Below are 57,671 nucleotides of genomic sequence, written 5' to 3'. Positions count from 1 at the left end.
CTTCTTCTTCCATTGCTCCAATGATAGCTGCTTTCATTTATTGTTCCATTCCTTTCAAAAGGGGTTTTTGGCCGGCATCAGCCTGAAACGCGGCCGGTATTATTTTTTTACGGCTTCTATCAGCCACACAAATTCGTTGAGCTGCGTAAAGTCGGCAGTGAATGAATGTTTTTCAAGGATGCCGCGCATGACTGAATGTGTCGTGTAATATTCTGTTTCAAGGTCGGCTGCCAAGTTTAAGTAGTGCTGTTTTTTTGCTTTTTCGATCATGGCCTCATAAGCCTCCTGATCTTCAAACATTGTGTCAGCAAACACTATTTTACCACCTTTGCCGAGAAGACGGGCATAAATTGCGACAGCTTTCTCTTTTTCTTCATCTGTTAAATGATGAAAAGCATATGTGCTTACAACCGTGTCAATTTTCCCTTCTGGAACAGGGAAGGTGAGAAAATCACCGTCGCTGATCTGAGCCTTGTTTCCAAGCTTCTCAGCTGCTTTTTCTCTCATCGTCTTTGAAGGTTCGATTCCGTAGACCTGCTTTCCTTTTTGCAGCAGTTCTGCTGTCAGGTTGCCGGTTCCGACTCCGAATTCGAGGACGGATTTTCCTGATCTGGATGCTACGGCTTCAAGAATGCCGCTGTAGCCGCTGAACACTTCTTTATATTCTTCATCATGTCCGACTACTGTCGAATCATACGAGTGAGCCCAATCTTCAAATAGTTCTACAAATTCTCTTCCCATCATGCACCAATCCTTCGATGATAATTTAAATAATTCCTATGTGTATACTATGATTTAAAAATAGAACTGTTCTTAATTTACCACATGGTTTGTTTAACAGGCAATGAAAAGACTTTCCAGAAGGGTATTTTATGAGATATTCTATAGAAAAGCGGAAGCGCCCGTTTTGCTCCGGCAGTCAGATAAGAAATCACCTGAAAAGTCCGGGTCCCGCCTTTTTGGGGGATTTTGTTCTGACAGAGGAGCCTGAGCGCTGCAGCCGGACAAGGAGTCAAGTGCTTTCCGGTGCAATCCACTAAGGTTAAAACTTATATAACGTTATTACATAGCGGCAGAAGAATATATTGGAGGCATATAGTATGTTTAAACTGGAGTTCATCAAAGATAAAGTGGAATTTTTCGAGGCAGAGAAGCTTGCAGATCTTGAGAAGAAGATCAGCGAGCAGATTGAGATCAATAAAGCAATTCTGCTTGAGGTGCATTCGGTTTCCCACCAGATGCATGTAAGTGAAGAAGGAAGACGGTTTTACAGCGCTGCGGTCCATTTTAAGGCAAAGTAAAAAGGTGAGACGAGTGTCTCACCTTTTGTTAATTTTCAGGCTGTTTCAGTTTTTCGACTCTGACCGGCTTCCAGCCTTCATTTTCAACCCAGGTAATCTCTACTTTGTAATTTTGTGTTTTGTCTTTTGAAGAAATGGTTCCTTTTGCATCATTCGGACTGCCGTTGTTTCCGATAAACCAGATGGTCATATCTGATTCGCTCAGTCCAGTAGCATAGCTCATGGCCTGAATCATTTCTGCCCAGTCCTGTGAGCTTTTGTCATATTGGGCAACGTGAGGCTCAGATTGAGAAGTGCCGACCGGTTTCCAGCCTGGATTTTCAATAATCTGATCTGTGTTTGAATTCGGATCGCCTTCTGTTACGACAGGTTCTCCGGCTTCTTCATTTTCTTCGCCGTTTTCTTCGGCAGGTTCTTCTTTTTCAGCTTCATCTGCATCTTCTGTGCCGTTTTCTTCGCTGTTCTCTTCAGACGCTTCAGCTTGTTCTTTTTCTTTATCTTGTTGTCCTTTATTCTCATCATTCTTGACGGTACCTGATGCCGTCTCTTCGTTTGCTTTTTCTGACGCCTTTTCGCTGTCATTCCCGCCAAGCAGAAGCTGAGACCCAATGACAAGAATTAAAATGGCTACAATTCCAATTAAAATGTTCAGGACAACATTTGCTTTCCGGCGTTTATCACGGTTTTCAAAGCGTGATCCTTTACTTAGATTGCTCAAGTGCATTACACTCCTTTATCCCTCTAACATTCTGTCTTATTCTATCATTAGATTGCAATTCTATCTAGTAGAAGCATTTTCTAATCGGGATAATTCAGCTGCGACATCATAAAAGATGCTGTTGGCCGAGGATGTTTCACTTTGCGTATCCAGTTCAACAACCGCAAGGGCATATTTGGGATTGTTTGAAGGAAAATAGCCTGCAAACCATTTGTGGACAGTTTTATGTCCTGTTTCAGCCGTGCCTGACTTCCCCGAAACTTCAAATGGCAGCGACTGAAATCTTCTGCCGGTCCCGTCCTTATCTGTTACAACCAGCCTGAGCAAATGCTGCAGTTTGGATGCTGTATAAGGAGAGATGCCGTCACCTTCCATATCCTGATCCGGAAATTCAAACATGGTTGTCCCGTTTTTATAAAGAATGCTGTCAGCAATCTTCACCTGCTTTTTTTCTCCTCCGCGCGCAATCGTCGCCATCATGTTCGCTGCTGCAAGCGGGGTTACGCGGACGTTTTTCTGTCCGATTGCCGTCTGCGCCACAGCACGAAACGCTCCTTTATCACGCGGGTCATCCCAAATAGAAGGAGACTTCTCTTCAGGAAACTGCCTGAACTGGTTATAATGATACACATTTCCGCTCCAGCCATTTTTTTCAGTCAGACCTAATTTCCCTGCAAATTCTTCAATGGACTGTTTGTCTTTTTTGATCAGTTCGTCAGCTGTCGTTGTAAACGTGTAGTTGCAGCTTCTTGCAAAACTGCGTTCGAAGTTGAGGATTCCCATGTCAGAATTATCGTTATGTTTACCATACATATCCAGCTGGCAATTATACGAATTTTTCAGCTTCAGCCCGCTTTCAATCGCGGCAGCTGCAATGACCGTTTTAAAAACGGAGCCCGGAATTTGCGGGGTCAGCATATGGTTTATGTGTGAACCGGAGTCTGACCTTTCAAGCGCCGGCTTGCTTACCATCGCCAGCACTTCACTCGTTTCAGCGTCCAGGAGCACAAGTCCCCCTTTTTTGATGCCGTATTTCGTGACAATCTCATCCGCCATATTCTGTATCCTGCTGTCAATGGTTGTTTTGACGCTTACAGGATAAAAGGGATTTGCGTTTGCGATATACTTGACGTTTATGCCAAAAAGCGGATTTCCATCGCCGTCCACATGGTATAAAAGCTTTGTTTCTGCATCCGGAAGCAAAAATTCATCAAATGCCTTTTCAAGCCCGGTAAAGCCGACCTGCGTTTTGGAGGAAAGCTCCTTTTTATCCGGGTAGCGTTCTCTAAGTACATCCGGGCTTTCTCCTGTGATGCCGATGATATGATTTGCTGCTTCATCCTTCTTTTTTGCCTGCTGGTAAATGGCGAAAACCCCCGGAATCTCAAGGTCATTGATCTTATCCATTTGGGACTCAGTCAAGGTTATTCCTTCTGCAGAACCCATAATCAGCGGTTTGTCAGCATCCTCAAGCATGTTTTCAAGCTCATTAGCATAGTATCCGGTTATTCGCGCCAGTTTTTCTTTTGGCCACTCAATGTTTTTCAAAAACGGAAACAATACGAGTTTGGATTCCTGAAAATTTCCGACAGGAATCAGATTTCTGTCCACAAACCGGCCGCGGCCGTCGTCGATCATAACTTCCTGCGTTCTTTGGCCTACACTCTCTTCAATGAGATTGACGTTTTCTTCCCCAAAAGATTCTGTGTTTATAAGCTGGATGTCTGCAAGTCTTGCAATCAGCACAAGCATGCATATAAAAATAAAAGCGCCCGTCCATTTCATTCTCTTCTTCATTATCATCAAAAAAACACCTCGCCTTTGACTAGTGTCGACGAGGTGTTTTCTTATTAAACCTGCTTACTTAACGTTTGTGATTCTTACTTGCATTTCTCCGCCCGGAGTCTGCACGTTTACTTCATCTCCAACCTGGCGGCCCATGAGGCTCTTTGCGATTGGGGAATCATTTGAGATTTTGCCTTCAAATGGATCAGCCTCAGCGCTTCCGACGATTGTATATGTTTCTTCATCGCCGTTTGGAAGTTCAATAAATGAAATGGTTTTGCCGAGAGTGACAACATTTGAATCTGCATCGTCCACAATAATTTTAGCATTGCGGATCATATTCTCAAGTGTTGTTACGCGTCCTTCAACGAAAGCCTGTTCTTCTTTGGCTGAATCATATTCCGAGTTCTCAGACAGGTCTCCGAAGCTGCGCGCGATCTTGATTCTTTCTACAACTTCTTTGCGTTTGACCGATTTTAAGTATTCAAGTTCCTGCTCAAGCTTTTCTTTACCTTCAAGTGTCATAGGAAATACTTTTTCTTGTGCCATGATCTCACTCCTTCTAGTATAACTGCCCCCAAAATCAATTGGTATGTAAGACTGCACTGTGTTAACAGAGGAGCCGACTTGATCTGCTCCCGCCCGGTTTATGCATATGCTGAAGTGTCAGGTCATCTCAAAAACGACTGGCCGGGTATTTGCTATATGTAGCTTAAAAGCAAGCCCTGGGCTTGCTTTTAAGACATCGTTCTTTTCCCGATGAAGCTTTCCTGAACATGAGAATTTTCATCCGGTTCATAAAAGCTGTGAGAAACTTTAACAGCCTATACATAATATGGTCACAGTACTCTTTATCTATGCTATGTTATTACAAAATTGCGTTTAGTTCAAGAATTGTTTGAATCTTTGTAACCATAAGGTCGATTGCCACATGGTTCTGGCCGCCTTCAGGTATGATAATATCCGCATAGCGCTTTGTCGGCTCAATGAACTGGTTATGCATTGGACGGACAACGGAAACATACTGCTCGATGACAGAGTCAATCGTTCTTCCGCGCTCTTTTATATCGCGAAGCATGCGTCTGATGATCCTGATATCTGCATCTGTATCAACGTACAGCTTAATATCCATCAAATTGCGCAGTCTCTCGTCTTCAAGAACAAGAATGCCTTCAAGAATAATGACGTCTTTCGGCTCAACGAGCAGGACATCTTCAGAACGGGTGTGAAGCTTGTAGTCATAGACAGGCTTGTTGATGGCTTCGTAATTTAAAAGCTGTTTAATATGCTCAATCAAAAGCGTGTTGTCAAAAGCAAGCGGGTGATCATAGTTAGTATTCAGCCTCTCTTCAAACGGAAGATGGCTTTGATCTTTATAATAAAAGTCCTGCTCCAGCATTAAGATGGAATGGCCTTTAAAATAATCATAAATGGACTTTGTCACACTGGTTTTGCCGGAGCCTGAGCCCCCGGCTACCCCAATGACAATGGGCTTTTTCCCCATCGGTTCACTTCCCCTTCCGCATCATGTTATTTGGGAAGACTTTGCGGTCTGCTTTAAACGTCACGATTTGCAGAGGATGGCGGGCTGCATCAAGAACGTTTCCGTCTTCATCCCACAGCTGCTCAATTGTCTGCGTGAAGTTTTCCATTTCAGGGCCAAAGAATTCAACTTCGTCACCCGGCTTGAAATAGTTGCGCTGCTGCAGTGTAACCATGCCAGTCTCTTCATTGTAATCAAGAACAAGCCCAACGAAATCAAACGTTGTTTTCTTGCCGTGAATGCCGAACATTTGCTCCTCTGTTCCTGGAACGCCTTCAAAGAAAGCAGGAGCTGTGTCGCGGTTTGCACACTTATCAAGCTCATCAAGCCATTCTTTTTGGATGACAAAGTTTTCCGGATCAGCGCAATAAGCATCGATGACCTTGCGGTAAACACTGACTACCGTTGCAACATAGTGAATGGACTTCATGCGGCCTTCAATTTTCAGGCTGTCAATTCCAAGCTCGATCATTTTCGGAATGGACTGGATGAGATTTAAGTCTTTCGGACTCATGGCAAACGCAGCGTCATCTCCGCTGAACAAAGCTTCTTCCCCATTATCTGAGAGCTTGTAAAGATCGTAGTCCCAGCGGCATGACTGACAGCATCCCCCGCGGTTTGAATCACGCGCAGTCATATGATTGCTCAGTACGCAGCGTCCTGAATACGCAATGCACATTGCTCCATGGATAAAGGTCTCAATCTCAATATCAACTTTTTCTTTCATTTCTTTTATTTCTTCAGCGCTTGTTTCACGTGCAAGAACCACCCGCTCAAGTCCCTCTTCTTTCCAGAACTGAACAGCTTTCCAGTTCGAGAGAGACTGCTGTGTGCTTAAATGCACTTCAAGTTTCGGAGCTACTCTGCGGCATGTTTCGATAATCATCGGATCAGCCACGATAATGCCAGAAACGCCTGCTTCCTGAAGGCCCATCAGGTACTCTTCAAGCCCGTCCATGTTTTCGTTATGGGCAAAAATGTTGGTCGTAACATAAATTCTTGCACCGTATTTGTTTGCAAACTGCACACCTTCTGCCATTTCTTCCAATGAGAAATTATCTGCATTAGAACGGAGGCCGAATTCTTTTCCGCCGATAAAAACGGCGTCTGCACCGTAGTGAACGGCGATTTTTAATTTTTCGAGATTGCCTGCCGGCGCAAGCAATTCCGGTTTTTTCACAATGACGCGTTTGCCGTCTATGATCTGTGAAATGTTATCTGCAGCAGTCACCATCATTTATTCCTCCTTGTTTCATTCCAGCTTCTATTAATAAACGGTTTCTTTAAAGAAAAATCCTGTATCGAGCGGGCGGTTTTCAGGCTGAATGTCTTCAATTTCTGAAAGAAGATCATCTTTTACATTTTCATACTCATCGCGGTCTTCCACGCAGAGATCGATCGCCTTGCGGTATTTTTTAGTTACCTCAATCAAATACTCAGACGTTTGAAGGACACCGTCAATTTTGAAAGAGTCAATGCCTGCATCAATCATGTCAGAGAGCTCATCAATAATGCACATATCATTCGGGCTCATGATGTGTGTGCCGTTTTCGTCCTCATAAATCGGATACTTGTTGCTGCGCTCCTTGTCGTGCAGGAACATCGCTTTTTCACTCTGAATGTTTTCAATCTTCATTGCTTTTCCCTGGTATTCGAAGTAGTTTCCGATGAGGGAGCGTTTGGACTGGAACATGCATGTCATTCCGTGGACCTGAACTTCAATTTCCACTTCTGCATGTTCTTTCGTGTCGATAATCGATTCCATGCTTAACTCACGTGCAAGAACCGCCCGTTTTGCCCCTTTTCTTCCCCAATAATTGCATGTATACCAGTTTGTAGCCGTTGTTTCCGTATTCCAGTGAAGAGGAAGCTCAGGAGCAGCTTCTCTTGCGGCCATGAGAACGGCAGGATCTCCGAATAAAACAGCATCCACGTTGATTTCTTTCAGAAAACGAAGATAATCATACAGATCTTCTATCTTTTCGTTATGAAAAATCGCATTCACAGCGGCGTACACTTTTACATTTTTAGAGTGGGCAATGGCGGTTGCCTCTCTCATTTGGTCACGATTAAATTCACCTGCAAGTCTGAGCCCGAAGCGCTGTTCTCCGAGAACAAAAGCAGTGGCTCCTGCATCTGCAAGGGGGATTAAATCTTCCATCTTGGTTGGTGTGACAATTAATTCAGGTTTATTCATCTTGTTCACCTCGTTTTATACTTACGGCCATTCCGTCTCCGACAGGGAAAATCGCTGTGTGATAAGAAGGATGGGACATCAGCCATTCATTGTAGCTGCGGATTTTCCTGAGCAGTGCACGCCGTCTCCGGTGAAACGACATGTCCTCCTCTTCATTCGCAACAAGTCCTTTAAACAGGACGTTGTCCGTTATGATGCAGCCGTCTTTAGAGAGCATCGGCTCGTACATTTCAAAAAATCTCATATACTGACCCTTGGCAGCATCAATAAAAATCACGTCATACGGTCCTTTTTCAGCAATCTGCTCTTTCAGCTGAAGGGCGTCGCCGTGGAGAGCCGTTATTCTGTCACTGAGGCCATTTTCCGTGATATTCTGGGATGCCTGTTTGTAGCGTTCTGCATTTCGCTCAGCCGTAACAACTTCCGCTTGCGGGAGCGCCCTGCACATGCGGATGGCAGAGTAGCCGATGGCTGTGCCGATTTCCAGTATTTTTCTTGGCTGTTTCAGCACAAGGAGACTGATCAGAACTTCGATCCCTGTCTTTTCCATAATCGGAACGACGTGCTGTTCTGCATATTCCTCCATCTTTCTGATGGATTCATCCTGCTCGGGAAGAAGGCTTTCTATATATGTTAAAATTGATTCGTTTTCCATTGTCTTCTCCTTTAAACGCCGCACTGGCGGGCGTTCAGGTCTATCTTATCTCATGAAAATAAGAGTTCTACCGAAGAACTCTTGGCTGTATTTATCGTTTTGTATATCTTTGTCTTTGCAACTCGATATATTTTACCACAATAGAAAAGGGAATGCGAATTTTTTCGCCTTCCCCTGTTTCTTATTTATTCGTGATGTGTTCAGCTTTTGCTTTGTTATGTTCTGCAAGTGTTTTCGTGAAAATCACTTCGCCTTTTTTCGTTGCGAGGAAATAGAGATAGTCCGTCTTGGCAGGCTCGATTGCCGCCTTCATCGACTGGGTTCCCGGATTTGCAATCGGTCCCGGCGGAAGTCCCTGTACTTTGTACGTATTATAGGGTGATTCTACTTCAAGATCTTTGTAAAACACGCGGTCTTTATGCTCTCCAAGTGCATAAAGCACGGTAGGGTCGGTCTGAAGCGGCATTTTTTTGCTGATCCGGTTATAAAAAACGCTTGAAATCTTTTCCCTGTCAACTGACTGGGTCGCTTCTTCTTCGATGAGAGATGCCATCGTCAAAAACCTGTGAACCGGCATATTTTTTTCTTCGAGCTGGTCTGCATAAGGCTTGACCACTTCATCTGTTTTCTTGATCATTTCTTCTAAAATCAGATCAAGCGGAGGTTTTTCCTCATAAAACGGATAAGTTGCCGGATAAAAATAGCCTTCAAGCGGGTACTTAATATCCTGGCCGTAGATTTCTTTTGTCACGGTTTCCGGATATTTTTTCTGCATAGCTGAAATAAATTCTTTGCTGTTCATTCTGTTCAGCACTTCTTTTTCAGGGTAGCCTGAATGTTTGGCAACCTGTGCTGCAATCTGTGTGAGCTGAATGCCTTCAGGGACGGGAATTTGAAACACAACGTCTGTTATCACCCGGCCTGATTTGAGGCTTGCTATGATATCTTCAAGTTCCATCGCCGGAGTAAGTTTGTAGTCACCAGCCTGAAAACCTGATTCGTTTTTAAATTTCACATAGTATTTGAAAACCCGTTTATCTTTAATAATCTTTTTTTCTTCCAGAATAGCCGCAATGGATGAGACAGATGAACCTATAGGTATCTTTACATTCACTGCTTTTTTATCTGTTTCATCAGCCGGCTCAAGCGCGGATTTGATATATAAATAGCCTCCGCCGATCAGCCCTGTCATAGCTATAAGCAGCACAGCGACAACAATCAGGACAATCTTCCGGATGACTCTTGCTTCCTGCTGTTTTTCCAGGAGTTTGTGCTGCAATGTATGTTTGTTCGAATCTCCCTCTGACATTATGGACGAGCTCCCCCTTTCATCATCATGATTATACTACATAATGACCATTTTTTCGCCAAATTCCACCACATTTTTACGGGAGCGCCTGTTCCATCCCGCAAAAACAGAAAATTTCCCCTTTCAGGAGTGTTCCCTTTATACGGTATTAAAAGCAAAAAAATAAACCGTCAAATGACGGTTTATTCTCATCTGACGATTTAGTTTTCTTCCTCTTCGTTGTCAAGGAATGTATTCAGCATTTCTTCTACAAGATCCCACTCTTCTTCTGTTTCGATCGGAGCAAGTTCCCCGTCAACGCCGTCTGCAGTAGGCTCAAAGCTGGATGCATGAATTTCAATTTCTTCCTCGTCATCCTGTTCTCCAAGAGGATAGTAAAGGACGTAAGACTTTCCGAACTCTTCAGATGCGAAAGTGAAAAGAATTTCGCAAAGCTGCTCGTTGCCGTTTTCGTCTACTACTGTAATTTGTTTTTCTCCGTGTTCCATGTAAGTCACCTCATCTATAATTTGCTGCCGGTTAGTTCAGGCTGTCAAGGTAGCCCTGAAGGATCATGACGGCAGCCATTTTATCAATTACCTTTTTTCTCTTTTTTCTGCTGACATCCGCTGAGAGCAGAACACGTTCTGCAGCCATCGTGGATAATCGTTCATCCCAGAGGATGACCGGGATGCCGAAGGTTTTTTCAAGCTTTGAAGCAAACCTCTGGCTTGCTTCTCCCCTTGGTCCGACCGTTCCATTCATGTTCTTTGGAAAACCGAGGACAAATTTCTCTGCATGATGCTCATTTACAATCTGAGTCAGCCTGGGAAGCCCAAAATTCCCTGCTGTTTCATCAATTTTAATTGTCTCGATTCCCTGTGCTGTCCAGCCAAGTTCATCGCTGACAGCGACTCCGATTGTTTTGGAGCCATAGTCAAGCCCGATAATTCGCATATTAATCCTCTCTATGATGGTGTAAGTACGATTTGACCAATTCCTCAATGAGTTCGTCGCGCTCAAGCTTGCGGATTAAATTTCTTGCATCGCGATGCCGCGGAATATAAGCGGGATCTCCGGAGAGAAGGTAGCCGACAATTTGATTGATCGGATTGTACCCTTTTTCCTTTAAGGCATCATAAACAGTGAACAGCACTTCATTTACGTTCGTCTCCACTGCTTCCTCAGAAAAATTAAACTTCATTGTTTTGTCAAAGGAACTCATCACACGCACCTCTTTCCCAGATTCGTCTGTTTGAATCTGCTTGTCCATTCTTATTACCATTCTACACTAAGTATGGAAATTATAAAACGGATTTCCCTTGAAGGAAGAAAAATCAGACGCTTTTCACCCATTCTGAAGCATATTTCAGGGCACTTTCAAGTTTTTCAGGGTCTTTTCCGCCGGCCTGAGCCATATCAGGACGTCCTCCGCCGCTTCCACCGCACCGAGCCGCGACTTCTTTGATCAGCTTGCCGGAATGATAGCCTTTCTTAACTAAGTCACCTGTAACTCCAGCAGCAAGACTGACTTTCCCGTCATGGGCAGCACCGAGAATAACAACAGCTGATCCAAGTTTTTGCTTCAGCTCATCCACCATAGAACGCAGGCTGTTCATGTCTTTTGCACTTACTTTGCTTGCAAGAAGAGTAACTCCGTCAATTTCGGCAGCCTGGCTCAGCAAGCTTCCAGCTTCTACGTTACCCAGTTTAGCCGTCAATGATTCATTTTCCCTCTGAAGAGAACGAACTTCCAGAAGCAGCGCGTCAACCCGGTTTGCAGCATCTTTCGGGCTTGATTTAAGTTTTCCTGCAACGTCTGAAAGGATAGACAGCTGATCTTTGACAAGCTGGTAAGCGCCTTGTCCTGTTACAGCTTCAATTCTTCGGGTGCCTGCGCCAATTCCTGATTCAGCGACAAGTTTAAACATCCCGATGGACGCTGTATTGTCAACATGGCAGCCGCCGCAAAGCTCAAGGCTGTAATCGCCAACTTGAACGACCCGCACAATATCTCCGTATTTCTCTCCGAACAGAGCCATTGCACCCATTTCTTTTGCTTCAGCGATCGGCTTAAGCTCAATATTTACTCCGATGCTTTTCCAGATTTGTTCGTTGACGATCTGTTCAATTTGCTCAAGTTCCTCAGGCTGCACCTGTCCGAAATGAGAGAAGTCAAAGCGGAGTCTTTCCCCTGTTACAAGGGAACCTGCCTGATTGACGTGTCCTCCAAGGACATCTTTAAGAGCCTGATGCAAAAGATGCGTCGCTGTGTGATTTTTAATAACGGCACTGCGTGTTTTTTCATCAACAGAAGCTATTACCTCGTCATTTGTTTTCACTGTTCCGCTTACAACAATGACCGTATGAAGGTTCTGGCCGTTTGGCGCTTTTTGGACATGCTTGACCTGAAGCTTCACAGCATCACTTTCAATTGTCCCCTCATCTGCGATCTGTCCGCCGCTCTCTGCATAAAATGGCGTTTCATTCAAAATCAGCTGCACTTCGTCTCCTTCATGCGCTTCATTGATGATCTCTCCGTTTTTCAAAAGAACGGAAACGGCAGCTTTTGCTGTAAGGCTGCTGTAGCCGACAAACGTGCTGTCTGCTTTGATTTCGCCGAGCACTCCGCCCTGAACCTGCATCGAATCAACATCCTGCCTTGCAGCACGTGCGCGCTCCCGCTGGCCTTCCATCTCTCTTTTGAAGCCTTCATGATCGATTTCCATCTGCTCTTCCTGTGCATATTCCTCTGTTAATTCAACAGGGAAACCGTACGTATCGTAAAGACGGAATACATCCGCACCAGGAATAACTGAGCTGCCTTTCGCCTTTTGAACTTTGACCACTTCCGATAAAATAGCCAGGCCGTCATTCAGTGTTTCATGGAAACGTTCTTCTTCGTTTTTAATCACTTTTTGGATAAATTCCGTTTTAGCCTGCACTTCCGGATAAAAATCAACCATGATTTCTCCCACAACCGGAACGAGATCATACATGAACGGACGGTTGATGGAAAGCTTTTTGGCATACCTTACAGCACGGCGGAGAAGACGTCTCAGTACATAGCCGCGGCCTTCATTAGAAGGAAGTGCTCCGTCACCGACCGCGAATGTCACTGTACGGATATGATCGGCAATCACTTTAAAGGCTTCATCTTTTTCAGCATCCACGCGGTATTTTTCGCCGGATGCGTTTTCTGTTGCGCTGATGATCGGCATGAACAGATCTGTATCGAAGTTGGTCGGCACATCCTGGATGACCGAAACCATCCGCTCAAGGCCCATGCCTGTATCGATGTTTTTCTTAGGAAGCGGAGTATACGTTCCGTCTGAATTATGGTTGAACTCAGAGAACACAAGGTTCCACACTTCAAGATAGCGTTCATTTTCGCCGCCCGGATAAAGCTCAGGGTCCTGCGGGTCATTTCCGTATGACTCTCCACGGTCGTAGAAAATCTCTGTATTCGGTCCGCTCGGGCCTTCTCCGATATCCCAGAAGTTGCCCTCAAGACGGATAATCCGTTCTTCCGGAACACCAATTTTATCTTTCCAGATCAGGAACGCTTCATCATCTTCCGGATGAATTGTAACCGAAAGCTTCTCAGGGTCAAAACCGATCCAGTTCTTGTCCGTCAGAAATTCCCATGCCCATTCAATCGCCTCTACTTTAAAGTAGTCGCCGATGGAAAAGTTGCCCAGCATTTCAAAAAACGTATGATGGCGCGCCGTTTTTCCGACGTTTTCAATGTCATTTGTGCGGATTGATTTCTGCGCGTTGCAAATTCTCGGGTTTGCAGGGATCACCCGGCCGTCAAAGTATTTTTTTAATGTAGCAACCCCGCTGTTGATCCATAATAGCGACGGATCTTCATGCGGCACGAGAGATGCACTTGGTTCAACTGCATGTCCTTTTTCTTTAAAAAAGTCAAGGAACATTTGGCGTACTTGCGCTGAGGTTAGTGTCTTCATCTTTTTTCCTCCTTTTAATTAAATGCAAATAAAAAACTCCCGCCTCTGTGAAAATCACGCTTGATTTTCACAGGGACGAGAGATTGCTCGCGGTACCACCCTGATTATAGACATACTAGTCCATCACTTCATTAAAACCGTAACGTGGTTTCACCGGCAGGGTTTGCCTGCACTCCGGAATAGCCTTCTGTTTCCCTTCACCTCAGAGCTCTCTCAGCGTACAAGCCCCTCTCTTATCAGATGGTCTGAAACATACTCGTTCCTTCATCGTTTTCCTATTTGCGCTTTATACGCTGAATTATAGTTTAACGCCAACCCATTGTCAATGCTGTCTTCTCAGCTGCGTGAGATGCATGAGTGTGACTTTCAGCACTGCAAGCACAGGAACAGCCAAAATCAGTCCAATGATACCGGCTATTTCACCACCCGCAAGCAAAGCAAGCATAATCACAATCGGATGCATGTGAAGACTTCTCCCGACGATCAGCGGACCGAGAATGTTCCCTTCAATAAACTGCAGCGTGAAAATAATGGCAGCAACAATCAAGACCGTATTTAGTGACATGGATGCTGCAATGATGACAGCCGGAATCGCTCCGATGACAGGCCCGAAATACGGGATAACGTTCGTAACCCCAATCAGAATTCCGATAACGAGCGGATACTTAATATCAAAAAACCAAAGAGAAACAAACGCAAGAAGTCCAATAATCACACAGACGAGCAGCTGACCTCTTATATAGCTGCCAAGCGACTGATCCACATCTCTGACAAATACAGAAGCCTCCGCTCTCCACCTTTTTGGAGTCAAATACCAGGCTGCTTTTTTCAGCTGTTCATAATCCTTCAGCATATAAAATACCAAAAAGGGAATCAGTGCGAAAACCAGAATGTAATCAACAGCCTTGCCGAGACTGCTCAGAATTTTATCAATCCAGTAAGAAAACCACGCTTCAATATTCTGGAATCCATCTTCAATCCGCGTGTGAATTTCATCAGGGAACCGGTCGGTCTGGGTGTGAACCATTTCCAGCCAGCCCTGGTATTTTTGCTCAAGCACAGGAAAACTGGCCGATAAATCCTTCAGCTGAATGATCATCACCGGAATGCCTTTATAGAGGCCGTAGCCCACCCCTCCAAAGAAAAGGGTGTAGATAATCAAGATGGAAAGTGTCCGGGGCACCCCTGTAGAGTGGAGTTTTTCAATGACCGGATGGAGCAAGTATGTAATAAAGCCTGCAATTAAAAAAGGGATCAGAACGGCCTTGAACATCATAAAAAAAGGATCCCATAAGACTCTCAGCTTTAATAAAAGAAAAACAGAAAGCAGGATCAGAAGGAATATCGCGATTCTAAACAGCCATTTCACATATCGTTCTCTCAAGTTGCATCCCCTCCTCGTCTTTAGTTTGGTGATGGAGGGGGGAATTATTCATGTGTGGGAAAGAATACGCCTGCTCATTATTATTAAGGTTGTTTCGTATACCCGTACCCTTTCGCTCCAATGGATATCCTATACTTACTAAGCTCCTTTTTATAGGGCAGCATTTTTCCTTTTTGGTACCCCATATTTCCAGGGCTCCTTTTTATAGGGCAGCATTTTCCCTTTTTGGTACCCCATATTTCCAGGGCTCCTTTTTATAGGGCAGCATTTTTCCTTTTTGGTTCCCTATATTTCCTCTGCTTCTTTTTATAGGGCAGCATTTTTCCTTTTTGGTACCCCATATTTCCGCCGCTCCTTTTTATAGGGCAGCATTTTTCCTTTTTGGTTCCCTATATTTCCTCTGCTTCTTTTTATAGGGCAGCATTTTTCCTTTTTGGTACCCCATATTTCCGCCGCTCCTTTTTATAGGGCAGCATTTTTCCTTTTTGGTTCCCTATATTTCCTCTGCTTCTTTTTATAGGGCAGCATTTTTCCTTTTTGGTACCCCATATTTCCACCGCTCCTTTTTATAGGGCAGCATTTTCCCTTTTTGGTACCCCATATTTCCAGGGCTTCTTTTTATAGGGCAGCATTTTTCCTTTTTGGTTCCCCATCTTTCCAGGGCTCCTTTTTATAGGGCAGCATTTTCCCTTTTTGGTACCCCATATTCCCGCTGCTTCTTTTTATAGTTATGCATGCCCTTTATTCAAAGGAAAAAGCAGCCAGGAGCCCTGACTGCTTTTCATCATGCGCGCATCAGAATAGTTTCTTGATGCGTTTTTTCATTTTTTTCATGTCCCGCTTTGAAACGGAAACACGTCCAAGTAAATCTGAAAGCATTGAGGTCATTCGCCGGTTCATACTCATTTCCCCCTTGCTGCGTTTACATGCTGATTGTTCGGTCATCATCTGAGAAAAGATCATCAAGAGAACTTAAGGAACCGTCCTCTTCCACCTGGTGGGTGAAAATCTGTCCTTTTGATACAGACAGCTCTATGAAGCATCCCCAGCAGTAATACTGGTTTACGCCGATTTTGCCTATATCTTTGCTTTTGCAATTCGGGCATTTCAACAATTTGGTGCACCTCGCTAATGAATAAAATCCATGACGATTGCATCTTTGCTGATCGTTAAAGTCCCTGGAGGATCAAGTTTCTTCTTTCCCTCCATCATGTCTGCAAAGAATCCGTCCGTCAGTTCATATGCTACAATGGTGCCCAAATGTTCAGAAAAATATACATCTGCGAGAAGACCAAGCTTCTCGCCCTCTGCAGAAAAAACCTCTTTGTATTGGATTCGGCGGCGTGATGTTAGGAAATAAGCTTCTCTGAATTCAGACAGCGATTTCAGCGTGCTTCTTCCTTTCATCATGATTCCGTCCTTGCCGATGGTGCAAATCGATTCACTCGGTACGATGCGCCCTTTTTTAAAAAAGCCTTTTTCATGCAGCAAAAGTCCGGTGAAACGGCCGTTTTTATCAAGGCATGCATCACATACATACCCTGCTATATACCCGTCTTCCAGATCGACTACAGGAAGGCCTCTGAGCTCTGTGAATGTCCGCAGGAGAAACTCCCCCTTTCCGAACACTCTTAGATTCTGCTGTCTTCCATAAAGTCATACGGGGTAATGCCTTCCATTCCGATCATGGCATCTGCCCCGCCGAATGGAAGCTCTGATTCGAGCTCCTGTTTTTCTTCCTGCTTTTGCGACAGCTTCATGCGAAGAGACGTCTGCCGGCTAAGATGATCGCGGTTTTCAATTCCCCGAAGAAGCGCATCCTGCTCGCCGCAGAGGATCAGAAACTGCTTGCTCCGGGTAATGGCTGTATAAATAAGGTTGCGCCTGAGCATCCGGTAATAGCTTTTGACAACCGGCACAACCACAATGGGAAATTCGCTGCCCTGGGATTTATGGATGGAGCAGCAGAACGCATGCGTAAACTGAGTAAAGTCTGATTTTGTATAAGTCACTTCATTTCCGTCGAATGAAATGACGATCATATCTTCTTTTTCCGTGTTTTCCTTTGCATAAAAGATGGATACAATCTCCCCGATATCCCCGTTGTACACATTGCTTTCAGGCTGATTGACAAGCTGAAGCACTTTATCGCCCGACCGGTACACCGTTTCTCCGAATTTCATTTCCCGTTTGCCGGATGATTTGGGATTGAACAGTTCCTGCAGCATCACGTTCAGCTGGTCTATGCCTGCAGGACCTCTGTACATAGGAGCAAGAACCTGCACATCGCGTGCGGTATACCCTTTTTTTATAGCATTGGCAATAACTTTTTCCACCACTTCCTTTACCTGCGTTCCGCTGCACCTGATAAAGGAACGGTCTTTCGTCGGGGAGGCAAGGTTTTCTGGCAGCCTCCCTTTTTTGATATCATGGGCAAGCTCAATGATGGACGACCCCTCTGCCTGTCTGTAAATATCCGTCAGGCGCACGACTGGAACGGCATCCGACTCAAGAAGATCCCGCAAAACCTGGCCGGGTCCAACAGAAGGCAGCTGATCTTCATCACCAACCATAATCACCTGAATCTGTTCAGGCAGGGCTTTAAAAAGCTGATGGGCAATCCAGGTATCCACCATGGACATTTCATCTACAATCAGAAGCTTGGCCCCAATCGGGTTGTCCTCGCCGTGGTCAAAGCCTTCTGCCCCGTTCCATTTAAGCAGCCTGTGAATCGTGACGGCAGGAAGTCCCGTCGCTTCTGTCATCCGCTTTGCAGCACGTCCGGTAGGCGCCACCAATGAAATGGGAAAAGGCTCTTCTTTTTTATAGTCCTTTGGGTCAAGAGAACACCCGTGCAGATCGGCATACAGCTCGACAATCCCCTTAATCACGGTCGTTTTTCCTGTTCCCGGTCCTCCTGTAAGAAGCAGCATCGGCGACATCAGAGCTGTCTGAATCGCCTCTTTTTGACTGGAAGCATACTGAACGTTCATCCGTTCCTCGAGGTTTCCAAGTGACAGGAGAAACTCTGACTCGGGAAAAAGGCTGTCATACTCCGTTTGCAGAAGAACCCGCTGAATGCTCTTCACAAGCCCCTGCTCCGCAAAATAGAGCGAAGGCAAGTACGTTCTGTCCTCTTCGATGATAATGCCTCTGTCTTCTGCAAGCTTAATAATCTGTTCTGAAATATCCGTTTCAATCACTCTCATGTCACTGGACTGATTCAGGAGATCCATTGCTTTTACAATAAGCTGTTCAGTTGAAACATATGTATGGCCTTCTTGAAGGCAAAGGTGTTCGATCGTGTAAAAGCAGGCTGCTTTGATTCGCTCGGGATGATTTCCCCCAAGCCCCATGCGGCCCCCAAGTTCATCTGCCCGCACAAAACCGATGCCTTCTATATCCTTTACGAGCTGAAACGGGTTTTCCTGGATGACCTGTACCGTTCTGTCCTGATAGGCCTGATAAATTTTCATGGACAATTGCGGGCCAAATCCGAGCTGGTTCAGGATAATCATGGCCTGTTCAAGTCCCTGGTGCTCCTTCAGCTGATCGAGCAGCAGTTTCGCCTTGTCTTTGCCAAGTTTCGGGACCTTATCAAGAAGGGATGGATCCTCCATCATTTTTGAAATGGCTCCTTCTCCAAGCTCGTCTACGATGGCTTCGGCCGTTTTTCTCCCTATACCTTTAAAAAGATCACTTGAGAGATACTGGATGACCCCGTCTCTCGTTTTAGGTATCTCTTTTCTGTAGTGCTCTGCCTGAAACTGCTGTCCGAATTTTGGATGCTGCGTGACCACCCCGAAGAAGGTGTATGTCTCATCTTCATGCAGAAGCGGAAAATAGCCTGTCACGGTCATCTCTTTTTGATCAATATTTTCGCTCGTTTCAAGAACCTCCGTCTTCAGGACGGTGTAATGATTCTGCTCATTCTGAAAAATAACCGTGATGATTTTCCCTTTTAGAAACCGTTCCTGTTCCTGAAACAGATCCGCCTGTTGCTGCACAAGATCTCCTCCCCGCTACATCTCTTGCAATAATTGTTTCAGATTGGCAGCCATCGCGTGACCGGGCTGAATCTCAAGCGCGCGCTCAAGCATTTGGAGCGCTTTTTCAGGTTTTTCCTTAAATGCATATCCAACGCCTAGATTGTAAAAAGCATCAGCATGTTGGGGGTCCTTCTCAGCCACAATGCCAAATTGCTTAATTGCTTCATCAAGCGCATCCTGCTGGGCAAGACAAAGAGCATACTGAAAACGCGCTTCTGTATCTTCTTCATTTAATTCTGCCGCTCTCTGCAAATAAGGAAGCGCCGGCAACGGCTGTTCCGTCACCACATAGCTCATCCCCAGCATGAAATAGACATCTGAGTTGTCCATCCCTTTTTGTATCGCTTTTACGAACATGTTTTTCGCCTGCTCATAGCGTTCCTGATCGTAATATACACTTCCTGCTCCGTAATAAGCCGTAGTTGCCTCTTCATCAAGCCCAATGGCTTTTTCAAAAAACGAAATCGCTTTTTCAGGTTCTCCCACAGCTGCAAGCAGGTTTCCGAAATTCACATAGCAAACTGCATCATTCGGATTTTCTTCAATGGCTTCCGAAAAAAATCCTGCCGCCTTTTCGAAATCGCCTTTTTGCATCGCTTCAATGCCCATTTTGTTTTTATCGCTCATCTTTGGCACTTCCTTTCTCTTTAAAAGAAAAACCTCAACCGTTGCTGTTGAGGTTTACATAAGTCTTCGTTATCCGACATACCAAATTTTATCATCTTTTTTAAACACTTCGTCAATGGTTCCGCCGCCAAGACACTCGTCTCCGTTATAGAAAACAACCGCCTGTCCAGGTGTAATGGCTCTTACCGGCTTATCGAAGATAACCTGTGCTGTTTCAGCATCCGTCATCTTAACCTGAACGGCATGATCTTCCTGACGGTATCTGAATTTAGCCGTGCATGTGACCGTGCCCTCAGGCATCTTTCCTGACACCCAGCTGATGCTTGTGGCAGTCAGAGAATCAGAATAAAGCAGATCATTGTCAAAGCCCTGATCAACGTAAAGAACATTTTTTTCAAGATCTTTGCCGATGACAAACCACGGATCTCCGCTTCCGCCGATGCCAAGGCCGTGGCGCTGGCCGATTGTATAATACATAAGTCCGTCATGCTTGCCTTTTACCTCTCCTGAAAGAGTCTGCATCAGGCCTGGCTGTGCAGGAAGATATCCGCTCAGGAATTCCTTGAAGTTCCGTTCCCCGATAAAGCAGATTCCTGTGCTGTCTTTTTTGGACGCTGTCGCAAGGCCCGCTTCTTTTGCAATCTCGCGGACTTTTGATTTTGGAATATTTCCAATCGGGAACATTACTTTGGAGAGCTGATCCTGCGTGAGCTGATTGAGGAAATACGTTTGATCTTTATTAGCATCTTCGCCTCTCAGCATTTTATATTCGCCGTCCCGGAATTCAACCTGCGCGTAGTGTCCTGTTGCAAGATAATCTGCTCCAAGTGAGATTGCATGCTCAAGAAACGCCTTGAATTTGATTTCCTTGTTGCACATGACATCGGGATTTGGCGTTCTTCCCGCTTTGTATTCATCCAGGAAATAAGTAAATACTTTGTCCCAATATTGCTTTTCAAAATTGACGGCATAATACGGAATGCCGATCTGATTGCAGACCTGAATGACATCATCATAGTCTTCAGTTGCCGTGCAGACGCCGTTTTCATCCGTATCATCCCAGTTTTTCATAAAGATGCCGATCACATCGTATCCCTGCTGTTTTAAAAGCAGTGCCGCAACGGAGGAATCGACTCCGCCTGACATCCCGACAACGACACGAGTGTCTTTAGGTGATTTTTGCATCTTTTCCACCTCCATAGTTCCTTCTAAGCTGTAAGCCGCTTTACAATGCGGGCTGTTTCGCGTGCTGTTTTTTCAATCTGTTCAAGTGTATTGCCGTAACCGAAGCTGAACCTTATGGATGCTTTTGTCCGCTCGTGATTGCCGTACATCGCTGTCAGCACATGCGAGGGTTCAATGGAACCTGCTGTGCAGGCAGAGCCGCTGGAAACGGCGATACCAGCAAGATCCATGTTTACAAGCATTGCCTCTACATTTGTTCCCGGGAAATAAAGGTTCAGCACATGAGGAAGACTCTCTTCAAGCGTTCCGTTCACTTCAAACGAAACCTCTTCTTCCTTCAGTACTTCCATTAATTTCAGTTTAAACTCTCTATATTGAGCAGCTTTCTCCTCTTTCGTTTTCAGAGCAAGCTCAGCTGCCGCCTTTAATCCATAAATGCCTGGAACATTTTCTGTTCCGGCGCGTCTTTTCAGTTCCTGTTCACCGCCGTAAGACTGCTGTTTAAGGGATATTCCTTCCCTCAGGTACAGGAATCCCGTGCCTTTCGGGCCGTTGATTTTGTGGCCGGAGGCAGAGAGCATATCAATTCCGCTCTCTTTCACATTGATGTCAAGAAGACCGTAAGCCTGAACGGCATCCGTATGAAAAAGAGCAGGATGGTTCCTTAGGATCGCTCCAATCTCCTGGACCGGCTGAACCGATCCTGTCTCATTGTTTCCGTACATGATCGTCACAAGAATCGTTTCAGGCTTCAGTGCTTTTTTCAATTCTTTGATGGATATGCTGCCGCCTGTGTCAACAGAGAGATAGGTAACCTCAAACCCCTGTTTTTCCAGATGCTTGCATGTATTTAAAACGGCATGGTGCTCAGCCTGAGTCGTAATAATATGATTCCCTTTATGCCGGTAAGCTGATGCAGCACCGAGAATTGCCATATTATCGGCTTCCGTGCCGCCGCTTGTGAAAATAATTTCCTTCGGTCTGGCATGAAGACTTGCCGCAATAGCAGTTCTCGCCTCATCAAGCACCCTTCTGCTTTCACGCCCGAACCCGTGGATGCTTGAAGGATTTCCAAATACATTCTGCATATGCGGAATCATTTGCTCAATCACAGCGGGATGCATGGGTGATGTTGCAGCATGATCCAAATAAATTCTATCCACAGTAAACCCACCTTTTAAATATAAAACATGTAAGATTCCTGCTCATCATCCGTATAATTTGCAAGATCTTCAAGTGTTGTGCTGTCCAGTACATCTTTGACGGCATCTCGTATCCTGACCCACAGATGACGCTTGGCAGGTTCTTCATCTTCCAGAACTTCAACGGGGCTTATAGGCCCTTCAAGCACGCGGATAATATCCCCTGACGTAATAGCTGCCGGTTCATTGCCGAGCACGTATCCCCCGTAGGCTCCGCGGATGCTTTTAACCAGTCCCGCATTGCGCAGTGGTGCAATCAGCTGCTCAAGATAGTGCTCAGACAGGTCATGCGTCTGGGCAATGCTCTTTAATGATGTCGGCCCTTCGCCGTGTTTTTTCGCAAGCTCAATCATAATAGTAAGACCGTAGCGGCCTTTCGTTGAAATCTTCATTCTTCCACCCCTATTTATCTAACTGACTTGTTGAACCCTTTGTCTTTTTTCTTCTGTTCTCAAAAGCAGGGCATCGGTTGCCTTCTGGCAATATGGCAGAGTAAAGCCGATAATATAGCCGATTGACAGCGTACAGACGATTGTGCCGAAAAAGACAGGGCCCCCAAGTGACCAGCCTATAAGCAAAACAATCACTTCAATGCTGCTTCTGATCCTTGATACCTTCATTCCCGTTTTTTCAACAAGGGCAAGCATGAGTGTATCACGCGGCCCCGCCCCGCAACCTGCTGATATATATAACCCGATGCCATACCCCATGACCAGAATGCCAAGAAGCAGCATTCCGATTTTCCCAGCATAGCCGGGAGGCGTCTGCAAAAACGGAATCATCATATATAAATCGATAAAAAGGCCAACTGTAAGCATATTTACAAACGCACCGGCCTGCGGCATCTTCTTTGTAAAAATGGATGACAGGAGAAGAATGCCTCCTCCTACAATAATTGCCCAAGATCCGATCGTTAAACCAAGCTGATAATACAATCCTATATGAAGAACATCCCACGGCGATGTGCCGAGGTCTGCTTTAATGGTCAGCACAATGCCGAAAGCCATGATGAGGAGTCCGGTAAAATAAATACTCCATCTCACTCTCAGCTCAGCAAGTGATTTCCCTGGACGCATACGTTCCAACGCCGCCTTTCAGTCAACACCGTTTTCATTAAAATGAACCTAAGCCATTATAGCATATTTCCTATTACCCGAGCATTCAAATTGACTTATTAAGCATTTGGGAAGACAAATTGGTATACTGGAATGAAAGAGCTTGAACCACCCGGGAGTGATGGAAATGAAACCACTGGCATTCAGAATGAGGCCGGAATCAATTGATGAAATCATCGGACAGGAGCACCTGGTCGGCAAAGGCAAAATGATCGAGCGGATGGTTAAAGCACGGCACCTCAGCTCCATGATTTTGTACGGACCGCCCGGAATCGGCAAAACGTCCATAGCCACAGCCATAGCAGGAAGCACCAATACAGCTTTCAGAAAACTGAATGCTGTTGTAAATAATAAAAAAGACATGGAAATCGTTGCAGAAGAAGCCAAGATGTCGGGCAAAGTCATTTTGATTCTTGACGAGGTTCACCGCCTCGATAAAGCCAAACAGGATTTTCTCCTTCCTTATCTTGAGGACGGAAAAATCATTTTAATCGGAGCAACCACGAGCAACCCTTATCACGCCATTAATCCTGCAATCAGAAGCAGATGCCAGATCTTTGAGCTGAAGCCGCTTGAAGCGGACGACATTAAAAAAGCTCTGATCAGAGCCCTGTCGGACGACAAAAAGGGGCTTGCTAAGTACAGGGCAGAAGTGGCAGACGACGCGCTCGATCATTTCGCCTCAAGCTGTGCAGGCGATGTAAGATCGGCATTGAATGCACTTGAACTTGCCGTCATTTCATCTGAACCGGATGATGAGGGCATCATCCGCATTGATCTGAAAACCGCTGAGGAGTGCCTTCAGAAAAAAAGCTTTGTGCATGACAAGGACGGAGATGCCCACTACGACGTGCTCTCTGCTTTTCAAAAATCGATCAGAGGGTCTGATGTGAATGCAGCTCTTCATTATCTCGGAAGACTGATTGAAGCAGGGGACCTGATCAGCATTAACCGAAGACTGCTCGTCATCGCCTATGAAGATATCGGCCTTGCAAGCCCGCAGGCAGGAGCAAGAACACTTGCCGCCATTGAAGCAACAGAACGCCTTGGCCTGCCTGAAGCAAGAATACCTCTTGCAAATGCAGTGATCGAACTGTGCCTCTCGCCAAAATCAAACTCGGCCTACAAAGCACTCGATGCAGCCCTTGCCGATATCCGTTCAGGCAAAAGCGGAGAAGTGCCTGATCACTTAAAAGATGCCCATTACAAAGGTGCAGGCAAACTGGGCCGGGGCATCGACTACAAATATCCGCATGACTATGAAAACGGGTGGGTCAAACAGCAGTACCTCCCCGACTCCTTAAAAAAGAAAAAATACTACGAGCCAAAACAGACAGGGAAATTTGAGCTGTCTCTTGCCCAGATTTATGAAAAGCTGATGAGGAACTAATGCAGAATAAAAATAAGCAGGCAGGAAAACGTCCGTTTTCCTGCCTGCTTTCTTTTTTAACTATTAACCGTTTACCCGTGTAATTTTAATATCTTTCAGAAGATCCATGATAACGTGACCGCCCATGATCAGCCCTGCAACGGAAGGTACCCATGCATTGGATGAAGGCGGCATTTTAGCCTTGCGGATTTGCGCAGCGTCATTCCCTACCTTTACCCGGACATCTTCGCGGATCACAATCGGACTTTCATCAGAAAACACCACTTTAATCCCTTTTCGGATGCCTTCTTTGCGGAGACGGGTGCGGATGACCTTCGCAATCGGGTCTGTGTGGGTTTTTGAAATGTCTTCAATCTTAAATCTCGTCGGATCGGTTTTATTGGCGGCGCCCATGCTTGAGATGATCGGAATCTCTCTTCTCAGACACTCTTTCATCAGATGGATCTTATACGAAATCGTATCAGAAGCATCAATCACATAATCAAGCCCGTAGCTGAAAAACTCTTCATACGTTTCTTCCGTATAGAACATCTTCAGTGCGATGACGTCACAATCGGGATTGATTTCTTTAATTCTGTCTCGCATCAGATCCGCTTTTGGCTTCCCTACAGTCGACACAAGCGCATGAATCTGGCGGTTTACATTTGTGATATCCACATCATCTTTATCAACAAGCACAATCCGTCCCACTCCGGAACGTGCAAGAGCCTCTGCCGAAAACGATCCGACTCCGCCGATTCCAAGAACTGCAACCGTGCTGTTTTTTAAAATTTCAATACCTTCTTTTCCAATCGCAAGTTCATTGCGTGAAAATTGATTCAGCAATCCTCTCAACTCCATTTATAGAATCCATGTCAGTATTTTTCCTGAAAATGAATATATCATACTTTCGCTGAAAAACAAGAGGGAATTCTTAAACGGTCGGTATCAAACAGTGGATTGAGAGACTTCATGCGGCGTGGAGGGTCATATCTCGCCCCATTTGTGACCTTCAGGACTTCCACTCCGGCGTGAAGGGTCATTTCCCCGTCCTATTGCGACCTTCAGGACCTCCACTCCGGCGTGAAGGGTCATATCTCGTCCCCTTTGCGACTCTCCTCCTGTGTGCAGGTGCATACATTACAGCTTTAAAAGTTAAAACACTTCAAGCAGATACTAAAAACAAAAAGCCTCCACAAGCAAATGCTCATGAAGGCTGTACGTTCTATTCGGCAGAAGTCCCAATTGTGCCGTCGCGGCTATCTTGGTTTTGAACCCGCTCACAGCAGGTGGGTGTCCTGTTCCACGGATGATAAGTCCTCTGATCGAATGATGAGGCATTTACACCGCAATGGAAACTTGAACTCCCGGATCAAGTAATGTTGGATCAAAACTAAGTGTACGACGTACACATCAGGACTTCTTTTTATCTTGTAAAAAGATTACCACATTGGAACGGTCTTTTCAAGCAATTCCAAGTAGGCATTATTCACCCTTTTTAAGCTTAAGGTCAAGGTTAAGGTCGTTCAGCTGGGCTGTGCTGACCTCGCTTGGCGCATGTGTGAGAAGGTCGCTTGCGCTTGCTGTTTTAGGGAATGCAATCGTGTCGCGAAGGTTCGTTCTGCCTGCAAGCAGCATGACGAGACGGTCAAGACCAAGAGCGATTCCGCCGTGCGGAGGCGTTCCGTATTCAAACGCTTCAAGCAGGAATCCGAACTGCTCCGTCGCTTCCTCTTCTGAGAAGCCGAGCATTTTGAACATTTTCTGCTGAACATCTCTTTCAAAAATACGGATGCTTCCTCCGCCAAGCTCATAACCGTTAAGTACGAGGTCATAAGCCTGTGCTTTCATTGCTGCCGGATTGGTTTCAAACAGCTCCAGGTCCTCGCGTGCAGGCATTGTGAACGGATGATGGGCTGCGAAATAGCGCTGTGCTTCCTCGTCGTACTCAAGCAGCGGCCAGTCAATGACCCACAGGAAGTTGAATTTGCTCTCATCAATCATGCCAAGCTCTTTCCCAAGTTTGAGGCGAAGGGCGCCAAGGGCATCTGCCACAACTGATTTCTTGTCTGCAACAAACAGCAGCAAATCTCCGGCTTCTGCTTCGGTGACCGTTCTTAATGCAGCCTGCTCTTCTTCACCGAAGAATTTTGAAATCGGGCCTTTCAGCTCCTGTTCTTCTGCTTTCAGCCATGCAAGTCCTTTTGCTCCGTACTGGGAAACAAACTCTGTTAAAGCATCAATGTCTTTGCGGGAATAAGTTGCGGCCGCGCCTTTTACATTGATGGCCTTCACTTCTCCGCCGTTCCCGACAGCGCCGCTGAACACTTTAAAGCCGCTGTCTTTTACAAGCTCAGAAACATTTACGAGTTCAAGGCCGAAGCGTGTATCCGGTTTGTCCGAACCATAGCGTCCCATCGCTTCGTCATACGTCATGCGCGGAAGCGGAAGGGCAAGCTCCACACCTTTTGTTTCTTTCATGATGCGGGACATCATTTTTTCCATCAGTCCCATGATTTCGTCCTGGCTCATAAAGGACATTTCAATATCCACCTGAGTGAATTCAGGCTGGCGGTCTGCACGCAGGTCTTCATCGCGGAAGCAGCGGGCAATCTGATAATAACGGTCGAAGCCTGAAACCATCAACAGCTGTTTGAAAATCTGCGGTGACTGTGGAAGAGCGTAAAACTCTCCTTCATGTACACGGCTCGGCACAAGATAGTCGCGCGCTCCTTCAGGCGTGCTTTTAGTCAGAATCGGTGTTTCAACGTCAAGGAATCCGTTCTCGTCCAGGAAATTGCGGATTGACTTGGACACATTGTGGCGCATTTTAAACGTATCCAGCAGGGCCGGTCTTCTAAGGTCCAGATAGCGGTATTTTAACCGCACATCCTCTGAAACCTCTTCAGACTTATCTTCAATCAGGAAAGGCGGGTTTTTTGCTGCATTGATGATTTCAGCTTTCTCTACCATGATTTCGATTTTGCCAGTTGCAATGTTTGGATTAACCGTTCCTTCAGAACGCGCTGCGACTGTTCCTTCGATGTCGAGGACGTATTCGCTGCGGGCTTTTTCTGCAATTTTCAGCGCTTCCTCTGAAACTTCAGGATTCACGACAATCTGCACGATGCCCGTTCTGTCTCTCAGATCAATAAAGATCAGGCCGCCAAGGTCGCGGCGTTTTTGCACCCAGCCTTTTAGTGTTACTTTTTCTCCGATTGCTGCTTCTGTTACTTCGCCGCAATAATATGTTCGTCCAAACATCATTTCTCTCTCCTTTTGACTATCCTTTTATATACGCTGCAAGGTCATGCAGGGAAATTTCTTTCTGTTCGCCTGATTCCATGTTTTTAACAGAAATCATGTTCTTTTCAAGCTCATCTTCGCCAAGCACGGCTACGTATCTTGCGTTAAAACGGTCTGCCGCTTTAAATTGAGCCTTCATTTTTTTATCATCATAATCCTTCTCAGCTGTCAGCCCCGCTTTGCGCAGCTCATATACAAGAGATACAGAACGGTCTTTCGGCTTGTCGCCAAGCGTCACGACAAAGCAGTCAATCGACTGGTCTACAGGCAGTTCCACGCCTTCTGCATCAAGAGCTGCGAGCAGGCGTTCAATGCTTAGAGCAAAGCCGATGCCGGGCGTTTCCGGTCCGCCGATTTCCTGGACGAGGCCGTTGTATCTTCCGCCGCCGCAAAGGGTCGTAATAGCGCCGAACCCTTCTGCATCGCTCATGATTTCAAACGCAGTGTGATTATAATAATCAAGACCGCGCACAAGATTCGGATCGACTGTAAAATCGATTCCAAGGTCTGTTAAGTATGCCTGAACCTTTTCAAAATAAGCGCGGGACTCATCGTTCAGATAATCCATAATGGAGGGAGCAGTTTTCATCAATTCATGATCACGGTCTGTTTTGCAGTCAAGAATGCGAAGCGGATTTTGCGTCAGTCTTTTTTGGCAGTCTGAGCAGAACTCCCCGATTCTAGGCTCGAAGTGCGCAATTAATGCTTCCTTGTGAGCTTTTCTGCTGTCAGCATCTCCAAGGCTGTTAATGATCAGCTTCAGTTTCTTCAGTCCAACAGCGCGGTAAAGCTCCATTGCAAGGGAAATGACTTCTGCATCCATAGCTGGATTGCTGCTTCCGAGAGCTTCCACCCCGAATTGCACAAACTGGCGGAAACGGCCGGTCTGAGGACGTTCGTATCTGAACATCGGTCCAATGTAATACAGCTTTGTCGGCTGTGCAGGCTGTGCGTACAGTTTTTTCTCAACGAATGCGCGGACTGTTGAAGCCGTTCCTTCAGGACGAAGCGTAATATTTCTTCCTTTACGGTCCTGGAACGTGTACATTTCCTTTTGAACGATGTCCGTTGATTCGCCTACTCCCCTCTGGAACAGCTCAGTGTGTTCAAAAACGGGTGTGCGGATTTCCTTGTATTGATACAATTTGCATATTTCACGTGCTGTATTTTCAATATACTGCCAGCGTTCAACTTCTCCAGGCAGAATATCCTGCGTGCCTCTCGGTATTTGAAATGCCATGTTAGATTCCTCCGATTTTTTCAAAAAATAAAAAAACTCCCGCCCCTACATAAAAATGTAGGGACGAGAGTTTGTATCCCGTGGTGCCACCCTAGTTGAAGCAAAAAAGACTGCTCCCGCTCAAAGACAGTTAACGCCTGTCACGTTCTCCTCCTACTAGATGCAAGGCCGTTCAGAGGGAAACCTAGAGAGTGTTCTCTTCATCAAGTCATCATGGGAAAGCTTACAGCCAAGGCTTTCCTTCTCTGGTCATGTGTCATCCTGATTACTCTTCTCCGTCATCGGTTCTGATTATGTAATTCCAGTTAAGATTTATATACTATCATACGAATGTTCCGCAACTTGTGTCAAGAGCGATTTACCCGTTTTTTCAATTTCTTTGCTTCTTTTGCGTTCAGACCGTACTCTCCAGCGAGTTCATACAGGTTAGAATGCTGATCCTTCGTCAGTTCCCGTGAATTCACTCCGAATATATCATGATTATTATAATGCGATCCTTCGCTTTTATCACTGTGCCTCATTTTTTTCTCCTTTACAGCAACTGTCTTTTCTCTAGTCTTTCCTGTTTAGCGAAAAAATATATCAAATGTCACAAGGGATATCCGATATAATAAAAGAATCTTTAAAAGGTTAATCAAAAAAAGGAGGACCGGTCATTGTTTCGAAAAATTCTATATCCCGTCATTTGTGCACTGCTGCTTTTAAGCCAGCTGCAAATGATGCCGGGAACTGCGTCAGCTGAAACGCAAAAAGCTGTAATCGCAGCGGACGGCCTTAATATCCGAAACGGTCCGGGTTTAAGCTATCCGGTCATCGCAAGTGTAAAAAAAGGGGCTGTCTACAGCATTACGGACGAGAGCAAAGGCTGGTATGAACTGCAATTATCAGGCGGAAACAAAGGATGGGTTGCCTCTTGGCTTGTTACCCTTCAAAATAAATCCGCAGCTTCAAAAGAAAGCAATTCAGACGGCACGGTCATGTCGAATGCTGAGGATCTCAGAATCAGAAGCGGTCCCGGAACAAGCTTTCAAGTGACCGGCACCTTCGACAAAGGAAAAAAAGCATCATTCGTGCAGCAAAACGCCAATTGGGTCGAAATTTCCTTTGGTGGTCAGCGAGGCTGGGTTTCAAGCCAGTTTGTCACCATCAGCAAGAAAACACAGACAGCTCCCCCATCTTCATCCGGTACGAAAACAGGAAAGGTAAAGGCAACCTCACTGAATGTGCGGAATAAGCCATCCACCTCGGCTTCAACCATTGGAAGCCTGAAGAAACATGCTTCTGTTTCGATTACGGGAACCGATGGCGAGTGGCTGGAGATCCGTTATAACGGCCAAAGAGGATGGGTACATAGCGATTTCATTTCAACTGAAACCGAAAAACAGACACAAAAAACCGGACAGACAGGAAAAGTCACGGCAAGCTCCCTGAATGTCAGAAGCAGCGGCAGCCTGAACGGAAAAGTCATCGGGTCTGTTGCCAAAAACACACAGGTCACCATTCTTGAATCAGCAAACAGCTGGCTTCATATTCAGTATTCAGGCAGCAAAAAAGGATGGGTTTCAAGTTCCTATGTTTCCCTTTCATCAAAGGGAAAAACAGAAGAGAACAAAAGCGGCACATCAAAAGTCAGCATTCTGCAAAACGGCACGAATATCCGCAAAGGACCGTCCACAAATGAAAAGATTGTTAGACGGGCCAATGCAGGCGAGCAATTTTCTGTTGTCAGTAAAGTTGGAGACTGGTATAAAATCCAGCTTTCCGGCAGCACAACAGGATATGTAGCAGGCTGGGTTGTGTCTTCATCAGGCAGCTCCGTATCAAGGCCCGGCGGAGATGTGACGTCTTATTTGAAAAACAAAACGGTCGTTCTTGACCCTGGTCACGGCGGACGTGATGGCGGGGCCATCGGAACGAGGGGTACCCTTGAGAAAGATTTGACCATGTCTACTGCAAAACTTGTGTACGACAAACTGAAAGCATCAGGTGCCGATGTTCATCTGACACGCAGCAGCGACAGCTACATCAGCCTCAGCTCTCGGGTCAGCACCGCTCACTACCGGGATGCAGATGCATTTATCAGCCTTCACTTTGACAGCATCGAAAACCGGAGCGTACACGGAATGACAACTTATTATTACAGCTCATCAAAAGACAAGCCCCTTGCCTCTCCCGTTCATGATGAACTGCTGAAGCAGGCTAGGCTTAAAGACCGCGGCACCAAATTCGGAGACTATCACGTCATCCGTGAAAACAGACAGCCGGCAGTCCTGCTTGAACTTGGCTATGTGAGCAACAGCGCTGAAGAACTCACCGTCAGCTCAGGCTCCTACCAGGAACGGGTTGCACAGGGCATCTATTACGGATTGGCCCAGTACTTCAAATAACAGCAAAACACCATCCAGGACGCCTGGGTGGTGTTTTGGCTTTTATAAGCAAAAAAAATGCCGGGTCTCCCCCGGCATTCAGCTTTTTGATTCTAATATCAGCGTAACCGGACCGACGTTTGTAAATGTCACGTCCATCATGGCGCCAAACTCTCCGGTTTGAACGCTGATGCCCTTATCACGCAGCTTCTGGTTGAAATAATCATAGAGCGGCTGTGCGTGATCGGGTTTTGCTGCAGCCATAAAGTTCGGCCTTCTCCCTTTTCTGCAGTCACCGTAAAGCGTGAACTGAGAAATCGACAGGACCTCGCCGCCAACGTCCAGCAGGGAAAGATTCATCTTATCATCGTCATCTTCAAACACTCTGAGATTGGCCACTTTTTCTGCAAGGTAATCTGCATCCTGCTCATCATCATCATGCGTGACGCCGACCAGAAGCATGAACCCCTGTCCAATTTTTCCAACTGTGTCATTTTTGACTTTCACTTCTGCATCTTTAGCGCGCTGTAAAACAATTTTCAAACCGAACGAACCCTTTCTAGTTCATGATTCTTCTTACAGAATAGATATCTGAGATCTGCTTGATTCTCTCAACCACTTTATGAAGGTGGCTGATATTGGAGATGGCAATCGCCATATTGATTGTCGCCACTTTGTTGCGGTCGGATTTCCCAGCAACAGATGAAATGTTTGTCTTCGTCTCGTTGACAGCCTGAAGCACCTCGTTCAAAAGGCCTCTTCTGTCATACCCGAGAATTTCAATTTCCACGTTGTACTCTTTTCGTGCATCAAGCTGCGTTTCCCATTCGACCGGAATTAAACGGGCCTGTGCCTCGTCCGTGTGTACATTCGGACAATCATCTCTGTGAACGGAAACTCCCCGGCCCTTCGTGATAAAGCCGACAATTTCGTCACCGGGAACTGGATTGCAGCACTTCGACAGCCTGATCAGAAGGTTATCGATTCCTTTCACCCTTACTCCGCTGTCCCGTTTTTTGGACGGGTACGGACGAACTTCTGAAATGACTTCCGAAATATCTTTTTCCTGTTCCATATCCCGCTTTTTACGGAGCTTTTCCGTCAGTCTGTTGGCAACCTGGGCTGCAGTAATGCCGTTGTACCCGACAGCAGCATACATATCTTCGTCATTTGAGAAATTGAATTTCTCAGAAACGCGCTTCAGATTCTCCGTTGTCAGGATGTCCTTCAGTTCGAAGTCGAGATTTTTAATCTCTTTTTCAACCATTTCTTTTCCCTTTTCAACGTTTTCCTCGCGGCGCTGCTTTTTGAAAAACTGGCGGATTTTGTTTTTAGCCTGTGACGTCTGGGCAAGCTTGAGCCAGTCCTGGCTTGGGCCATAAGAATGCTTGGACGTCATAATTTCTATAATATCGCCTGTTTTGAGTTTATAATCAAGGGTCACAATCTTTCCGTTCACTTTTGCCCCGATTGTTTTATTGCCTATTTCTGAGTGAATACGATAGGCAAAATCAATCGGCACTGAGCCTGAAGGCATTTCAATGACGTCGCCTTTTGGCGTGAAAATGAACACCATGTCAGAGAACAGATCAATTTTGAGGGATTCCATAAACTCTTCGGCATTCGTCGTATCATCCTGGAACTCCAGAATTTCACGGAACCAGGTTAGTTTCTGCTCAAGTGTTGACTGCTCTTCTGTCTCTTTGCCTTCTTTATACGCCCAGTGTGCAGCAATCCCGTATTCTGCAATCGTGTGCATATCCTTCGTGCGGATCTGCACTTCAAGCGGATCTCCTTTAGGACCGATGACGGTTGTATGAAGGGACTGGTACATATTCGCCTTCGGCATGGCAATATAATCTTTAAATCTCCCAGGCATAGGTTTCCAGCACGTATGAATAATTCCGAGTACGGCGTAGCAGTCTTTTATGCTGTTTACAATAATTCTGACGGCTAATAAGTCATAAATTTCATTAAACTGCTTATTCTGCAGGGCCATTTTCCGGTATATGCTGTAAATATGTTTTGGACGTCCTGAAAAATCCGCCTTAATGTTGACTTCCCCAACGCGATTTTTCACTTCATCAATGACTTCGTCCAAGTAGGCCTCGCGCTCTGCACGCTTTTTCTTCATCAGATTGACAATTCTGTAGTACTGCTGCGGATTCAAGTAGCGGAGAGCCGTGTCTTCAAGCTCCCACTTAATTTTTGAAATCCCCAGACGATGAGCGAGCGGTGCAAAGATTTCCAGCGTTTCATTTGAGATCCTGCGCTGCTTTTCCTGCGGCAGATGCTTCAGTGTGCGCATGTTGTGGAGGCGGTCGGCGAGTTTAATCAAGATCACACGAATGTCCTGTGCCATTGCGACAAACATTTTACGATGATTTTCAGCCTGCTGTTCTTCGTGTGATTTATATTTAATTTTCCCGAGCTTTGTCACCCCATCCACGAGCATGGCGACTTCATCATTAAATGTTTGTTTCAAGTCATCAAGTGTTACATCTGTATCTTCTACGACATCATGTAAAAACCCACCCGCAATTGTTGACGGATCCATGTCCAGATCAACAAGTATCCCTGCGACCTGTATTGGATGAATAATATATGGTTCACCCGATTTCCGGTATTGTTCACGATGCGCCTCTTCTGCATAATCATAGGCTTTCTGGATAAAGACGAGGTCTTCTCCGGTTAAATAGCGCTTTGCCTTTTCTATGACCTGCTCGGCAGTCAGTACTTGTTCATTAGCCATGGAATCACCTTTACAATGAGAACTTTATTGTACCTATTATCATGAAAAACACAGAAGATGTAAAGAGTTAGACCGTCTTTTCTGTGCCAAGCTTTCGGCCGGTACTTTGCCTGCAGTTAAATAAGAGAAAAAGCACCCATTCCCGAGTGCTTTTTTCTATGTGATTAAAACGTCATTAAAGTTAAGATATCGTATTTATCAAGCTTGCTGCGACCGTCAAGATAGCTGAGCTCAATCAGGAACGCAATCCCTGCAACAACTCCGCCAAGCTCCTCAACCAATTGAATCGTAGCTTCGATGGTGCCGCCTGTAGCAAGCAGATCATCTGTGATCAGAACGCGCTGACCCGGCTTGATTGCATCCTTGTGCATAGTCAGTACGTCTTTTCCGTACTCAAGTCCGTATTCAACACGGACTACTTCGCGCGGAAGCTTTCCTTCTTTGCGGACTGGTGCAAAACCTACTCCAAGGGAATAAGCAACCGGACATCCGATAATAAATCCGCGTGCTTCCGGTCCTACAATTATATCAACGTTTTGTTTGCGTGCATAGTCAACAATTTGATCTGTTGCATAGCGGTATGCATCACCGTTGTCCATCAACGTTGTAATATCTTTAAACTGGATTCCCGGCTTCGGGTAATCCGGAACAACTGTCACGTATTTCTTTAAATCCATATTAAGTTTGTCCTCCTCATGCATTGACAAGCGCCTTCGATTGTTTCATCCGATCATCAAACCACTTCTTTAAGTCCTGGTACGACGAATACAGCAGCGTATTCTCAAGCTCCAGCTGGCGGAGTTTGGCAGAATACGAAGAAGATTCGGAGAGGTCTCTTTTAGGCGGCTGATGATTGACAGAAATAATGCCATTGTCTATTGTAGCAAATTCTAAGTCAAAAAACACCTGTGACATGAAATTGATTGTTTCACTTGACCATCCTTTGTGGCGTGCAAGGGCTTCTGCGTGCTTTTTTAAGTCAAATGTTTCTTTTTGCTTCAGGAAGCCATAGTACCATTTAAAGTGGTCTCTTGTCGGAATGGTGGCGAAAAAATGATCGGTATGCTGATGAAAAACCGCATAGATGCGTTCAGGAAGCACGTTTTCAAACAGTGCGTCAAGACTTTCGATGGATGTCGGGGTATCAACAAAGGTGATGTACTTGCCTTTCATTTTTTCTGCCGAACCCTCATCTTCGAGATAGACGATATTTTGCCCTGAATCCTTAAGCATAGTCAGTGTCTCTTTTTGAAAAACAAGATAAACGTTTTCTTTATCCTTCATCTTATCAAGCGTTTTATTCAGATCGCGCGATCCTCTTGCATCAAACAGCTGCCACTCGTTTACCGCGAGATCCTGAATCATGAGCTGCGGTTTTCTGAAATTGTTCCATTCATTAATGGACAATTCCCCGACAAGTGACACTTTTGCAAGCGGCGCCATGTGATCATGCAGATGCCCGAATCCGAATCCAATGCAGTCAAGCTGTTTTTGATCCTGCTCCACTGCAAGCTTTAAGTGGGTCTGGTCAGAACCGATTTTTCTCATTGACCCCACTTGTACAGACTCGAGCAAAAACAGCGGTTTTGGATTTCCCATGCCAAACGGGGCGAGCTTCGCTATTTTCTCAATCGACTCCACAGAAACGTCAGAAACACTGCATGCAGCATCAATCGTTTTTATCGGAATAAAATCTTCTTCTTTCAGCGAAGCGGAGGCCAGATTATTCAGTCTGTCTCTCAGCTGATCGACATGCTGGAGCTCAAGAGTCATGCCTGCTGCCATTGGATGACCTCCAAAGTGAGGAAGAATATCACGGCATTCTGAGAGATTGGCAAACAGATCGAAACCTGCAATGCTTCTTGCAGATCCTTTTGCCGTTCCTTTTTCAGCATCAATGCTCAGAATAATTACCGGTCTGTAGTATTTTTCCACTATTCTTGAGGCTACAATTCCTACGACACCCGGATTCCAGCCTTCTTTCGCAAGAACAAGCACAGAATGCTGATCCGTTGGGTACAGGGTCTCAACCTGTTCGATCGCCTCATCTGTAATCTGAGAAACAATTTTCTGTCTCTCTTTGTTTAAGCCATCAATGTAGGCGGCAAGCTCTGCCGCTTCCTCACTGTCTGCAGACATCAGGAGCCGGACGGCTGGATCCGCTGTCTCAAGGCGTCCGACTGCATTGATGCGGGGACCAACCGCAAAACCGATGGTCTCCTCATTCACTTCTTTCCCGTCAGCTCCTGCTGCTTTGAGAAGTGCTTTTAATCCTGTCCGTTCTGTCCGGTTCATCTGCTGAATACCCAGTCGTGCAATAAGACGGTTTTCCCCGTGAAGAGGCACCAGGTCGGCAATTGTGCCGATAGCTGCTATCTCAAGCAGGTGTTCCGGAACACTTCCTGAAAGCGCATGGGCAAGCTTAAAAGCAACTCCTACTCCGGCAAGCTCCTTAAATGCATATGTGCAGCCGGGCTGCTTCGGATGTATGATAGCATACGCATCCGGTAGGACCGGCCCAGGTTCATGATGATCCGTAATGATCAGATCGACTCCAAGCTCTTTTGCAAGAGCCGCTTCGTTGACAGCAGAAATACCTGTATCAACCGTAATAATCAGTGCATAGCCATCTTCACGGGCTTTGCGGAATGCAGGTTCATTCGGACCGTAGCCCTCTGTGAACCGGTTCGGAATATAAAAATCGGCGTTGGCTCCAAGTGAAGCAAGCGTCTCAAGCATGACGACCGTCGAGCTTACGCCGTCCGCGTCATAATCTCCGAAAATCAGAATTTTTTCCCCGCGCTCAATGGCGCTGTGAATACGCTGCACAGCTTTATCCATGCCGAGCAGTGTAAAAGGATCGAGAAAGCCGTGCTTTTCTATGTGAAGAAACTGGTCGGCCTCTTCAGCCGATTCAATTCCCCGGTTAAGCAAAAGTGAAGCTACCAGAGGCGTAAGATTCAAAGTATTCATCAATTCATTCATTTTTTCGGGATGGTGTTCGTGAACATCCCATCTGTTCTTTGCTTTCAGCAAAAAAATCACCCCTCAACCACCCTATTATACTAGAGGCGGGATGGGGTGACAAACGAATATAAATGCCAGGTGCCATACAAAAAAACAGGCCCATCCGCCATTATAGCGGACAAGCCTGCCGTTTACACTGTAATTTATCAGCCGGGCAGTTCTACATCTCATCAGATGTCTGGCCAATTTGTTTTGCGCCATGAGAACTGCTTTTCGTTTCATCTGGAACTTGCATCTTCAATTTCTCATTTTCACTCATCAGCTCGGCATTTTCTTTTTCAAGAGCCTTCACTCTCCGCTGCAGGGAAAAAATTCTGGTCAGTCCGGCAGAAGCAATCATCAGGCCGCCAAGCAGAACAGAGCCTAAAATAATCAGAATCAGAGGCCATCTGGCTTCTCCGAACAGATAATCCACTTCAACCGAATCCACGTTGATGACGGCAAAAACAGCAACAATTAGTGCAAATAGGATGGCAAAAAGAAAACTCCATTGTCTTTTCATCCTGTACTCCCCCTTTCTTTCGATTCTCTTTTATACCCGGATGTTTCAGTCCGCAAAACATGCGGGCACAGAGAATCATTTTCCCATTTTACTATGATGTCCTTTGGCATGGAAAGCATGAATGTGTTCATCGGGAAAGGGGGAGCCTGCTTAAGCTTTCAGCTCCTGCATGTGTGACTGCTGTCAGCCTTTAGTATACACTCGCACATGTTCCTGCTTTAGGCTCATAAAAACAATGCTTTTTAAATTGCCCCGAGTGTGGCTGGCCGTACCATGTCGGAGGGCATGGCGCGTATGGATTGAAATACCAGAGGGCAAATTTAGCCGGATGATCTCTCCAGGATTCCAATGCTCTTCTTGCAAGCTGCTGTTCGGAAGATCTTGCTCTGCTGTAAAAGAGATTACCTTTTTGAACCGCTTCAAACGAATAATTACCGCCCTGAACCTGGTAAATGACCTGCCTGATCGTTCTGACATCTTTAAAATCGAGACAATCCGCCACCGCCCGGTTAACAATGACATTGCCTACATAAAGCATTCCCTGCTTTCCTTCCCCTTCTGCTTCTGCTCTCATCATTCTCGCCACTAAATCAACGTCTGCACTTGTATATTTCACCCTTGGCATTTATATCACCCCATAATTAGTGTATGAGCAGGAGCCGCTTTGATGCTATTTGGGGCCTTTTCTGAAGAGACAGCAGCACACAAAAACCGCGGAAATGATTCCGCGGTTCTAGTTAAACAATTGGTTCTTCCTGTTCCTGCACATTTTTCGCTTTGCTTTTCTTTTGGATTTCTTTCCACTTCCACATCATCCACAGCTGTGCTGCAATGAACAAGGAAGAATAGGTTCCTGAAATTAAGCCGATCAGAAGCGCGATGGAGAAGTTCCGGATGGATTCACTTCCAAAGACCATAAGCGCAATGACGCAGAATACGACGGTCAGGACCGTATTGACTGATCGTGTAAACGTCTGCTGAAGGCTTCTGTTAACAATACTCTTCAGGTCATCATATGTTTTGACCTTCGTTTTCTTGTAAAGTTCTCGTATCCGGTCAAACGTAACGATTGTATCATTGATTGAATACCCCACAATTGTAAGAACAGCGGCGATAAAGGTAATATCCACTTCAAGACGAGTGATGCTGAAGACTGCAATGATAAAGAAGGCATCATAAAGCAGCGCAAGAACAGCAGCCACGGCCATTTTGTATTCAAACCTCAGGGAGACATAAATGATAATTCCCAAAGAGGCGATCAGCACACCGTACATCGCGTTTCTCGCCAGTTCCTCCCCTACTTCAGGAGAAACCGTGCTGATGCTCGGCTCCTTGCCGTACTTTTCATTAAAGAAGTCTTTAACTTCAGCAATTTCCCCTTTATCGAGCACGCCTACGAACCTCGCAACCGCCGTCTGATTCTGGCCTCCTGCCAGGACAATATCTTTTGCTTCGAGGTCAAGCGTCTCAAGGTCTTTTTCTACCTCTTCAGCCGTCAGCGTCTTATCAGCACCGATTTCAATACGGGTACCGCTTGAAAAATCAATGCCGAGATTCAGCTTGAAGATGACCAGCAGGACAAGTCCCGCTGCCAGCAGAATGCCGGAAGCTGCAAAGAATTTTTTGCGGTGCTTAACAAAGTCGACTTTATCAAATTTAGTCGGCGCATCCACATCTTCTGTTGATTTGCTCAAATCAATAATGTCTTTTTTGTTTACGCCGAAGTATCCAGGCTTCTTATCAAGCCATCTGCTTTCCACCAATAAGCCGAGCAGCAGTCTGCTCAGGAAAACGGACGTCAGGAAACTCATTATGATACTGAGAATAAGACTCGTTGCAAATCCTTTGACGGCACTTGTCCCAAAGAAGAACAGCACTCCGCCTGCAAGCATCGTGGTGATATTTGCATCAAAGATTGTCGCAAACGACCTTCTGCTGCCGGCTCTGTAAGCTGATCTGATTGACTTTCCAAGCTTGATTTCTTCTTTAATCCGTTCATAGGTAATGATATTGGCATCAACGGCCATACCCACCCCGAGAATCAATGCAGCAATACCCGGCAGTGTTAAGACGGCATTCATCCAGTCGAATACCTGCAAGACAAAGTACAGATATGTAGTAAGGGTTACAACTGCGATGACTCCAGGTAAACGATAGAAATACAGCATGAAAAGGAAAATGAACCCGATTCCAATAATACCTGCAAGAACCGTTGTCTGAAGCGCTTCTTCTCCGAACTGGGCTCCTACTGAAGTTGAGTACGTTTCAACCAGCTTAACCGGAAGTGATCCTGCATTAAGAAGGTTGGCAAGATCTTTAGCTTCTTCTACAGTAAATTGACCGGTAATCGTTACGTCAGTTGTGTCAAACACCTCATTGACGTTTGGATTTGAAATGAATTTCGGTGACTCTTTTGATACTTCTTCTTTATAGGAATCACCTTCAGCATAATCAAGCCAGATGACCAGCTGATTTTCAGGCGCCATGGCAGAAATCTGCTGGGTTACCTTTTTGAACTTATTTGCATCCTTCAGCTTGACAGCAACAATCGGCTCCTGTGTTTCGGGGTCGAATGTCTGTTTAGAAGCTCCTTCTACAAGGTCTGATCCGTTCATCATCACCTTGTCATTGACATCGCGGAACGTTAGCTCAGCCTGTGTAGAAAGAATCTCCCTCGCCTGATTCTGATCCTTTACTCCCGCAAGCTGCACCCTGATGCGGTTCTCGCCTTCAATTTGAATGTTCGGCTCGCTTACACCAAGGACATTCGCTCTTTTTTGCAGGGCGTTGACCGTGCTGACGAGTGCATTTCTGTCAATTTTATCCCCGTCATTGGCAGGCTCAACGTCATACAGAATCTCAAACCCACCCTGCAGGTCAAGACCAAGGAGTATATTTCCTGTAGCCTTGTTTCCAAAAGCACCAATTAAACTTCCTACGCAAAGGACGAGTAAGAAAAAAACAATGATGCGTCCCTTTTTAACCATGTTGCATCCTCCTTAAGAAAACCGTTCAATATGTATTACTTATCTGCCGTGCCTATTTGTCTGCCTTCTTCACTGTCAAACCAGCTGCCGGACTTAAACGACTCAATTGTTGCAAACGTCATGAATTCACTCGGTTTTACAGCCATAATATCAGCCACCATTTCGTGAACCATCAGCTCGGTCTTCTTTTTCCATTTTTTATTTCTCAGGTAATTCCATATCTCTGACTCTGTCACATCGCCGTAGTCAAGAATCTTAAACTCTTCTGCTTTGCTGACAAGCGCCGGTTTCACATGGTGGCGGTATTTTTCAATTTCATCCTTTTGGGTCATGGCACGCTCCTCCATTCATTATGTATGCGTGATCGGGATTTTATCAGCGGCCATGCGCGAACATCTTGTCATGCTTGGCCAATCATAGCGCATATAGTTAATTGTATATGATTAGATGCTATTTGAGAAGGCGGGGAACGTGATGTCAAAGCAAACATTTTTACAGGGGACGCTCATTTTAATAGCCGCCGGCCTGATTACCAGGGTTCTTGGATTTATGAACCGGATTGTAGTCGCCCGTTTTATCGGAGAAGAAGGCGTCGGACTCTATATGATGGCTATGCCGACACTTGTGCTGATCATCACCATAACTCAGTTTGGGCTGCCGGTGGCAATCTCAAAGCTTGTGGCAGAAGCAGAAGCGGAAGGAAATCAGAGGAAAATTAAAAAAATCCTGATTGTATCTCTTGCGGTTACCGGCACGCTGAGCCTTATATTTACACCTGCCATTATTTTGCTCGCCCCGTATTTATCAAACTCGCTCCTGACAGATCCAAGGACGCTCTATCCGCTTCTTGCCATCTCGCCGGTTGTTCCGATCATCGCTGTATCTTCCGTCCTCAGAGGATACTTTCAGGGCAAGCAGAATATGCGTCCGGCTGCGATTTCACAAGTGCTTGAGCAGGTTGTGCGAATTTCTCTTATTGCTGTCTGCACAAAAACCTTTTTGCCTTACGGAATTGAATACGCTGCTGCAGGGGCAATGGCATCAGCTGTTGCAGGAGAACTCATCTCCCTCTTATATATGTTCTCCATGTTTAAAATGAAAAAGAAGTTCCGGATACGCCGCAAGTTTTTCACTTCCCTGAAAGAAGGAAAAACAACTTTTCAGAATTTAATGAGCATCGCCCTTCCGACTACAGGAAGCCGGATGATTGGTTCGATCGCCTGGTTTTTCGAGCCGATTGTTGTGGCTCAGAGCCTTGCCATTGCAGGATTTACCGCCACAATGGCAACAAAGCAGTACGGGGAGCTGACAGGATATGCCCTGCCCCTTTTGATGCTTCCGTCATTTATTACGTATTCTCTCTCAACGGCTTTAGTCCCCGCGATCAGCGAAGCGATGGCGCAAAAGAAAATACATGTTGTTCAGCACAGGCTCCAGCAGGCCTTCAGGCTCTCTTTAGTAACCGGAGGGTTTGCCGTCGTCATTCTGTATATCTATGCAGATCCGCTCATGACAGCTATGTACGGAAGCAGCCATGCCGCGATTTTCGTCCAGGTCATGGCTCCGTTTTTTATCTTTTATTACTTTCAGGGCCCTCTCCAGGCAGTCTTGCAGGCCCTTAACCTTGCAAAGGCTGCGATGATCAACAGCTTTGTCGGATCGGCAGTAAAAACCGCCCTGATCTTCCTTTTGGCTACTAGGCCTTCTCTCGGTATTATGGGAGCAGCGCTTGCGATTGTGGCAGGCATCATGCTTGTTACCCTTCTGCATTTGGCAACGGTGATGAAAGTTATTTCCCTGACAATTAAAGTGAGTGAATATCTCAAATGCTTTTTAACGATGATCCTCTCGGGCGTTGCAGGCTATTACTTTTTTAAGGTTCTGCCCCTCGGTTTGGGCATGAATCTGATGATTTCGGTTTGCTTTACTTTTTCTGTATACTGCATCCTTCTTGCTGCCTTCAGGCTTGTATTGAAGGACGATGTCGGCAGACTTCCGTTTATCGGCGGTCATCTTTCAAAATTTGTGCCGCGATAATGCCTATTTGTCATCAATTAAATCTATAAAAAAAGTTTGTTTGTTGTGTGTGCAAAGAGAAATATTCTTCACATCAAAGTACCCGAGCTTTCTCAGCTGCTGTCTCAGCCATAAATTCGTTTTCCCGATCCGGTACAAATTTTCCTCCTGAATCAGTCCGTCCACAATAAGCGGCAGCTGAAGCTCCTGATGCTCGCTGCCATTTTCTTTTTTAATAACTGACAGTTTGCCTGAAGGTTCGAGAATCGCAAAATCAACTTCGCTTATGTCATTTACATCCTTTTCTCTAAGCTGACTCATGAGGTCATCAAAATTGTAGCGCTGGGTTTTCATTGCACGCTCATTGATTTTCCCTCTGTCAATGATGATGGTCGGCTTTCCGTCTATCAGTGCACGCACTTTCTGGTTCTTCAGTGAAAAGTAGGCAAGACTGATCTGGATCAAAAGAAGCAGAAACATTGGAATAATCGTGTGAATCAGGGGATCATTCGTATTTTCAATCGCCATGACTGCCATTTCCGCAATCATCAGAAAGACCACAAGATCCAATAAGCTGAGTTCCCCGATTTCACGTTTGCCCATCAATCTGAAAATAATCAGAATGAGAATGTACAGAAAAATGGTGCGTCCGATGATTATGAAATGCACTTCCATTTTTTTTGCCCCCTTGCTGCATCGATACGTTTATTTTGAACGGATAAACCTTTTTCATGTAGAACAATTTCGATTCTATTTTTGCTTCATGTGAATAGGATGGTAGTAAGACGAGCGAAAACAAGCTAAGGAACAGAGGGGGAGATTGGAATTAATACGCGCAGATGGGGAAAAGCCATCATGTATGGCTTATCAAGTATTTTAATCGCAGCACTTGCTGTAAGCTTATTATTTTCTCTGCTGCTTAAATTTACTTCATTAACAGAGGATTCCATTAAGTGGGTTATTTTAGGCCTTTCATTTCTGGCTGTCTTTATAGGGGGATTTATAGCGGGTGGAAAAGGCAAAGAACGGGGATGGCTCGTTGGAGGCACAACAGCACTTCTTTACACGCTGATCATTTTTTTCTTTCAGTTTTTGGGCTACGGCAAGACGTTTACGATGGAGCAGACGATGTATCACGGGGGATTTCTTGCCATCGCCATGCTTGGCGGCGTGATGGGAGTCAACTTGTCCGGGTCCAAATAGGAAAAACAAAAGAAGCGCCCGCGGGCGCTTCTTTTGTTTTTGCCATATGTATTAGGCTTTTTCCATTGAGATGCCTTTTTGTTCAACAACGTCGCGGATTGCGCGGCGGTCAAATGTCAGACGGGATCCGTCTCCTGCTTTGATGACAACTTTCTCTTCATCGATTGAATCAACGATGCCATGCATTCCGCCGATTGTAACGACTTTGTCGCCTTTTGACAGACTGTCCTGCATTTCACGCACTTTTTTCTGCTGCTTCTGCTGCGGACGAATCAGCAAAAAGTAAAAAATCGCAAACATCAGAATCAGCGGTCCAACTGTAGTCAATAGTTCCATTTTTTTCACCCCTTTCAAATATGGCAGCTGCCAAGAGATACCTTATCTATGAAGCTGCCTGCAGGGCAGGCAGCCGAACTAACTAGAAGTTTTTCGCGTTTGGTTTATTGAACCCGTACTGCTCGAAGAATTCATCTCTGAAATCCCCGAGGCGGTCTTCGCGGATTGCCTGTCTAACCTGCTCCATTAAGTTTAACAGAAAATGAAGGTTATGGTAAGAAGTTAATCGGATGCCGAATGTTTCGTCACACTTCATGAGATGGCGGATATAGGCGCGGCTGTAATTGCGGCACGTATAGCAGTCGCAATTCTCGTCAATCGGACCGTAATCACGGGCAAATGCTGCATTTTTGACGACCAGGCGGCCTTTGCTTGTCATAAGGGTTCCATTACGCGCAATGCGTGTCGGTAGCACACAGTCAAACATATCAATGCCTCTCACTGCCCCGTCAATCAGTGAATCAGGAGATCCTACGCCCATCAAATAGCGCGGTTTATCAGAAGGCAGCAGCGGTGTTGTAAACTCAAGCACGCGGTTCATCACATCTTTAGGCTCACCGACTGAAAGCCCGCCGACTGCGTAACCAGGGAAATCCATCGAAATCAGATCTCTTGCACTCTGTTTTCTGAGCTCCTCATATTCTCCGCCCTGAACGATTCCGAAAAGACCCTGATCGTTTGGACGTTCATGTGCAGTCAGACAGCGCTCTGCCCATCTGCTTGTCCGCTCAACAGATTTTTTCATGTAATCATACTCTGCCGGGAACGGAGGGCATTCATCAAATGCCATCATAATATCCGAGCCGAGGTCATTTTGAATCTGCATTGCTTTTTCCGGAGAGAGGAAAAGCTTGTCTCCATTCAGATGGTTTCTGAAGTGGACACCCTCTTCTTCGATCTTTCGGAATTCACTTAAACTGAAGACCTGGAAACCGCCTGAATCCGTCAAAATGGCACGGTCCCAGTTCATAAATTTATGAAGGCCGCCCGCTTCTTTGACAATTTCATTTCCGGGACGAAGCCATAAATGATACGTATTGCTTAAAATAATGCCTGCTCCCATTTGAACAAGCTCTTCCGGAGACATCGTTTTAACCGTCGCAAGCGTTCCCACCGGCATAAAAACAGGCGTTTCAAACGACCCGTGCGGTGTATGAACCCGTCCGAGCCTTGCTCCTGTCTGCTTGCACGTTTTAATTAATTCATAGCGAATTGGTGGATATGACACCTTTTTTCCTCCTTCAAGGCAGTATTTCTAGATGATCAGCATGGCATCGCCAAAGCTGAAGAAACGGTATTTTTCCTTAACAGCCGTTTCGTAGGCATGCATGACGTGCTCCCTTGTTGCAAGAGCACTGACGAGCATAATCAGGGACGATTTCGGCAAATGGAAATTGGTCACCATGCCGTCGATTGCCTTGAATTCATAGCCCGGGTAAATGAAAATGCTGGTCCAGCCGCTGTCTTCCTTAAATGTACCGTTATTTGCCGACGCGATTGTTTCAAGGGTGCGGGTCGATGTCGTTCCGACAGAGATAATCCGTCCGCCTTTTTCCCTGACCTGATTAAGCAGCTGGGCAGTGCCTGCGCTCATCTGATAGAACTCAGCATGCATTTCGTGCTCTTCCACAACGTCAGCGCTAACCGGGCGGAATGTACCGAGACCGACATGCAGTGTAATAAACGCAAGATGGACTCCTTTTTCTTTCAGAGCTTCAAGAATCTGTTCGGTAAAATGAAGACCGGCCGTCGGGGCGGCAGCAGACCCGACCTCTCTTGAGAATACCGTCTGATAACGCTCCTGATCATCAAGCTGTTCTTTAATGTACGGCGGCAGCGGCATTTTACCGAGAGAGTCAAGCGCCTCATAAAAAATACCTTCATACTTGAACTCAAGCATTCTGCCACCGTGATCGGCCTCTCCTGTGCAGACCGCACGCAAAATGCCGTCACCAAATACGATTTCAGTTCCGACTTTCACGCGTTTGGCAGGCTTTGCAAGAACTTCCCATACATCTCCCTGTTCCTGTTTTAGCAAGAGAAGTTCAATTTTGGCGCCTGTATCTTTTTTCTCGCCAATGAGTCTTGCAGGCAGAACACGTGTATTGTTCAAAACAAGACAGTCGCCTTCCTGAAAATAATCAATAATCGATTTGAACTGGGCATGTTCCACCGATCCGGATTCTTTATCAAGCACCATCAGTCTTGACGCGTCCCGCTCGAGCAGAGGAACCTGCGCGATCAATTCTTCAGGTAAATCAAAATCAAACAAATCTACTTTCATCATTTTTCACCTTTTCCGTTATGCAAATCTCTATTGTTTCGGAACTTCCATTTGAAAGTGATGATAAACAGCATCTGTTACCATTCTTCCCCTTGGAGTCCGTTGTATAAAACCAATCTGCAAAAGATATGGTTCGTATACATCTTCAATTGTGTGCGATTCTTCGCCTATTGTAGCAGAAATCGTGTCGAGTCCCACGGGTCCGCCTTTAAATTTTTCAATAATGCCCATCAGCAGCTTGTGATCGATATGATCAAGGCCGAGTCTGTCGACCTGCAGCCTTTCAAGCGCTTCATTTGCAAGGCTGCCTGTAATGGCCGGTTTTCCGAGAACCTGCGCAAAGTCTCTTACCCTCCTGAGCAGCCTGTTGGCTATCCTCGGAGTTCCGCGTGACCGGCGCGCAAGTTCAAGTGATGCTTCTTTTTCGAGGCCAATGCCAAGAATATCTCCTGTCCGCTCGGCAATCAGGGAGAGCTGCTCTTCATTGTAGTACTCAAGACGGCTCAAAACACCGAAACGGTCCCTGAGGGGTGCAGTCAGCAGCCCGACTCTTGTTGTCGCTCCAATGAGCGTAAACGGAGGCAGATCAAGGCGCACGGACCTGGCTTGCGGTCCTTTTCCAATGACAATATCAAGACAGAAATCTTCCATTGCAGGATACAGCACTTCTTCAATAGAACGCTGAAGGCGGTGGATTTCATCAATAAATAAAACATCACCGGGTTCGAGAGCGGTCAGAATGGCCGCAAGGTCGCCCGGCCTTTCAATGGCCGGTCCTGAAGTCGTTCTGATATTTACGCCCATTTCATTTGCAATGATGGTGGCAAGGGTCGTTTTGCCAAGACCGGGAGGCCCGTAAAGCAGCACGTGGTCCAGTGTTTCGCTTCTCATCTTTGCTGCTTCGATAAAAACCTTAAGATTATCCTTTACTTTATCCTGCCCAATGTACTGCGATAAAGTCCTCGGTCTAAGGGAGAGCTCAAGAGCTCCTTCATCAAGCTCCGCTTCGCCGGAAACAAGACGTTCGTCCATAAATGATCACCTTACTTTAATAGCTTTTGCAACGCTTTTTTCACATACTGGTCTGTGGAAAGCTCCTCTTCCATCAGAGCAGGAACAACTTTGCTGATTTCCCGTTCTGCATAGCCGAGAACTTTCAGGGCTTCAAGTGCTTCACTCAGTGATTTGGAGGCTGTTTCTGATGCAGCATGCTCTTCGTGGGTAAACAGGTCCGGCGCAAGTTCGCCTGCAATATCTCCAAGCTTCCCTTTCAAGTCAAGGATGATCTGCCTTGCCGTCTTTTTGCCTACACCGGGAAATTTCACAAGGAATTTTTCATCCTCACTCTCAATGGCTCCGACTACTTGTGACGGATTCCCGGAAGCAAGTATCGCGAGAGCTCCTTTAGGACCGATGCCTGTCACATTTAAAAGCTTCATAAATAAGGCTTTTTCTTCTCTTGTATGAAAACCGTACAGCGCGAGGATATCTTCTCTGACATGCTGATACGTATAAATCGTCACTTCCGAGGAACGGCTGCGCTGGTAGCTGAATGGGTTGGGAGTATGAACCTGATAGCCAATGCCCCCGCGGTCAATCACCACATACTCGGGAGTCACCAGATCAATGGTTCCTTTTATAAATTCGATCAAACTTTTCACCTCTTTATAACTGTACCTCATTGTAACATACTTTTTTTCTCTGCCTGTAGTATTAAACAGCGGATTTTGCCTAAACAAAACAAAAAAATGCACCCGTTCAAAAGATCGGGCACATAAGACAGCTTCAGTTCGCCTCTGCAGGCGACGAGTAGGCTTTATATGATTGAATGACTTTTAAGTAATGGTCTTTCGACTGGATGCGAATGCCGTGTCTCAGCTCGTCATGTTTCCTGGTCTCAAGCTTCCCAACATCAATCTGAAAGAAGGAATGGATGATCTCCGAAGCATCATCAGGCTTGCCGTTGAAAATAGAGAACACCCCTTCTGATGAGAGGCCGAAATACCCGTTTGCTTTTAACAATGGGGAGATATCATCAACTTCTTTTTGAAAAATGATCTGATTATCATCCTGATCGACAAGCTGCCAGCCTTCATACTTAGCCCAGAAATCTTCCATTGCAAGAATGGTTTCTGTTTTAACCTCTTCGCTGATCTCCCCGTCCAGGTAGATCCTTTCAAGAACCACTGTCACAGTCAGGGGACCGCTGACTTCATAGGCCTGATCGTCATTGCCGGCTGCATCGTACGGTTCATGCACAGCAGGAAAAGAAAGAAAAAAGATTCCAATGAACGCTATTGCAGCTGTAAACAGGAAACGATGAGATGACATCATCTTTTACACCCCAATCCATTTACCGTTCTGGTAAAGAAATATTGATTCGTTATTAGTTTGACCATAATTAGAAGGATTAACCATAGAAAAGCGGAATCAGCCGTTTAGCTCCGATAGGCAGATAAGAAATCACCGTAAAAGTCCGCTTTTGACTTTTTTGGGGATTTTGTTCTGACAGAGGAGTTGGCTGATGGAGCTGGACACCACAGAAAAGCTGGATAAGAAATTACACCAATGGCAAGATCGTGCGGGTATAAAATCGGACAAATTAAAAAGAGGCGCACTGAGGCACCTCTTTTAACCGTTATCGGGCTTGCTGAACCGGCTGATTCATCATGTTTCCCATATCATCAAACAAATCGCGGATATCGGCATCAATGGACTTTTTATCCTGCCCATTTTCGATATTGTCGTTGATCGTTCTCACGCGGGAAAATGTTCCTTCATCTGTAACAACTTGTACGTCTTTCCCTTTAGCTGCAGGTTTGACTGCATCCATTACTGCATTTTTCACGTTTTTATCATTCTTGTCGTCCGTGTCAACTGCAACCAGGACCTGATCGCCATTTACAAGGGTGCGGACGTCATCAACGTTTTTCACATCTGCAGCCTGTTCAGAAACCTTTTTAGCCATAGCTTTCTCATTGTCATTGTAATAGCTGATCTGCTTTACCTGACCATGATAATTTTCATCATTTCGGCTGAAACGATTATCTCTCTCGAGCATGCCGTCTTCATTTGAAAGCGGCGCAGTGGGATTATCCATTCTTCCATTATGAAAAGCCGTATCCCGATCATTTACTTTTGTAAAGTAATTATCGTTCATATCGCCTTCCATCATTTCAGTCAGAGGTCCATCATTATCTACGTTGTCTGCATTGCCGTTATTGCCGCGGTGCTCATTTGAATAATAGCCGATCGGTCTGGCATTATCATTGTAGCGTGTATCAAGTGCACCTTCGTTATTGTTATTACATGCAGCGAGACCAGATGCAGCGACAGCAATTGCAGCAAAAGCAGTAAGTTTATGCCTCAATATAAAAACCCCCTGATTTTTCTGATGCGAGCAAATCCGCTCTTGTATAGGTTGCTCGTTCAGGAGGGGATTAACCTGTTAGTTAAAGGTAAGTTCTTTAAATAATGGAGAGGCATTTTCACTTGTGCCGGCTGCTGATTTTATTCCATAAACAGTTAAATAACATAAAAAAAGAGACGAACAAATCCGTCTCTTCAGGCAACATTAATCTTCTTCTTCTTCGTCAAATCTTGGCATGGCGAACTGATCACTTTGCCCAAACTGGCCTGGCATCCCGCCGAATTGACCCTGACCGCCCGGCATTCCACCGAATTGGCCCGGCATTCCGCCAAATTGTCCTTGACCAAACTGACCCGGCATTCCGCCAAACTGTCCCGGCATGCCCATTCCGTAACCCGGCTGCCCTCCAAACCCCGGACCAGGTCCTCCGCATCCGCAATCCTCTTTATCCATTGCAGGACTTACCTGAGGCGGCTGGTTGTTTTCCGGCGCTCCGCCGTATGCTCCCATGACCTGACCAGGCATGTTTGGCGCTCCGCCGTATGCTCCCATGACCTGACCAGGCATGTTTGGCGCTCCGCCATATGCTCCCATGACCTGACCAGGCATGTTCGGCGCTCCGCCATATGCTCCCATGACCTGACCAGGCATAGGTCCTCCGCCATATCCTCCCTGCTGAGGATATCCGAAACCCGGTCCAGGCATGACTGGTGATACCGGTACACATCCAGGAGGATAGCCATAGCCCGGTCCGCCGAAGCCTGGACCGCCGAAGCCCGGTCCGCCAAATCCTGGTCCGCCTCCAAATGCCGGGGCTCCGCCATATCCTGGTCCGCCAAACCCCGGTCCGCCGAAGCCAGGCTGCTGCGGACTGTATGCCCCCATTACATCATCATCGTCATCGTCATCAAACGGCATTCCCTGCATTCCGCCATAAGGCTGCATTTGCGGGTATCCTCCATATCCAGGACCGCCGCCGAAACCAGGTCCTCCGAATCCAGGTCCTCCGAATCCAGGTCCCCCAAAACCCGGTCCGCCAAATCCAGGTCCGGGCATGACCGGTGATACTGGATAACAGTCATCTCCCCCCGGCCCCTGATCCATAGCTCCGGCAACCATGCCCGGATTCTGGAACGGCGCTCCCTGCTGGCCGGGAAATCCTTGACCCTGAGGCTGGCCAGGGAATCCCTGAGGGCTTTGCTGGCCGGGACCGCCCTGATAGGCACCCATAACCCCTTGCTGAGGCATGCTTGGTTTGTTTTCCATGTCTTTATCAGCCTCCTCTTTGCTTGCCGGCGATACATATTTCGGTTTTTCGGCAGGTTTCTCAGCCGGTTTTTCAGCCGGCTTCATCATTTCCGGCATGACATTTGACGGCTTAGGCGGCAGCTGAGGCTGAGGCGCCTGAGGCATCATCGCCATATTCAGCATGTAATAGTTGTTAATATCAAGCTCCGGATAAGCCGGCTGCTTCATATTCGGTACTGGCGGAACATAAGGGACAGACGGTTTTTCCTTAGGAACTTCTTTTGGCTTTGTATCCGACACTTCCATTACCTGCTTCGGTTTTTCCTTCGAAAAAGGATGCTCGGACTTAGGCATTTCTTTTTTACCTGAAAAATTGAGCTTCGTTTCGTTTTTTACAGGCACGCCGCCGGTTGGAACTTTTATTTTCATTCCCGGCATAATTAAATCAGGATTGCTTAGCTGAGAATTCATTTTTTTTACTTCTTCAAAGTCTACACCATATTTTTTGGCAATCTTCCAAAGGGTATCGCCTTTTTGAACAATGTGGATTTTCAACCTTTCCCCCTCCTATGCTTGAAACTTTATCGCATATGATTAGCAGGCAATGATGCCATTCTTCTTCATCACAACTTATGCTTGTAAAGACAAATATATGTTCAGGAGAAAAGAAAAAACTGACAAACATAAGGCCTGTGCAAGAATATCTGCTTACACGGCCGAGTGTCTGCCAGTTATGGGTTAAACGTGCTGGAGCATCCTCTCAAGAGCAAGAACAGCATCCTTTGCTGTATGTTCATCAACGCGAATCTGATTGACCGGTTTTCCTTCAACAATTGCCTCAAGAGACCAGAGCAGGTGCGGAAGATCAATTCGGTTCATTGTTAAACAAGGGCACATGAATGGATTCAGCGAGACAATCTCTTTGTCGGGATGCTGATCAATGATTCGCTTTACAAGGTTCATCTCTGTTCCGACTGCCCATTTGCTTCCAGGCTCTGATGCTTCAATGACATCGATAATGTACTTGGTAGAGCCTGCAAGATCGCTTGCCGCCACAACCTCTCTGCTGCATTCAGGATGAACAATAATGTTCATGTCGGGCTTTGTGTTTCTGATATGCTCAATGTTCTGCACGGTGAATTTTTCGTGAACAGAGCAGTGGCCCTTCCAGAGAATCACGATAATATCTTCAGGATTGCCATCATATTCAAGTTCATTGGTATGAGGGTTCCAGACAGCCATTTTTTCAAGTGGAATGCCCAGGTTAAAGGCTGTGTTTCTTCCAAGATGCTGGTCAGGCAAAAAGAGAATTCTTTCCTTCTGTCCAAAAGCCCAGCTCAGCATTTTTTCAGCATTTGAGGACGTTACGGTCGCACCGCCATTGCGGCCTACAAACGCTTTAATGGCAGCCGTTGAATTCACATATGTCAGCGGCAGAATCGTGTCGCCGAACAATTCCTGAAGCTTGATCCATGCCTGCTCTGTCTGGCTGATATCCGCCATATCGGCCATCGAGCAGCCGGCTCTCATATCCGGCAAAAAGACCTTCTGATGGTCAGTTGTAAGCATATCGGCTGTTTCAGCCATAAAATGCACGCCGCAAAAAACAATGAATTCTGCTTCTTTGTTGTCAGCTGCAGCCTGTGCCAGCTGCAGGGAATCACCCGTTATATCTGCAAACTGGATCACTTCATCTTTTTGATAATGATGGCCGGGGATCAGCAGTTTTTTCCCGTACTTGTCTTTAATTGCCATGACTCTTTCAATCATTTCTTTTTCACTTAGCTCTTTATAGTGCGGCGGCATTTTTTCATTTGTTTCAAATTGAAGCATATCCAAAACGTTCATGTCACGTTCCCCCTTCTATTCTACATTCATGCTCAAATCAAGCGCCTTTGCGGAATGAGTCAGCATGCCGAGTGAAACATAGTCCACTCCCGTGCGCCCGTAATCTGCTAAATTTTCAAGCGTTATGCCCCCTGATGCTTCTGTAATGATGGAGTCTGGTGTGATGGCTGCAAAAGCTGCCGCCTCGTCCGGGGTGCGGTTATCAAACATAATGATATCCGCGCGTGCCGCGATGGCCTCGTGCAGCTGCTGCTCTGTTTCAATCTCAACCTCAATTTTGATCATATGCCCGGCATTCGCTCTTGCTTTTTGAACCGCTTCAGCAATTGAACCAGCGCTTGCGATATGGTTATCTTTCAGCATGATTCCGTCATACAGTCCAAATCTGTGGTTGTATCCTCCTCCGCACCTGACTGCATATTTTTCAATCATTCTGAGGCCCGGAGTCGTTTTTCTTGTATCGCAGATTTTCGTATGATCTGAATTCAGCAGCTTTACCGCCTGATTGGTCAGCGTTGCAATTCCGCTCATCCGCTGCAGGAGATTCAGCACGACTCGCTCTCCTGTCAGGATGGATGCAATCGGCCCGGTCATGACAGCCGCCTTTTCTCCCCTGTAAATGGCCTCTCCGTCCCGCTTCAGAACCTGGACGTTAACCCTCGGATCTAACACTGCATATCCGGCTTTCACCACTTCTGCGCCGGCGAAAATACCATCTTCCTTAGCACGGATAACAGCAGTACCTGTCTGTCCTTCCGAAAAAATGAACGTGCTCGTTGCATCGAAATCTCCGATGTCTTCTGCAAAAAAACCTTCAAGCTGTTTTTTTAATTTAAGTAAGTTCAATGATCTTCACCTCTGAATGTTGATGATAGCTGCACCCTTTATTCGAAAGAAGAATTTGTTTTTTCAGCCAGAATGCATCGTTTGAGTCTGGAAAATCCAATCGGCAGTGACCTCCTCTGCTTTCGGTCCTCTGCAGAGCAGCCGATACAATCAGCCAGCCTGAGGTCATCATGTTGAGACGTTCAGCACTATCGTTTGTGAGGTCTTTCACATTAATAGTCCAATACGGCTTCAGCCATTTTTCAAACCAGTGCAAGGCCTTCGCAAGATCTTTCTCCGTCCGTTCAATTCCCGCATATGCGGTCATCACCTGTTGAATGTCTTCCTGTTCCGGCAAATCGATATCTGCACGATATGAGAATACTTGTGCATCCGAGCCTTTTAGGTCAACTGTTTCCTGGATGCTCTGAATCTTGTGTGCCAGACGCTTTCCGAAGACCAGGCCTTCAAGCAGGGAGTTGCTCGCCAGCCTGTTTGCTCCATGAACCCCCGTGCACGCTGTTTCTCCTGCAGCATAAAGCCTGCTGACAGATGTCCGGCCATGCAGATCGGTCTTGATGCCGCCCATTAAAAAATGCATGCCCGGTGCAACCGGAAGCAATCCGTTTTCAATCGCTATGTTATATTTTCGGCACATAGCCGTAATAGTCGGAAACCGTTCTTCAAAGCTTGAAACCGGCATGATGTTCAGATAAACGCTGCGCCCCTTTTTGATCTGCGAAAAGATAACGCGTGCAACGATGTCTCTCGGCGCAAGGTCTTTAAGAGGATGGATGCCTTCCATGATCCGTTCGTCCAAATCATTTTGCAGAAAAGCCCCTTCCCCTCTTACTGCCTCAGAGATGAGTCCGGCACACCCGCCGCCTGAAAGCAGCATCGTCGGGTGAAACTGGGTAAATTCCATATCCGCAAGCACCGCGCCTGCTCTGTATGCAAGCGCAAGACCGTCTCCTGTAATACCGTCCGCATTGGAGGTATGCTGGTACAGCTTTCCGCAGCCGCCTGTCGCAAGAATTGTATGCTGTGCAGTATGCGTGTTTACAAGTCCGTTCTGAGATCTTGAAACGGCACCGAGGCATACTCCGTTTTCCACAATCAATTCAAGCACCATCTCCTGTTCATGAATGACCGTGTTTTCATTCAGGCAGGACAAAAGAAACCGCATCATCGCTCTTCCTGTGGCATCTCCTCCTGCATGGAGAATTCGGCTGAAGCTGTGAGCGCCTTCCATGCCAAGTAGGAGCTCGCCTCTGCTGTCCCTGTCAAAAGGAAGCCCGTTTTCTGCCAGTGAAAGAACGTCTTTTGCTCCCTGCCTGACAAGCAGTTCAACAGCCTCTTCATCATTATGAAAATGGCCGGCAATGAGTGTATCCACCGAGTGACTGCTGATATTGTCATTTGCACTCACGGCAGCCGCAATCCCGCCTTGAGCAAGCATCGAATTGCTGCTGACTTTCGCCCCTTTGGTCAGGATGGTCACTTTTTTCGTTTTTTGCAGCTGACAGGCTGCAGATAAAGCTGCGATGCCGCTTCCAATGATTAATACATCCGTTTGAGGCAAAAAAATAACCCCCATTCTTTACAAGTGTCTTGACACATATATTTACACAAAACTAAACTAATGACAAGAGATTTTTTTGGAGGAGAGAATGGGATGATCTATCTTGATTACGCAGCAGCAGCTCCGCTTAGTGAAGAGGCTCTTCATGTATTTTCTGAAGCGTCCAGGAAGGCGTTTGCCAACAGCAACAGTCTTCATGATGAAGGAGATCTTGCGGGTTCATTGCTTGAGGCATGCCGGAGAAAACTTGCAGGGTTTATAGGCGGATTGGCTAAGGGAATTTGCTTTACATCAGGCGGCAGCGAGTCAAATGTGCTTGCTGTTGACACTCTTTTGGCGAATGCGGAGGGAAAAAATCACATCATTGCATCCGCATTAGAGCATTCGTCTATCTATAACTACTTGACGTTTTTACAGGGAAAAGGCTATGAGGTAACATTTTTAATGCCGGACAATCATGGTAAACTACATGTGGACAGTATTAAAGAAGCAGTTCGCGAAAACACCGCACTGGTGACCGTTCAGCACGCAAATTCCGAGATAGGATGTATTCAGAACCTGAAAGAAATTGGAGAATGGCTCAAAGAGCTGCCTGTTTACTTTCACAGTGACTGTGTGCAGTCTTTCGGGAAGGTCACTCTTAAGGCTGATGAGTGGGGGCTTGATGCAGTGTCTATTTCAAGCCACAAGATTTACGGTCCAAAAGGAGTCGGCTGTTTATATTTAAATCCGAGACATGTATTTAAACCGTACATTCATGGGGGAACACACGAAAATGGATTCAGGGCAGGCACGGTGAACGTTCCAGGCATCGCGGCATTTACAGCTGCAGCTGAACAGGCCTGTTCGGTCATGGAATCTGAATCCTTAAGGCTCCGCGAATTGCGGGACGTTTTTGTTGAGATGCTGCAGCCGTTTAAAGAGGATGTGCACATCATCAACCAGTACATCCCAGATCAGCTTCCGTCGATTATCGGTCTTCACATAAAAGGAATCGAAGGGCAGTACATGCTGCTTGAGAGCAACCGGAGAGGTGTCGCCATTTCAACAGGAACTGCCTGTCAAATCGGCATGCAGGAGCCTTCCAGAGCTCTTCTTTCCATTGGCTTGTCACCTCAGGCTGCCCTGCAGTACATCAGGATCTCAACAGGTAAATACACCACTGCTGAAGATCTGAAAAAAATGGCCGGCATTATCAGCCGGACGCTCAGCGAAAGACAGGCAGAAAGGACGTAAGAAAGAATGAAAATTCCGGGCAATGAAAGAAGAAATGTGATCCTTAACTGGCTGAAGGAAGCGGACGAACCGCTTAAGGGGAGTGAAATTGCGCTGCGGACAAATGTGAGCAGACAGGTCATCGTTCAGGATATCTCCCTTCTGAAAGCTCAAAATGAACCCATTCTTGCTACAAGTCAGGGCTATGTGTATGTCATGCAGGACAAAGAAGAGCTGCCTGTTTACAAGCGGATCATCGCAAGCAGCCACGGCCCTGAAGCAACAGAAGAAGAGCTGAACCTGATTGTGGACCACGGGGTAACGGTCAGGGATGTAATAATTGAACATCCTGTCTACGGGGAACTGACAGCCTCCATCATGGTCAGCAACCGCAAGGAAGTCAAAGATTTCATCAAAAAAATTGAAGACCGCAACGCAGCCTACTTGTCACAGCTGACTGAAGGTCTCCACCTTCACACCCTGGCAGCAGACAGGCAGGAAAAAATAGATGAAGCGTGTGCTGCACTTAAAGCTGAAGGATTTTTGGTGGATGAGGATGATTGAATGTTGCCTTTTCGGCGCAACTTTTTGTTGAGTTGTGGCGCTTCTCACCCGAATGGTACCACTTCGGTGCAACTTTTATTTTGCTTTGTGGCATTACTCGCCCGAGTGCTGCCACTTCGGTGCAACTTTTCAAATGCGTTGTGGCGCTTCTTACCAGAGTGGTACCACTTCGATACAATTTTTCAAATGAATTGTGGCGCTTCTCACCCGAGTGCTGCCACTTCGGTACAACTTTTATATTGCGTTGTGGCATTACTCGCCCGAGTGCTACCACTTCGGTGCAACTTTTCAAATGAGTTGTGGCGCTTCTCACCCGAGTGCTGCCACTTCGGAGAAGCTTTCCTTTGATTTCTGGTGCTACTCTGCTGAGTGCTACTAAAATCCTTTAATAACGACAAAAAAGACAGGCAGGATCCAAATCTGGAATCCTGCCTGTCTTCTTTATGGCTAATAGCCGTTTTCTATCTAAATGGCATAAGCCGAGTATGTCCCTAAAATCCTGACTCCGCAGCCAAGGGCTTCAAGCTCTGCCGATGCACCCGGGATAAGGACTTCATCTAACTTCATATCAATGTCCACGATAAAAAAGTAATTGCCGAGGCCTGTTTTCA

The 57,671-nt window shown here is 46.1% G+C and carries 53 protein-coding genes, 1 other RNA gene, 2 pseudogenes and 2 other annotated features (1 of these 58 only partly in view); of the genes and pseudogenes, 7 read left to right on the top strand and 49 right to left on the bottom strand.

Going from position 1 to position 57,671, the window contains the following annotated elements; genetic code table 11:
* Positions 1-37, bottom strand: the beginning of a protein-coding gene (gene mtnN, locus ACTSEZ_RS14085; RefSeq protein ID WP_369734794.1) for a 5'-methylthioadenosine/S-adenosylhomocysteine nucleosidase. 662 nt of this gene lie to the left of the window's left edge; only the first 37 of its 699 coding nucleotides appear in the window; the start codon lies at positions 35-37; its stop codon lies beyond the left edge, outside the window.
* Between the two features lie 62 nt (positions 38-99).
* Positions 100-741: a class I SAM-dependent methyltransferase gene (locus ACTSEZ_RS14080; RefSeq protein ID WP_369734793.1), complete on the bottom strand. Its 642-nt coding sequence runs from the start codon at positions 739-741 to the stop codon at positions 100-102.
* Positions 742-1,100: 359 nt separating this feature from the next.
* Between ACTSEZ_RS14080 and ACTSEZ_RS14075 the strand changes: the two genes are divergently transcribed.
* Positions 1,101-1,301 (top strand): DUF2536 family protein, encoded by a 201-nt coding sequence (locus ACTSEZ_RS14075; protein WP_369734792.1) that lies wholly within the window; start codon positions 1,101-1,103, stop codon positions 1,299-1,301.
* Positions 1,302-1,329: 28 nt separating this feature from the next.
* On the opposite strand, the gene ACTSEZ_RS14070 is transcribed toward ACTSEZ_RS14075, so the two are convergent.
* The 21 genes from ACTSEZ_RS14070 to ACTSEZ_RS13970 form a co-directional block, all read right to left on the bottom strand.
* Positions 1,330-2,025 (bottom strand): YrrS family protein, encoded by a 696-nt coding sequence (locus ACTSEZ_RS14070; protein WP_369734791.1) that lies wholly within the window; start codon positions 2,023-2,025, stop codon positions 1,330-1,332.
* Between the two features lie 54 nt (positions 2,026-2,079).
* Positions 2,080-3,822 (bottom strand): peptidoglycan D,D-transpeptidase FtsI family protein, encoded by a 1,743-nt coding sequence (locus ACTSEZ_RS14065; protein WP_369734789.1) that lies wholly within the window; start codon positions 3,820-3,822, stop codon positions 2,080-2,082.
* Between the two features lie 57 nt (positions 3,823-3,879).
* A complete protein-coding gene (greA, locus tag ACTSEZ_RS14060) occupies positions 3,880-4,353 on the bottom strand; it encodes a transcription elongation factor GreA (protein ID WP_282032990.1) in 474 nt (157 codons plus the stop codon).
* A gap of 319 nt (positions 4,354-4,672) precedes the next feature.
* Positions 4,673-5,308: a uridine kinase gene (gene udk / locus ACTSEZ_RS14055; RefSeq protein WP_029279486.1), complete on the bottom strand. Its 636-nt coding sequence runs from the start codon at positions 5,306-5,308 to the stop codon at positions 4,673-4,675.
* Between the two features lie 4 nt (positions 5,309-5,312).
* Positions 5,313-6,581, bottom strand: coding sequence for a peptidase U32 family protein (locus ACTSEZ_RS14050; protein WP_369734788.1), 1,269 nt, complete (start codon positions 6,579-6,581; stop codon positions 5,313-5,315).
* Positions 6,582-6,614: 33 nt separating this feature from the next.
* On the bottom strand, positions 6,615-7,544 hold the full coding sequence (locus ACTSEZ_RS14045) for a peptidase U32 family protein (protein WP_369734786.1): 930 nt from the start codon (positions 7,542-7,544) through the stop codon (positions 6,615-6,617).
* A complete protein-coding gene (locus ACTSEZ_RS14040; protein ID WP_369734785.1) occupies positions 7,537-8,199 on the bottom strand; it encodes an O-methyltransferase in 663 nt (220 codons plus the stop codon). The genes ACTSEZ_RS14045 and ACTSEZ_RS14040 overlap by 8 nt, the downstream gene beginning before the upstream one ends.
* A gap of 181 nt (positions 8,200-8,380) precedes the next feature.
* The gene (mltG, locus tag ACTSEZ_RS14035; RefSeq protein WP_369734783.1) at positions 8,381-9,508 is read right to left on the bottom strand and encodes an endolytic transglycosylase MltG; all 1,128 of its coding nucleotides are present in this window, start codon (positions 9,506-9,508) and stop codon (positions 8,381-8,383) included.
* Positions 9,509-9,708: 200 nt separating this feature from the next.
* The gene (locus tag ACTSEZ_RS14030; RefSeq protein WP_029279476.1) at positions 9,709-9,996 is read right to left on the bottom strand and encodes a DUF1292 domain-containing protein; all 288 of its coding nucleotides are present in this window, start codon (positions 9,994-9,996) and stop codon (positions 9,709-9,711) included.
* Between the two features lie 31 nt (positions 9,997-10,027).
* Positions 10,028-10,444 carry a Holliday junction resolvase RuvX gene (ruvX, locus tag ACTSEZ_RS14025; protein WP_029279474.1) on the bottom strand — a complete coding sequence of 139 codons (417 nt, stop codon included), beginning with the start codon at positions 10,442-10,444 and terminating at the stop codon, positions 10,028-10,030.
* Position 10,445: 1 nt separating this feature from the next.
* Positions 10,446-10,712 (bottom strand): IreB family regulatory phosphoprotein, encoded by a 267-nt coding sequence (locus ACTSEZ_RS14020; protein ID WP_029279472.1) that lies wholly within the window; start codon positions 10,710-10,712, stop codon positions 10,446-10,448.
* 112 nt (positions 10,713-10,824) lie between these two features.
* Positions 10,825-13,458: an alanine--tRNA ligase gene (gene alaS / locus ACTSEZ_RS14015; protein WP_369734781.1), complete on the bottom strand. Its 2,634-nt coding sequence runs from the start codon at positions 13,456-13,458 to the stop codon at positions 10,825-10,827.
* A gap of 68 nt (positions 13,459-13,526) precedes the next feature.
* Positions 13,527-13,735, bottom strand: a binding site (T-box leader).
* A 45-nt stretch (positions 13,736-13,780) separates the two neighbouring features.
* Positions 13,781-14,842, bottom strand: coding sequence for an AI-2E family transporter (locus ACTSEZ_RS14010; RefSeq protein ID WP_369734780.1), 1,062 nt, complete (start codon positions 14,840-14,842; stop codon positions 13,781-13,783).
* A 922-nt stretch (positions 14,843-15,764) separates the two neighbouring features.
* On the bottom strand, positions 15,765-15,956 hold the full coding sequence (locus ACTSEZ_RS14005) for a YrzR-like zinc ribbon domain (protein WP_029279465.1): 192 nt from the start codon (positions 15,954-15,956) through the stop codon (positions 15,765-15,767).
* A gap of 14 nt (positions 15,957-15,970) precedes the next feature.
* Positions 15,971-16,471, bottom strand: coding sequence for a PRC-barrel domain-containing protein (locus ACTSEZ_RS14000; protein ID WP_081414170.1), 501 nt, complete (start codon positions 16,469-16,471; stop codon positions 15,971-15,973).
* Between the two features lie 2 nt (positions 16,472-16,473).
* Complete coding sequence (gene recD2 / locus ACTSEZ_RS13995) at positions 16,474-18,849, bottom strand: SF1B family DNA helicase RecD2 (RefSeq protein ID WP_369734779.1); 2,376 nt, start codon at positions 18,847-18,849, stop codon at positions 16,474-16,476.
* Positions 18,850-18,864: 15 nt separating this feature from the next.
* On the bottom strand, positions 18,865-19,518 hold the full coding sequence (locus ACTSEZ_RS13990) for a tetratricopeptide repeat protein (protein WP_369734778.1): 654 nt from the start codon (positions 19,516-19,518) through the stop codon (positions 18,865-18,867).
* Between the two features lie 69 nt (positions 19,519-19,587).
* Positions 19,588-20,703, bottom strand: coding sequence for a tRNA 2-thiouridine(34) synthase MnmA (gene mnmA, locus ACTSEZ_RS13985; protein WP_369734776.1), 1,116 nt, complete (start codon positions 20,701-20,703; stop codon positions 19,588-19,590).
* Positions 20,704-20,726: 23 nt separating this feature from the next.
* Positions 20,727-21,866: a cysteine desulfurase family protein gene (locus tag ACTSEZ_RS13980; RefSeq protein WP_369734775.1), complete on the bottom strand. Its 1,140-nt coding sequence runs from the start codon at positions 21,864-21,866 to the stop codon at positions 20,727-20,729.
* 14 nt (positions 21,867-21,880) lie between these two features.
* Positions 21,881-22,297 carry a cysteine metabolism transcriptional regulator CymR gene (cymR, locus tag ACTSEZ_RS13975; protein ID WP_029279454.1) on the bottom strand — a complete coding sequence of 139 codons (417 nt, stop codon included), beginning with the start codon at positions 22,295-22,297 and terminating at the stop codon, positions 21,881-21,883.
* 18 nt (positions 22,298-22,315) lie between these two features.
* Positions 22,316-22,981: a YczE/YyaS/YitT family protein gene (locus ACTSEZ_RS13970; RefSeq protein ID WP_369734774.1), complete on the bottom strand. Its 666-nt coding sequence runs from the start codon at positions 22,979-22,981 to the stop codon at positions 22,316-22,318.
* Between the two features lie 166 nt (positions 22,982-23,147).
* Here ACTSEZ_RS13970 and ACTSEZ_RS13965 point away from each other — a divergent pair, with 166 nt between their 5' ends.
* The gene (locus ACTSEZ_RS13965; protein WP_369734773.1) at positions 23,148-24,410 is read left to right on the top strand and encodes a replication-associated recombination protein A; all 1,263 of its coding nucleotides are present in this window, start codon (positions 23,148-23,150) and stop codon (positions 24,408-24,410) included.
* A 63-nt stretch (positions 24,411-24,473) separates the two neighbouring features.
* On the opposite strand, the gene ACTSEZ_RS13960 is transcribed toward ACTSEZ_RS13965, so the two are convergent.
* From ACTSEZ_RS13960 to ACTSEZ_RS13940, 5 genes are all read right to left on the bottom strand, one after another.
* Positions 24,474-25,235 carry a tRNA threonylcarbamoyladenosine dehydratase gene (locus ACTSEZ_RS13960; RefSeq protein ID WP_369734771.1) on the bottom strand — a complete coding sequence of 254 codons (762 nt, stop codon included), beginning with the start codon at positions 25,233-25,235 and terminating at the stop codon, positions 24,474-24,476.
* 388 nt (positions 25,236-25,623) lie between these two features.
* Positions 25,624-25,812: non-coding RNA, 6S RNA (gene ssrS / locus ACTSEZ_RS13955), on the bottom strand.
* A gap of 62 nt (positions 25,813-25,874) precedes the next feature.
* Positions 25,875-27,653, bottom strand: a complete 1,779-nt coding sequence (aspS, locus tag ACTSEZ_RS13950; protein ID WP_369734770.1) for an aspartate--tRNA ligase — start codon at positions 27,651-27,653, stop codon at positions 25,875-25,877.
* Between the two features lie 19 nt (positions 27,654-27,672).
* A complete protein-coding gene (gene hisS, locus ACTSEZ_RS13945; protein WP_369734769.1) occupies positions 27,673-28,935 on the bottom strand; it encodes a histidine--tRNA ligase in 1,263 nt (420 codons plus the stop codon).
* 56 nt (positions 28,936-28,991) lie between these two features.
* Positions 28,992-29,226 (bottom strand) — a binding site (T-box leader).
* A 56-nt stretch (positions 29,227-29,282) separates the two neighbouring features.
* On the bottom strand, positions 29,283-29,456 hold the full coding sequence (locus ACTSEZ_RS13940; protein WP_369734768.1) for a hypothetical protein: 174 nt from the start codon (positions 29,454-29,456) through the stop codon (positions 29,283-29,285).
* Positions 29,457-29,591: 135 nt separating this feature from the next.
* On the opposite strand from ACTSEZ_RS13940, the gene ACTSEZ_RS13935 reads away from it, so the two are divergent.
* On the top strand, positions 29,592-31,322 hold the full coding sequence (locus tag ACTSEZ_RS13935; RefSeq protein ID WP_369734767.1) for an N-acetylmuramoyl-L-alanine amidase family protein: 1,731 nt from the start codon (positions 29,592-29,594) through the stop codon (positions 31,320-31,322).
* Between the two features lie 78 nt (positions 31,323-31,400).
* Here ACTSEZ_RS13935 and dtd read toward each other — a convergent pair whose 3' ends face one another.
* The 8 genes from dtd to ACTSEZ_RS13895 all read right to left on the bottom strand — a co-directional run bounded on the left by dtd (position 31,401) and on the right by ACTSEZ_RS13895 (position 40,901).
* Positions 31,401-31,844 (bottom strand): D-aminoacyl-tRNA deacylase, encoded by a 444-nt coding sequence (gene dtd, locus ACTSEZ_RS13930; protein ID WP_369734765.1) that lies wholly within the window; start codon positions 31,842-31,844, stop codon positions 31,401-31,403.
* Between the two features lie 16 nt (positions 31,845-31,860).
* On the bottom strand, positions 31,861-34,053 hold the full coding sequence (locus ACTSEZ_RS13925; RefSeq protein WP_369734764.1) for a RelA/SpoT family protein: 2,193 nt from the start codon (positions 34,051-34,053) through the stop codon (positions 31,861-31,863).
* 164 nt (positions 34,054-34,217) lie between these two features.
* Positions 34,218-34,730, bottom strand: a complete 513-nt coding sequence (locus ACTSEZ_RS13920) for an adenine phosphoribosyltransferase (RefSeq protein ID WP_029279434.1) — start codon at positions 34,728-34,730, stop codon at positions 34,218-34,220.
* 16 nt (positions 34,731-34,746) lie between these two features.
* Positions 34,747-37,089 (bottom strand): single-stranded-DNA-specific exonuclease RecJ, encoded by a 2,343-nt coding sequence (gene recJ / locus ACTSEZ_RS13915; protein ID WP_369734762.1) that lies wholly within the window; start codon positions 37,087-37,089, stop codon positions 34,747-34,749.
* Positions 37,090-37,240: 151 nt separating this feature from the next.
* Positions 37,241-37,582 carry a LapA family protein gene (locus tag ACTSEZ_RS13910; RefSeq protein ID WP_369734761.1) on the bottom strand — a complete coding sequence of 114 codons (342 nt, stop codon included), beginning with the start codon at positions 37,580-37,582 and terminating at the stop codon, positions 37,241-37,243.
* A gap of 190 nt (positions 37,583-37,772) precedes the next feature.
* Entirely contained in the window at positions 37,773-38,207 is a 435-nt protein-coding gene (locus tag ACTSEZ_RS13905) for a cell wall hydrolase (protein ID WP_369734759.1), read from the bottom strand.
* Between the two features lie 112 nt (positions 38,208-38,319).
* Positions 38,320-40,569, bottom strand: a complete 2,250-nt coding sequence (gene secDF, locus ACTSEZ_RS13900) for a protein translocase subunit SecDF (RefSeq protein WP_369734757.1) — start codon at positions 40,567-40,569, stop codon at positions 38,320-38,322.
* A gap of 35 nt (positions 40,570-40,604) precedes the next feature.
* A complete protein-coding gene (locus ACTSEZ_RS13895; RefSeq protein ID WP_369734756.1) occupies positions 40,605-40,901 on the bottom strand; it encodes a post-transcriptional regulator in 297 nt (98 codons plus the stop codon).
* 142 nt (positions 40,902-41,043) lie between these two features.
* On the opposite strand from ACTSEZ_RS13895, the gene spoVB reads away from it, so the two are divergent.
* Positions 41,044-42,606, top strand: coding sequence for a stage V sporulation protein B (gene spoVB / locus ACTSEZ_RS13890; RefSeq protein WP_369734755.1), 1,563 nt, complete (start codon positions 41,044-41,046; stop codon positions 42,604-42,606).
* Positions 42,607-42,609: 3 nt separating this feature from the next.
* Here the strand turns inward: spoVB and ACTSEZ_RS13885 are convergent, their stop codons facing one another.
* The gene (locus tag ACTSEZ_RS13885; RefSeq protein ID WP_369734753.1) at positions 42,610-43,260 is read right to left on the bottom strand and encodes a DUF421 domain-containing protein; all 651 of its coding nucleotides are present in this window, start codon (positions 43,258-43,260) and stop codon (positions 42,610-42,612) included.
* Between the two features lie 180 nt (positions 43,261-43,440).
* On the opposite strand from ACTSEZ_RS13885, the gene ACTSEZ_RS13880 reads away from it, so the two are divergent.
* Complete coding sequence (locus ACTSEZ_RS13880; RefSeq protein WP_369734752.1) at positions 43,441-43,788, top strand: TIGR04086 family membrane protein; 348 nt, start codon at positions 43,441-43,443, stop codon at positions 43,786-43,788.
* A gap of 51 nt (positions 43,789-43,839) precedes the next feature.
* Here ACTSEZ_RS13880 and yajC read toward each other — a convergent pair whose 3' ends face one another.
* The 11 genes and pseudogenes from yajC to nadB all read right to left on the bottom strand — a co-directional run bounded on the left by yajC (position 43,840) and on the right by nadB (position 55,281).
* The gene (yajC, locus tag ACTSEZ_RS13875; RefSeq protein ID WP_282033011.1) at positions 43,840-44,124 is read right to left on the bottom strand and encodes a preprotein translocase subunit YajC; all 285 of its coding nucleotides are present in this window, start codon (positions 44,122-44,124) and stop codon (positions 43,840-43,842) included.
* An 82-nt stretch (positions 44,125-44,206) separates the two neighbouring features.
* Entirely contained in the window at positions 44,207-45,352 is a 1,146-nt protein-coding gene (tgt, locus tag ACTSEZ_RS13870) for a tRNA guanosine(34) transglycosylase Tgt (RefSeq protein ID WP_029279418.1), read from the bottom strand.
* 27 nt (positions 45,353-45,379) lie between these two features.
* Positions 45,380-46,408 carry a tRNA preQ1(34) S-adenosylmethionine ribosyltransferase-isomerase QueA gene (queA, locus tag ACTSEZ_RS13865; RefSeq protein WP_369734750.1) on the bottom strand — a complete coding sequence of 343 codons (1,029 nt, stop codon included), beginning with the start codon at positions 46,406-46,408 and terminating at the stop codon, positions 45,380-45,382.
* Between the two features lie 30 nt (positions 46,409-46,438).
* On the bottom strand, positions 46,439-47,440 hold the full coding sequence (gene ruvB, locus ACTSEZ_RS13860) for a Holliday junction branch migration DNA helicase RuvB (RefSeq protein ID WP_369734749.1): 1,002 nt from the start codon (positions 47,438-47,440) through the stop codon (positions 46,439-46,441).
* Between the two features lie 11 nt (positions 47,441-47,451).
* Positions 47,452-48,060 (bottom strand): Holliday junction branch migration protein RuvA, encoded by a 609-nt coding sequence (gene ruvA, locus ACTSEZ_RS13855; RefSeq protein WP_369734747.1) that lies wholly within the window; start codon positions 48,058-48,060, stop codon positions 47,452-47,454.
* A 133-nt stretch (positions 48,061-48,193) separates the two neighbouring features.
* Complete coding sequence (locus tag ACTSEZ_RS13850) at positions 48,194-48,742, bottom strand: BofC C-terminal domain-containing protein (protein WP_369734745.1); 549 nt, start codon at positions 48,740-48,742, stop codon at positions 48,194-48,196.
* Positions 48,743-49,046: 304 nt separating this feature from the next.
* Positions 49,047-49,778 (bottom strand): YhcN/YlaJ family sporulation lipoprotein, encoded by a 732-nt coding sequence (locus ACTSEZ_RS13845; protein ID WP_369734744.1) that lies wholly within the window; start codon positions 49,776-49,778, stop codon positions 49,047-49,049.
* Between the two features lie 1,239 nt (positions 49,779-51,017).
* Positions 51,018-51,581 (bottom strand): annotated as a pseudogene (gene safA, locus ACTSEZ_RS13840) (SafA/ExsA family spore coat assembly protein); the annotation flags it as partial.
* A gap of 183 nt (positions 51,582-51,764) precedes the next feature.
* Entirely contained in the window at positions 51,765-52,832 is a 1,068-nt protein-coding gene (nadA, locus tag ACTSEZ_RS13835) for a quinolinate synthase NadA (protein WP_503129027.1), read from the bottom strand.
* A 57-nt stretch (positions 52,833-52,889) separates the two neighbouring features.
* Positions 52,890-53,720: a carboxylating nicotinate-nucleotide diphosphorylase gene (nadC, locus tag ACTSEZ_RS13830; protein WP_369734741.1), complete on the bottom strand. Its 831-nt coding sequence runs from the start codon at positions 53,718-53,720 to the stop codon at positions 52,890-52,892.
* Entirely contained in the window at positions 53,707-55,281 is a 1,575-nt protein-coding gene (gene nadB, locus ACTSEZ_RS13825; RefSeq protein ID WP_369734739.1) for an L-aspartate oxidase, read from the bottom strand. The genes nadC and nadB overlap by 14 nt, the downstream gene beginning before the upstream one ends.
* Before the next feature lie 93 nt (positions 55,282-55,374).
* Here nadB and ACTSEZ_RS13820 point away from each other — a divergent pair, with 93 nt between their 5' ends.
* Both ACTSEZ_RS13820 and ACTSEZ_RS13815 read left to right on the top strand, forming a co-directional pair.
* Positions 55,375-56,517, top strand: coding sequence for an IscS subfamily cysteine desulfurase (locus ACTSEZ_RS13820; protein WP_369734738.1), 1,143 nt, complete (start codon positions 55,375-55,377; stop codon positions 56,515-56,517).
* Positions 56,518-56,523: 6 nt separating this feature from the next.
* Positions 56,524-57,060 carry a transcription repressor NadR gene (locus tag ACTSEZ_RS13815; RefSeq protein ID WP_369734737.1) on the top strand — a complete coding sequence of 179 codons (537 nt, stop codon included), beginning with the start codon at positions 56,524-56,526 and terminating at the stop codon, positions 57,058-57,060.
* Positions 57,061-57,525: 465 nt separating this feature from the next.
* Here the strand turns inward: ACTSEZ_RS13815 and ACTSEZ_RS13810 are convergent.
* Positions 57,526-57,671, bottom strand: a pseudogene (locus tag ACTSEZ_RS13810) (prephenate dehydratase); the annotation flags it as partial.

The organism is Metabacillus mesotrionivorans (assembly GCF_052171315.1).
Lineage (GTDB): Bacteria > Bacillota > Bacilli > Bacillales > Bacillaceae > Bacillus_P.
The sequence above is the reverse complement of the archived record's forward strand: the minus strand, read 5'-3'. Positions and strand labels throughout refer to the sequence as shown.

Bases quoted from the DNA above. Each gene is read 5' to 3' on its own strand.
- ACTSEZ_RS14080 (WP_369734793.1), bottom strand. From the start codon at position 741: ATGGGAAGAGAATTTGTAGAACTATTTGAAGATTGGGCTCACTCGTAT.
- ACTSEZ_RS14075 (WP_369734792.1), top strand. From the start codon at position 1,101: ATGTTTAAACTGGAGTTCATCAAAGATAAAGTGGAATTTTTCGAGGCA.
- ACTSEZ_RS14070 (WP_369734791.1), bottom strand. From the start codon at position 2,025: ATGCACTTGAGCAATCTAAGTAAAGGATCACGCTTTGAAAACCGTGAT.
- ACTSEZ_RS14065 (WP_369734789.1), bottom strand. From the start codon at position 3,822: ATGATAATGAAGAAGAGAATGAAATGGACGGGCGCTTTTATTTTTATA.
- greA (WP_282032990.1), bottom strand. From the start codon at position 4,353: ATGGCACAAGAAAAAGTATTTCCTATGACACTTGAAGGTAAAGAAAAG.
- udk (WP_029279486.1), bottom strand. From the start codon at position 5,308: ATGGGGAAAAAGCCCATTGTCATTGGGGTAGCCGGGGGCTCAGGCTCC.
- ACTSEZ_RS14050 (WP_369734788.1), bottom strand. From the start codon at position 6,581: ATGGTGACTGCTGCAGATAACATTTCACAGATCATAGACGGCAAACGC.
- ACTSEZ_RS14045 (WP_369734786.1), bottom strand. From the start codon at position 7,544: ATGAATAAACCTGAATTAATTGTCACACCAACCAAGATGGAAGATTTA.
- ACTSEZ_RS14040 (WP_369734785.1), bottom strand. From the start codon at position 8,199: ATGGAAAACGAATCAATTTTAACATATATAGAAAGCCTTCTTCCCGAG.
- mltG (WP_369734783.1), bottom strand. From the start codon at position 9,508: ATGTCAGAGGGAGATTCGAACAAACATACATTGCAGCACAAACTCCTG.
- ACTSEZ_RS14030 (WP_029279476.1), bottom strand. From the start codon at position 9,996: ATGGAACACGGAGAAAAACAAATTACAGTAGTAGACGAAAACGGCAAC.
- ruvX (WP_029279474.1), bottom strand. From the start codon at position 10,444: ATGCGAATTATCGGGCTTGACTATGGCTCCAAAACAATCGGAGTCGCT.
- ACTSEZ_RS14020 (WP_029279472.1), bottom strand. From the start codon at position 10,712: ATGAGTTCCTTTGACAAAACAATGAAGTTTAATTTTTCTGAGGAAGCA.
- alaS (WP_369734781.1), bottom strand. From the start codon at position 13,458: ATGAAGACACTAACCTCAGCGCAAGTACGCCAAATGTTCCTTGACTTT.
- ACTSEZ_RS13990 (WP_369734778.1), bottom strand. From the start codon at position 19,518: ATGAGCGATAAAAACAAAATGGGCATTGAAGCGATGCAAAAAGGCGAT.
- mnmA (WP_369734776.1), bottom strand. From the start codon at position 20,703: ATGCAAAAATCACCTAAAGACACTCGTGTCGTTGTCGGGATGTCAGGC.
- cymR (WP_029279454.1), bottom strand. From the start codon at position 22,297: ATGAAGATTTCAACGAAAGGCCGCTACGGTCTTACTATTATGATTGAG.
- ACTSEZ_RS13970 (WP_369734774.1), bottom strand. From the start codon at position 22,981: ATGCGTCCAGGGAAATCACTTGCTGAGCTGAGAGTGAGATGGAGTATT.
- ACTSEZ_RS13965 (WP_369734773.1), top strand. From the start codon at position 23,148: ATGAAACCACTGGCATTCAGAATGAGGCCGGAATCAATTGATGAAATC.
- aspS (WP_369734770.1), bottom strand. From the start codon at position 27,653: ATGTTTGGACGAACATATTATTGCGGCGAAGTAACAGAAGCAGCAATC.
- hisS (WP_369734769.1), bottom strand. From the start codon at position 28,935: ATGGCATTTCAAATACCGAGAGGCACGCAGGATATTCTGCCTGGAGAA.
- ACTSEZ_RS13940 (WP_369734768.1), bottom strand. From the start codon at position 29,456: ATGAGGCACAGTGATAAAAGCGAAGGATCGCATTATAATAATCATGAT.
- ACTSEZ_RS13925 (WP_369734764.1), bottom strand. From the start codon at position 34,053: ATGGCTAATGAACAAGTACTGACTGCCGAGCAGGTCATAGAAAAGGCA.
- ACTSEZ_RS13920 (WP_029279434.1), bottom strand. From the start codon at position 34,730: ATGGATTTAAAGAAATACGTGACAGTTGTTCCGGATTACCCGAAGCCG.
- ACTSEZ_RS13910 (WP_369734761.1), bottom strand. From the start codon at position 37,582: ATGAAAAGACAATGGAGTTTTCTTTTTGCCATCCTATTTGCACTAATT.
- ACTSEZ_RS13905 (WP_369734759.1), bottom strand. From the start codon at position 38,207: ATGCCAAGGGTGAAATATACAAGTGCAGACGTTGATTTAGTGGCGAGA.
- secDF (WP_369734757.1), bottom strand. From the start codon at position 40,569: ATGGTTAAAAAGGGACGCATCATTGTTTTTTTCTTACTCGTCCTTTGC.
- ACTSEZ_RS13895 (WP_369734756.1), bottom strand. From the start codon at position 40,901: ATGACCCAAAAGGATGAAATTGAAAAATACCGCCACCATGTGAAACCG.
- spoVB (WP_369734755.1), top strand. From the start codon at position 41,044: ATGTCAAAGCAAACATTTTTACAGGGGACGCTCATTTTAATAGCCGCC.
- ACTSEZ_RS13885 (WP_369734753.1), bottom strand. From the start codon at position 43,260: ATGGAAGTGCATTTCATAATCATCGGACGCACCATTTTTCTGTACATT.
- ACTSEZ_RS13880 (WP_369734752.1), top strand. From the start codon at position 43,441: ATGTATGGCTTATCAAGTATTTTAATCGCAGCACTTGCTGTAAGCTTA.
- yajC (WP_282033011.1), bottom strand. From the start codon at position 44,124: ATGGAACTATTGACTACAGTTGGACCGCTGATTCTGATGTTTGCGATT.
- queA (WP_369734750.1), bottom strand. From the start codon at position 46,408: ATGAAAGTAGATTTGTTTGATTTTGATTTACCTGAAGAATTGATCGCG.
- ruvB (WP_369734749.1), bottom strand. From the start codon at position 47,440: ATGGACGAACGTCTTGTTTCCGGCGAAGCGGAGCTTGATGAAGGAGCT.
- ACTSEZ_RS13850 (WP_369734745.1), bottom strand. From the start codon at position 48,742: ATGATGTCATCTCATCGTTTCCTGTTTACAGCTGCAATAGCGTTCATT.
- nadA (WP_503129027.1), bottom strand. From the start codon at position 52,832: ATGCCGCCGCACTATAAAGAGCTAAGTGAAAAAGAAATGATTGAAAGA.
- ACTSEZ_RS13820 (WP_369734738.1), top strand. From the start codon at position 55,375: ATGATCTATCTTGATTACGCAGCAGCAGCTCCGCTTAGTGAAGAGGCT.
- ACTSEZ_RS13815 (WP_369734737.1), top strand. From the start codon at position 56,524: ATGAAAATTCCGGGCAATGAAAGAAGAAATGTGATCCTTAACTGGCTG.